Genomic DNA, 56,925 nt, shown 5'->3' with positions numbered 1-56,925 from the left:
AGCCCACCCCCGAGCACCACCCCGCAACATATCCCGCCCCATCACGACACACTCACACGAGGAAGCGATATCTGCCATGAAGACGAAATACTTCGCAGTCCCCGGCCTGGCCCTGGCCACGGTCGCCCTCCTGGCCGGCTGCGCCGGGTCAGGCCCCGAGCCCTCCGCTGACAGTGCAGACGACGAGCAGCTGAGCATCGGCTTCTTCGGTTTCGCCGCCGCCAACTCCTTCGCTCAGGGCGTCTACGACGGCGTCGAGGCGAAGGCCGAGGAGCTGGGCGCGACCTCGGAGTTCGTCGACTCGAACTTCGACGGCCAGCTCCAGGCCCAGCAGGTGACGGATGCCGTGACCTCCGGCCAGTACGACATCATCATCATCCAGGCCAACGACAACCTCGTCGTGCAGCGCCCCCTCGAAGAGGCGATCGCGGCCGGCATCACGGTGGTCACGGAGTTCACGGCCGTCGGCCCCGACTTCGAGACTGTCGAGCCGCAGATCGACGGCGCGATCTCCATCGTCGATCCCGCCGTGGTCAACGGTGAGAAGCTCGGCGAGATGGGCCTGCTCGCCTGCGAGGAGGCGAAGGCCGACCCGTGTCAGGTGGGGTACATGGAGGGCTTCCGAGCCCTTCCGCTGGACAACGCCCGCACCCAGGCCGTCGTAGACACGCTCACCGCAGGTGGCGCCGAGGTCGTGGCGCAGGTCGAGGGCGGGTACACGGCGGATGCCGGCCAGGCCGCCTTCCAGGACATCATCACCGCCAACCCGGATGTCGACGTCGTGATCGGTTCGTCGCAGGCGGTCGGTGGCGCGCGGCTCGCCGCGGGAGCGGACAGCCCGGTGCTGTTCATCGGCAACGGTTCCTCGCGTCAGGCCATCGAGGCGGTGCGCAGCGGCGACTGGTTCGCCACCTACACGCTCGATCTCTACCTCAACGGCGAGACGGCTGCGGAGCTGGGCATCGAGAAGCACCAGGGCGAAGACGTCGAGGTGGCCATCTCCGAGGCAGACCTGACCCCCAGCAAGGGGATCGGCACCGTGGAGAACCTCGAGGGCTTCGAAGCGACCTACGACGACTGATCGTCTCAGCGTCTCCCTCCGGTGGACCGCGAAGGCGAGTTCCACCGGAGGGAACGGTCGTTCGTCACGGATCACGGAAGGGAACCTCGATGGGAAAGCCCACGACGCTCGCCAGCACCCCGGTGCTCGCGCTCGACGGAGTAGGCAAGTCGTACAACGGCATCTCGGTGCTGCGCGGGATCTCGTTCGAGATCGCCCCGGGCGAGATCCACGGCCTCCTCGGCGAGAACGGGGCCGGCAAGTCGACCTTGCTCAAGATCCTGGGCGGTGCGATCACGGCCGACGCGGGAGCCGTGCTCTTCGACGGCGTGCCGACACGGCTCTCCAGCCCGCGGGACTCGATCGCCCATGGCGTCTCGTTGATCTCGCAGGAACTCGCGCTCGTGCCGCAGCGCACCGTGCTCGAGAACGTCTTCTTGGGCGGCTGGGCCAACGCGGCGGGATTCGCGACACCGGCCGCCGACCGGCGCCGCTTCGACGAACTCTGCGCCGAGGTCGGGTTCGATCTGGATCCGCACGCGCTGGTCGCCTCGCTGCCGCTCGGGAAGGCACAGCAGGTCGAGATCCTGAAGGCACTCGCTCGCGGCTCGCGCGTGCTGTGCCTGGACGAGCCCACCGCCGCCTTGGCGGAGGCCGAGACCGAGCAGCTTCTGGAGGTGCTGCGCACTCTCGCCGCCCGGGGCACGACGATCGTGATCGTGTCGCATTTCCTCGAGGAGGTGCTCGGCATTGCCGACCGCATCACCGTGCTCCGCGACGGAGCCCAGATCGCCACGGAGGACGCATCCGCGCACACCAGCGACTCGCTCGTGCGGCTGATGGTGGGTCGTGAGGTCGCCGCTCTGTCGCGGACTCCGGCCCCGCTCCCGGATTCCGCCCCGGTGGTGCTCAAGGCGGAGGGGCTCACCAACGACCGCATCCTCGACGTCAGCCTGGAGGTGCGCCGGGGCGAGATCCTCGGTCTGGCCGGCCTGGTCGGCAGCGGCCGATCCGAGACGCTCCGGGCGCTCTTCGGTGCCGATCGCATCTCCGCGGGCCGCGTGTCGGTCTCGGGGGTTCCGGTGCGCCGGGCGACGATCCGCCGGATGATCGACCGCGGCCTCGCCCTGGTGCCGGAATCGCGCAAGGACGAGGGGCTGGTGCTGCGCCGGACGACGGCCGAGAACATCGCGCTGCCCTCACTCGGCGGTCGCCAGATCGGCGGCATCGTGCGCCAGGGTGCCGAGGCGTCTGCGGTCGACCGCGTCGTCGCGATGGTCGACGTGCGTGGCAGCGTGCGACACGTGCCGGTCGGAGCGCTGTCAGGCGGAAATCAGCAGAAGGCGCTCTTCGGCAAGTGGCTTGTCACGCCGCCGGAGGTCTTCCTCATCGACGAACCCACGCGAGGCGTCGACATCGGCGCCAAGGTCAACATCCACAACCTGATCCTCGACCTCGCCGCGGCCGGCACCGCCGTGATCGTGGTCAGTTCCGAGCTCGAGGAGGTGATGGCCCTGTCGCACCGGATCCTCGTGCTGCGTGCGGGACGGGTCGTCGCCGAGTTCCCCAGCCCCGCTGACCGCGAGGACATCATGTCCGCCGCCTTCCTCTAGGAGATGACAACCATGACAACAGACACAGCAACGCTCCCGCGCCGGCGCCGCGTCGACTTCAAGGACTTCGGCATCCTGGGCGGCCTCCTCGCGATCGTCGTCTACCTGAGCCTTTCGACGACCACCTTCCTCACCAGTCAGAACATCGTGAATCTGCTCGATCAGGCCGTGGTGATCGGCCTTCTCGCCGTGGGTGCGACGCTGTGCATCGTCTCGGGAGTGTTCGACCTCTCCTCGTCGGCCACGCTCGCCGTCTCCGCGATCGCGGGGGTCTTCCTCACGACCCAGTTCGGTGTCGTCGTCGGATTCATCCTGGCGCTCGCCGTCGGGGCGATCCTGGGCACGATCACGGGAACCATGATCGTCATCACCCGGGTGAACTCGTTCATCGGCTCCCTGGCCATCAGCATCATCTACCGTGGAGTCGCCATCGTGCTGACCGGTGGGGCGATCCTGTCCGTCACGAGCGACCAGCTCGACGCCTTCAGGGTCTGGGCCCTCCCGGTGCTCGACGGGGTGTCGGGCGGAACGATCCTCTTCGCGGTCACGGCGGTGGTGCTCGGCCTGGTGCTCTGGGGAACGACCTTCGGTCGTCGGGTCTACGCCGTCGGCGGCAATGAGGAAGCGGCGCGGCTGAGCGGTGTACGCACCCCGTTGATCCACATCTCGGTGTTCGCGATCAACGGCGTCTGCGCCGCGGCAGCCGGAATGGTGCTCGCCTCCCGTGCCGGCTCCGCCCAGCCCTCGCTGGGCATCGGCATGGAGCTCACGGCGATCGCGGCCGTCGTCATCGGTGGCACGAGCATCCTCGGTGGCGCCGGGGCAGTCTGGCGCACGGTCGTGGGGGTCATCATCCTCACGGTGATCGGCAACGGGTTCAATCTGCTGCGCTGGGACACCACCTACCAGCAGGTCGTCACCGGTGTGCTGATCCTGGTCGCGGTGGCGGCCGACTCCTGGCTCTCCCGTCGGTCGAGGCGCTCCCGCGGGTGACGGTACCGAGCGAGCGACAATAGAGCACCACCCAACGACTCGACGGCGGCGCGGAAGGATGACATGCGAATCGGCGTGCGCGTGACTCGCGACGAGGTCTCCGCCGTGGCCGCGCATGCAGACGGCCGGTTCAGCCGCGCGCGGAGCGCCGCGAGCGGCGGCCGGACCCGCGCCGTGGCCGACACGCTGGCGTTGCTCGCCGGTGACGGTTCGGAGGCCGTTTCCGCGGTGGTCTTCGAGGTCAGCGGCGCACTCGACCGAGAGCTGGATGCTTCGGTCGTCTCCGTCCTGATCGAGCCGAGGAGGCCACGGGAACCGCGTCGCCATCTCTGGCCGGCCGAGGGCATCCCCGTCGAGATCGCCCACGTCAGCGGGGGGCACAACGCTCTCGGGCATGAGCTCGTGCCGCTGGGCGAGGATGAGTTGTCGCGCTTGTCGGCGGGAATGGATGCCGGGTCGCACCTCGTCGTGTCGGCCGCGGGCGCAGCAGTCAACCCCGAGCACGAGCACCGCGCGGCCGAGCTGCTCCGTTCCGCCGTGGCGGTGGGCAGCATCACCGAGTCGAGCACGTTCTACAGCGACAGCCTGCTCGTGCGGGAATTCACCGCCGTGCTGAACGCGGTGCTGCTCGCGGGTGCGGAACAGCTCGCAGCGAGCCTCGCGGATGCCGTCAGCCAAGGCCTCGGCGAGGGTGTGCGGGCTTTCGTCGCCACGAACGAGGGCGGTTGCACACCGCTGTCGCGACTCGCCATCACGCCGGTGCACTCGATCTGCGCCGATCTCGCGGCCGAGATGCTGGGTGCCGCCGAACTAGCCCGTCGACCCGACGCGCGGATCATCGTCGCCCGGCCAGGGGCCGTGAGGATCGGCGAATTCGTCGATGGCCTGCCCTCGGTGGTCAGCCGGGCCGTGCTGCGCGGCGGCATCTCGCTCGCTTCGAGCGTGGCCCATGTGGTTCCCCTCACCGACCTTCTCCTCTCCGGTTCGGCGGAGCCCCCGGTGACGGTTCTGGTGCAGGGGGCGGAGCGCGAGCTCGAGTCATTCGGCATCGCACCGACACTGGTCACCGACGACGACCTGGTCGCGGTCGGCGCCGCCGTCGCGCCGGTGTCGTACTGGCACAATCGCGTGGCCAGGGTGGTCGGGGCCGATGACATCGAGCGGGTGCTCGCGGAGGGCGAGGCAATCGCCAGGGCCAATCTCGTGTCGTGGGGTGCGCTTCCGGCAGGCGTGCGCATCACGGAGTCCCGCGTGCTCGCCACGACCTACGGCGAGGCGCAGATGATCCGCGTGCGCGTGCGAGGAATGGCCGACACCGATGCATCCGGGTTCCCGTCCGGCGCCCGCCTCGAGGAGCGCCGAGCATGAGCCGCCGTCTCAACGCGGCCGACGTGGGCCACCTGTGCACGGGGGCGATGTTCGTGGCGTGCACCATCGATCACGAGAGCTCGAAGCAGTACCGCGACATGACCCTTGCGCTGATCGAGCTGCAGGGCGGTGGCCCGGTTCTCGCCCCGGTGGGCAGCCTGGACCCTGCGGCGATGACGACCTCGATCGGCTTCGTGAACCAGGGCCTGATGTTCTCGGAGATGATTCCCGTCGGCGACGAGTTCGAGACGGCGATCGCGCTGCTGCAGGAGCGCCTCGGGGTTCCGCTCCAGGGTGTCTTTCCCCTTGCTGCAGCGAGTGTGAACGCGATGGTGGCGGTGAGTGTGGCCTTGCAGACGGGGCTCCCGCTCGTGGACGCCGATCCGATGGGCCGGGTGTTCCCGCTGGTCAGCCAGACGACGCTCGCCCTGGCCGGGCTGAGCGCCGGGCCGATCGCGCTCACCGGGCCCACGGGGGAGACGGCCGTCGTCGACGTCTTCGCCCCCGCCCGCGCGGAACGGATCGTGCGCGCGCTGGCCTCGGAGCTCGGTGGCTGGGCTGCCACGGCCTCCTATCCGGTGACAGCAGCGCAGCTCGGCGCGCACGGAGTGGTGGGCAGTATCACCCGACTGATCGAGATCGGGCAGATCCTCGACTCCTCGTTGCACACGCAGCAGAAGTACGTGCGGTTGACCTCGCTGCTGGGCATTCGCAAGGTGATCCGCGCGCGCGTGACCGATGTCGAAGGACTCTCCCGGCCGTCGGTCCCCGGCCTTCCCGACCGACCCTCCAGCGCCACTCTCGTCGACGAGGCGCAGGGTCGCATCGTGCGGCTCGAGATCCAGAACGAGATCCTCATGATGATCGTCGACGGCGCCATCCAGGCGGTCATTCCCGATGTGATCACGCTGGTGCGGCCAGAAGACGCGAGTGTCGCCGGCCTCGACGACCTGTGGGTGGGCAACAAGCTCGACCTCATCACCTTCCCGGCGGCGGCTCAGTGGTACACCGCCGCGGGCCGGGCCCTGGTCGAACCGATGGCCATGAACGTGGTCGGCCCCGTGAGAGGTGGGAGGGCGCGATGAGCGCGATGCGGCGCGGAGTGAGTATGCGCGATCTGCTGGTGGCCCACGACAGCGCGGGTCTCACCGGCCACCACATCCCGTCGTCAGCTCAGTCGGTGCGCGACATCGCCTTGATCACCCGGGTGGAGCAGATTCTGGAGGTAGGCCCTGACAGCATCGTGCTGCTCGCCGAAGAGCTGGCGCTCGGCGGCTGGGTGGTGTCGGTGGCATTGCGGTATGCCTGGGAGCGGCGGGCGGTGGCGCTGATCGTCTCGGAGCAGTCGTTCTCCGAGTCGGTGATCGAGCTCGCCCGCCGGTTCGGAGTGGCGCTGTTCACCACCTCCGACGGCATCGACCGCACCGCCCTCACCCTTGCCAGGGAGCTCGGGGCGCTCGAGGCCGGGATACTCTCCCGTCTCGACGCCCTCCACAGCCGGATGCTCCGGGCCGCGAGTATCCCGGAGGTGCTGAGCGAGATCTCCCAGGAACTCGGCGACGCGCTGGTGCAGCTGGTGGTGGACGGCATCGTGTTGGTGTCGCACGGGACGCGGCCGGCGGAGCCCGTGATCGTGCGATTGGTCTTGAACCTCAGAGATCGTGGCCATCGTGGGCAAGAGGGGCAGCACGGCCCGGATCTGGTCGCCGCGGTCGCTCCTGTGCAGCAGGCTTTCGCCGACCAGGCCCTCGCCCGGGCGAGCACGACCGTGCGGGCGCTGCTGCTCCAGCACGAGCTCGACGACCTCGTCGGTGCCGCGCCGCTGCTGTCGTTCGCCGCCCTCTCAGGCCTGCGGGAAGACGGCGCGTTCGACGACAGCCGGTCGGAGCAGCCGGCCCTCCGTCGATTGCCCTCCGGCACACCCGTCGCGGCCGTGGTGCTGCGGGTCGCGGATGTCGATCAGCGCTCGGCGCGTATCGCTCCAGTCGTGACGAGTCGATGGCGGGAGGCCTTTCCCCGCGTGCCGCTCGCGCGCCTGCAGTCGGGTTGGTTCGCCCTGGTGCCCCTCGCCGACCCCGCGGACGAGCTCGACGACGCGCTGCAGCAACTCGCCGATTCGGGGCTCGGTGACCTCGGGGCCGCCGTCGGCGTGGCGCACGACCCGCATGGCACGGAGCAGGTGACGAGCCTCCTGCGGCGGGCCGGACTGGCGGCACGACTCGCCGAACCGGGAGGACCCGTGCTCGACTTCCGGCGGTTCGGCCTGCCGCTGCTCCGACGACTGCTGCCCGCCGAGGACGCGCTCGATCTCGCACTGACCACGTACCCGGCGCTGCTGGCCGACCCGCACGCTTCGGAGATCATCGCGACGGTGGTGAGCTACCTCGACTGCGCTGGTTCCGTCACGGCGGCAGCCGAGCACCTGGGGGTACATCGCAACACCGTGCAGCTGCGAATGCGGCACGCGGCGACCCTGGGCGTCACCCTCAACCATCCCGAACAACTTCTGTCGACCCACCTGCTGCTCTCAGCGCTGGATCTCCGAGCGCTGCCGGTTGCCAGCAGCCCGACCGCTGAGCTCTGACCACCGACCATCGACCACCCTCTCGAACCGGAGCCACACCATGTCACACCGCACTCTCGATCAAGCCGCCGACGCCGCCATCCAGCGCCTCGGCAGCATCCTCGTCACCGTCACCGTGCTCACGCCCGACAAGGAGGAGGTCTCGCGGGTGTTCTCCACCCACCCCGAGGTGTACGCGGTGGGCGGGCGCAAGCGCCTCGATCCCGCGCACACCTCGCCGATCTGGCTCGAGCAGGTCGTGGCGGGTCAGCAGCCCTTCCTCGGCGCCGACCGTGAGTCCGTGCGGGCGTTCTTCGTCGACTGGGAGACCATCGAATCACTCGGTTGCGGTGCGATCGTGAACACCCCCGTCGTCTACCAGGGTGAGACGATCGGCTCGGTCAACTTCCTCGGGGCCGAGGGAAGCCTCGACGAGGGTTCCACGGCAGTCGCGATGGAGATCACGGCCGAGGCCACTCAAGCCGTCGTCGCCGCACGCGCCGAGGCCTTTCCCGAGAGCGCATCCGGGACAGTTTCCGGCACCTTCCCCGGCGCCGTCCGATGACGAGTTTCCGCACGCGCGGCGGTTCGTTGCGCATCCGAAACGGGCTCCTCTTCGACGGGTCGTCGGAATCGCTCGTCGCCCGGGACCTGGTGATCATCGACGGCGCGATCGTCGCCTCCGATGAGCGCGTGCCGGCCGACATCGCCGAGCTCGATGCGCGCGGCGGGGTCGTCACGCCGGGGTTCATCGACGCGCATCTGCACGCCTATGCGGTGTCGCTCGATCTGCTCCGCAACGAGACCCGGCTGCTGAGCTACCTCGCGCTGAGCGCGCGGAAGCGCCTCGGCGCGGCGTTGCACCGTGGCTTCACGAGCGTGCGGGATGTCGCGGGAGGCGATGCGGGCCTGCACACCGCGATCGAGGAGGGGCTGCTGACCGCCCCTCGCTACTTCTACACCGGTGCTGCGCTCAGTCAGACCGGTGGGCACGGCGATCCGACCGCTCCGGACGACACGCTCTGCTTTCACGGCGGCCCCGGGCTCGAGATCGTCGACGGTCCTGAGGCACTCCGCACGGCCGTTCGCACCCGCTTCCACGGCGGAGCGCACGCGATCAAGATCATGGCATCCGGGGGTGTCACCTCGCCCTCCGACCCCCTGACGATCGCGCAGTACTCGCTCGACGAGATCCGAGTGGTCGCGGAGGAGGCGCGCCGCCGGGGGAGCTATGTCGCGGCCCACGCCTATTCGCCCGAAGCGATCCTGCACGCCCTGCGCGGCGGGGTGCGCTCCATCGAGCACGGAAACCTGCTCGACGAGGAGGCCGCCCGCGCGATGGCCGAGGCGGGCGCCTACCTGGTGCCCACGCTGGCGACCTACGACGCGATGTCGCGGCACGGCAGTGCGCTCGGGATGACTGCCGTCGGCCTCGCCAAGAATGCCGAGGTGCTTCACAGCGGTACGGTGGCGATCGAGCGTGCGCGGGCTGCGGGTGTTCCGGTGGGTTTCGGATCGGATCTCATGGGTTCGCTCGAGAGCGAGCAGCTGCAGGGACTACGCCTGCAGAGCGACGTCACCGGTGTGTTCGAGACGCTGCGCAGCGTCACCTCGGTGAACGCGGCACTGCTGCAGAACGACCGGATCGGACGGATCGCACCCGGGGCGTTCGGCGATGTGCTGATCTTCGACGGCAACCCTTTCGAGACCCCGTCGCTGCTGTGGAGCGAGCGGCGGCCGCGGATCGTGCTCGACGGCGTGCTCGTGCCTGTGACGCCGACGCCTGGGATGCGAGGCTGAGTGCCGTGCTGATGATCGATGCCGACGGAGTGCGGGCCGGAATCGGTTGGGCGGATGCCGTCGCGGCTCTGCGGGAAGCGCTGATCGGCGGACTCGATCCGGGCAGCCAGCCCGCGCGTACCTCCGTCGCGACGGCCGCAGGCGAGCTCCTCCTGATGCCGGCGGAGCACGGTGGCATGGTGGGGGTGAAGGTCTTGTCGGTCGCTCCCCGCAATGACGCCCTCGGGCTGCCGCGCATTCAGGCGAGCTACATCCTGATGGATGCCGAGACGCTCTCGCCGCGCGCGGTCCTCGACGGAGCGGCACTCACGACACTGCGCACGCCCGCACTCTCGGCTGTCGCGGTGGACGCGCTCGCCACCCCCGATTCGCACCGCCTGGTCGTGTTCGGTGCGGGCCCGCAAGCGGAAGGCCACGTTCACGCGCTACGGGTGGTGCGCCCGATCGAGCAGGTGCGGATCGTGTCCCGATCGCCTGGGGCCGTCGCGGCGCTACTCGAGCGGCTCGACGAGGCAGGGATCGTCGCATCAGCGGGCACCCCCGACGACGTCGTCTCGGCCGATCTCGTCGTCGCGGCGACGAGCGCGGCGGCTCCCGTGTTCGACGGTGGGCTCGTGCGGGATCACGCGGTGGTGGTGGCGGTGGGCTCGCACCATCCGGACCGCCGGGAGCTCGACGCGGCTCTGCTTGGCCGTGCCGTGGTGGTGGTCGACGATGTCGAGACGGCCCTCCGGGAAGCAGGCGACGTGATCCTGGCCATAGAGGACGGGCCCCTCCGCGCCGACGACCTCGTGGGGCTGAGCGGGTTGATCTCGTCGGCTCAAGTGCCTGTGCGTCGAAGCCCCGCGGTGTTCAAGTCGGTGGGCATGGGGTGGCAGGACCTCGTGATCGCCGATGCGGTGTTCCGGGCCTCGTCACCTCGAGACTGAGAGAGTCCCTTCCATCTCCCGGGCTGCCTGCTCCAAGGTCGCCAGGAACGCCCTTGCCGCGGGCCAGTCCACGCCGGACGCGCGCTGGGCCGTGAAGATCGTGCGACGGGGCTCATCGGCGAGGGTGAGCAGCGTGCACGATGCGGGACGCCCCGCCCACACCAGATCAGGCATCAGTGCCACCGCGTTGCCGGATTCCACCAGACGGATCTGGGTCTGGAGGTCGGCCGTCTCGAATCGCACGTCGGGCTCGAAGCCGGCTATCCTGCAGCTCTGTTCTGCGAAGTGCCGTGACGCGGTGCCGCGGGGTTCCATCACCCAGGGCAGATCCGCGGCATCACCGATCGCCGTGCCCTCGAACGTATCCGGCACCGCGAGTCGTATCGCGTCGGTCGTCAGGTCGCGACGGATGAGTCCTGACAGCCACGGCGCTGCGTGTGCGGGATATTGCTCGGCGATGACCATGTCGAAGTCCCTCGACCAGGTCTCGTGCAAGGCCTCCTCGGGTTCCTTCTGCACCATCTCCACCCGGACATCGGGATGATCCGTCTTCATCATCGTCAACGCCACCGGCATCAGAGCCAGCGCAGCGGACTGGAACACCGCCACCCGAACCCGCCCTCTCACGCTGGTGTCGGCTGCGTGCAGCTCCGCTTCTGCCCGCTCCAACGTGTTGCTCAATTCCTCGGCAGCCTTCACCAGGATCTCGGCCAGCGGGGTCAACTGCACGGTGCGCCCGGTCTTCCGAAGCAGCACCGCGTTCGACTCCTTCTCCAACAAGGTCAGTTGTTGAGAGACGGCCGAGGGACTGTACTGGAGCGCCTCTGCAACGGCAGCCATCGTCCCTCGGATGGACAGTTCGCGTAAGAGGACGAGCCTGTGCAGGTCGAGCATGGGTTCTCCGAAATACATCAGTTCAAGTGATGAATAGTGATAAGAAACAGTCGCTTTTGTTCAAGCGTCTCCATGCGAATACTAGGGGTCAGATCACCTGCGGGTGAAGGCTTCTACGAAGGGTTCGAATGGCTACCACGGTCGCACTCACCGGTTCTGCAACTCCCTCGCCCGATTCCGTCGATGAGGAACTCATCGCCGACACGGTCGCGCTCGTCCGTCGGTGGCTGCGCGAAGCATCGACGTTCCCGACCGACCCGTCAGGCGAGCGCCTCGCGGGAGTCCTGAAAGACCCGAGCGGTCTGGGATTCACTGTCGGGTTCGTCGACGGCGTCGTTCGACCGGAGGACCGTCGAGTGGCGGGGGCGACCCTCAAGTCGATCGCGCCCCAGGTGCCCGCATTCCTCCCGGCACCGATGCGGGGCGCCGTCAAACTCGGCGGGGCACTCGCCCCCGTTCTTCCGGGAGTGGTCGTACCGATCGCTCGAAAGGTTCTGCGCGACATGGTGAGCCACCTCATCATCGACGCCACCGACGCTCGGCTCGGCGCCGCTATCGCCACGATCAAGCGCGACGGTGTGCGACTCAACGTCAACCTCCTCGGCGAGGCGGTGCTGGGCCGGAAGGAGGCTGCCCGCCGGCTCGACGGAACCCATCGACTCCTCGCCAGAGAGGACATCGACTACGTCTCCATCAAGGTCTCGTCCACCGTCGCCCCGCACAACCCCTGGGCGTTCGATCAGTCGGTCGACGACATCGTCGCAGAACTCACCCCCCTCTTCACGCGGGCAGCGAACGCCCCGACGCCGAAGTTCATCAACCTCGACATGGAGGAGTACAAGGATCTGGACATGACCATCGCGGTGTTCACCCGCATCCTCGACCAGCCGGAGTTCTTGGAGCTCGAAGCCGGCATCGTCCTCCAGGCGTACCTGCCCGACGCGTTGTCGGCGATGATCCGGCTGCAGGAGTGGAGCGCCCTCCGCCGAGCGCGTGGGGGCGCGGCGATCAAGGTGCGGGTCGTCAAGGGCGCGAATCTCCCGATGGAGCAGGTGGAAGCCTCCATCCACGGGTGGCCGCTCGCTACTTGGAACACCAAACAGGAGTCCGACACCAACTACAAGCGCGTGGTCGACTACGCGCTGCATCCCGAGCGGATCAGCAATGTGCGGATCGGGGTCGCAGGCCACAACCTCTTCGATGTGGCCTACTCCTGGCTGCTCGCCGGCCGCCGCAACGTGCGCGATGGCATCGAGTACGAAATGCTCCTCGGCATGGCCCAGGGCCAAGCCGAAGCCGTGCGCCGCGAGGTCGGTTCGCTCCTGCTCTACACCCCGGTGGTTTCTCCGGCGGAGTTCGATGTGGCGATCGCCTACCTGATCCGGCGCCTCGAGGAAGGCGCGTCATCGGAGAACTTCATGTCGGCCGTCTTCGAGCTCGACAAGAACGAGCCCCTCTTCGAGCGGGAACGGCAGCGCTTCATCGCTTCGGTCGCGGCCCTCGACGGTCGCGTGCCGGCCACGCACAAGGTCGCCGACCGGCACGCCGCCGTGCCGCGGCCCACGCTCGGCGCGTTCGAGAACACCCCCGACACCGACCCGTCCGTCGAGACCAACCGGCAGGCTGCGGGCCGCATCCTGCAGCGTGCTGCCACCTCCCAGCTCGGCGTCGAGAGCGTCCAGGCATCCGTCATCCGGGATGAGGCGACCCTGCGCGCCCTCATCAGCAGCACGAAAGCGGCCGGCAAGGCCTGGGGGAAGCTCTCGGCGAACCACCGCGCGACCGTGCTGCACAAGGTGGGTGACGAGATGGAACGGCGCCGCGCCGACTTCCTCGAGGCCATGGCCGCCGAGGCCGGCAAGACGATCGATCAAGCCGACCCCGAGGTCTCAGAAGCCATCGACTTCGCCCACTACTACGCCGAGCTCGCGTTGGAACTCGACACGATCGACGGGGCCGAATTCACCCCGTCGAACCTCACGCTGATCACGCCGCCCTGGAACTTTCCCGTCGCCATTCCCGCCGGTGGTGCGCTTGCGGCGCTCGCCGCCGGTTCCGCCGCCATCCTGAAACCTGCGGCGCTCACCGCTCGATGCGGCGCTCTGATCGCGGAATGCATGTGGGAGGCCGGTGTGCCGGCCGATACGCTGCGACTGCTGCAGGTCGGTGAGCGTCAGCTCGGCACGCAGCTGGTGTCCGACCCGAACGTGGACCGGGTCATCCTGACCGGTGCGTATGAGACCGCTGAGCTGTTCCGATCCTTCCGCCACGATCTTCCGTTGCTCGCAGAGACCAGCGGTAAGAACGCGATCATCGTCACCCCTTCTGCCGACCTGGACCTCGCCGTCAAGGATGTCGTCTCCTCCGCCTTCGGGCACGCGGGGCAGAAGTGCTCCGCCGCGTCGCTGGTGGTGCTCGTCGGCTCGGTCGCCCGATCGCACCGGTTCCGCACCCAGCTCCTCGACGCCGTGTCGTCGCTGACCGTCGGCTACCCGACAGACCCCGCCACTCAAATGGGTCCGATCATCGAACCCGCCGCCGGCAAGCTCCTCGAAGGGCTGACGAAGCTGGGTGCCGGAGAGCGGTGGTTGATCGAGCCCACCCAGCTCGACGCAACGGGAAAGCTGTGGAGTCCCGGAGTCCGCGACGGCGTCGCCCGTGGCTCGGAGTACCACCGCACTGAATACTTCGGACCGATCCTCGGCATCATGACCGCCTCCACCCTGGCCGACGCAATCGACATCGTGAACGAGGTCGACTACGGACTCACCTCTGGACTGCATGCGCTCGACCGCGAAGAAATCGACCTGTGGCTGAACACCGTTCAGGCAGGAAACCTCTACGTGAACCGGGGCATCACGGGGGCCATCGTCCGCCGGCAGCCCTTCGGTGGATGGAAGAAGTCAGCCGTGGGAGCAGGTACCAAGGCGGGCGGGCCTAATTACCTCATCGGTCTCGGTTCGTGGGTCTCCGTGCCGGCGAGGCCGGGAGGGGCCGCGACGGACAAGAGCGTCACGGCGCTGCTCGCGGCGTCTCGAACCGCCTTGACTTCGAGCGAGGCAGACTCGCTCGAGCGAGGGGCTAAAAGTGATGCGGCCGCATGGCAGGGCCATTTCACTGCGCAGGATGTCTCGCAACTCTCGGCTGAGCGCAACGTGTTCCGTTATGCACCACTGGACCGACCGATCCTGGTCCGGCTCGGCAGCGACGCTCCGGTGGCCGATCTGGTCAGGACCGTCCTGGCCGGCGCTCTCACCGGCACCGAGATGGTCATCTCGAGCGCGCACCGGCTCCCCGCTGACATCGAATCCGCGCTCTCCGCCGTGGCGACGACAGTCGTGGTCGAGAATGACGCTGCGTGGGCGTCGCAGGTCATCGCTTTCGGCAGCGGCCGGGTACGGCTGCTCGGTGCCGGTGTCGAATCGGTGACCGCAGCCACGGGCGGGCGGCCCGACCTGGCGATCTACGCCAACCCCGTCACGGAAGCCGGCCGGATCGAGCTGCTCCCGTACCTGAGGGAACAGGCGGTGTCGATCACGGCTCACCGATTCGGCACGCCGAACCACCTGACCGACGCCATGATCTGAACCCGACGCGTCTCTGAGAAAGGATCACCGATGATCGACCTCGAAGAAGCCCCTCCCGGTGAGGCAGCGGCAGACGCCGCGACTATCGTTCTCTGCCCGACGAGCTCCGTCGTCGTACTCGGCTACAACTGACCTCTCGCGTGGGCCCGCGAAAGGCGGCATCCGTTTCGCGCCCACGGTGAACCTCGACGAGATTCGCGCCCTCGCCATGTGGGTGCATTCCCGGGCCGAGCTGGAGGGAGTCACCCGACGGTACAACCCCTGACCTTCGGCCCGATCGTATCGCTGGGGGCCGCGTCGTTAGCGCGCGACCTCTTCGTCGAAGTCGGTGCGCGTCACCGCTTGCCAGATCTCAGACGCCACCCATCGTTCCTTGCCCCCTCGCCCCCAGCGTCCGGCCGAACGCACCCAGCCGAGACCTTCTGCGCGTCGAAGCAAGTTCGAAGCGGTCGGCTGGGTGACGGAGAGTGCTCGCACCACCGCGCTGACGGTAATCACGGGGTTCTCGAGCAGCACGTCGATGAGGTCGGCTACCTGAGATCGGTCGCCACGAACGTTAGCGCGGTACCGCTCACGGATATCGAGCAGAGTACGGATACGCCCGGCGCTCTCGTTCGCCTGGTGTTCGACGGCGGCGGCAAAGAACTGTACCCATTCGTCGATCTCTCCACGTTCGCGGACGGCTTGAAGCCGGTCGTAGTACTGGTTGCGGTTGGCCTCGAAGTATCCCGAGATGTGGAGGATCGGCGCGCTGAGCACATCGTCACGCATGAGCTCGAAGCCGATGAGCAGCCTGCCGATACGGCCGTTGCCGTCGAGGAATGGGTGGATGGTCTCGAACTGGTAATGCATCAGAGCCCCGCGCAAGACGCTCGGCATGGTCGATGGATCGTTGACGAAACGCTCCCAATCAGCGAGAAGCTCACCGAGATCGTCTTGATGGGGCGGAATGAAGCGTGCAGTCTCCGGCCGAGCATTCGGTGAGCCGATCCACACTGGGGATCGCCGGAGTTCTCCGGGCGACTTCTCTTCGCCTCGCACGCCCGTGAGCAGCGTCTCATGGAGTGCGCAGAAGAACCGCAGCGTGAGCGGCCAGGATGCGATCAACTCTGTTCCCTGCTCGATGGCACGGAGGTAGTTCGCCACCTCGCGGAGATTCTCGTTCTCGATCGGTACGTCCTCGTTCTCCGCCGACAGAACTTCGCTCAGGGATGCCTCGGTACCCTCGATTCGTGAACTTGCGAGGGCCTCCTGTGCCAAGGCGGGGCCGAGCAGCAGGGCTGGGTTATCGATGACGGTAGCGAGGCCGGACAGGCGCCCGAGCGCGATGTCTGCGCGCGACAGCGCGGCGACTGTCTCGGGGTCCAGAGACAGTTCGCGTGGAATTGAAACGGGCATGAAGTAGGCGTGGTGCCATGCGCTATTGGGCTTGGTCGTGAGCGATCCAAATCGGTCGCTCGTGAAGTCGCTGGGTCGCATTGCCTATCCAAGTCTTGTGAAGAGCGGACGAACTTATAAGTCCTAGGCGCCAACCTTATAAGTTGTGTCTAAAAGTACAAGCCTTAGACATTGCGAGAAGCGGACCCACTAACGGTCTCACGTCGCAGATCCCACCCTTGATCATCACTCTGGGCCGCCTCGTTGATGATGGCGTCGCGGCCCGTGGGCAGGTGACCATTACCAACCCGGCTTGGGTGGCCAGCCTCTTCGCCGAATTCGGCTGGCAGCGACCATGCCGGTCGGAGGGGCTTCCTCGGCCCCCTCTTGCGCTACACAGAGCGCCCCATCCCTGTCACCCTCGTGGCCGGCGCCGCTCACCGGATCGTCCGTCACGAAAGCGGCCGGATGGAGTGGCGGGCGTGGCATGTTGAAGCCCATGGTGTCTGACTCCGGCAGCGCGGGCGGTCATGCTTCTCTGTTCAGATCGGCGCGTTCTCGTGGGGAAGATGGCCCGAACCATTTACACAGGGGGCGAGCCGTGACAAGGATGAACACCGCAAACAGGCTCTGACTGATGACACCGAACGACGAAAGTCCGCCGACCATAACGAAGACGGTCCAGTTCACTGCGATGTCAGCGACGATCACGGCGATGCCAAGCGCGATGCCGGAACGCCGTCGAAAGATGATCAGCGCAGCGGTGGCCGGATCCAGGATCGTCAGTGACACCCAGAACAGCCGGACACCGAGAGGGAAGCCGCTGTAGGCGTCCACGCCGCCGACGATCAGATCCGCCGTGTGAGTAGTCGTTCCCACGAGGAAGCCGAGCACCCACAGGACTTGGAACACTCTGAGCGCTCGTGCTGATGCGGCGAGAGCGATCACGCGCTCATGCTACCGAGCCGGATGGTGCCGCCGAGTCCTTCGTCTAGTCCACGAAAGCGTCGAACGTCTCCTTGAACCAGAGGTTGTTGGCGCAGTCTTCGGAGCAGGCACGGTGGCCGTAGACCATCTCGCTGCGGGGCACCCGGATGCCGCATTGCCGGCACCGCCGGAGCCGGCCGCTGAACCGCTCGTGCGCGCTCACAGCGGCATCGCCCCGACGTATTCGCGCAGGGCTGCGCAGACCACTATTTGTTCTCTCCAATCGGGCGAAGCGCGGTCTTCATCGGTGGAGTCTCGGCCAGTAGTGCAGACATCGCCCCGGCGTAGTCCGACTAGATGATGCGCTGGCGCGACAGCATGTCGCGACCCTCGCTATTGATGGCGTAGTACTCGCGGTGCGGGCCTCCGCCGGACGGCGCCACGTAGCTCGACAGCGCTCCCGCCGCGTGAAGCCGGCGCCGCGTTCCGTAGACCGACGCGTCACCGACGCCGCCCAGCCCCGCATCGCGCCCCATCTCGGTCACCCTCGCGGCTGGAACCGTCGATCGGATCGTTGCGAGCCCGCGCGAGGTTAAACGTCGGGCGAGTGGCGCTCCCCTCGCCGGCCGCGGCCGAGCGCCCCTCCTGCCGCAACGGCATGACCGCGATCCCCATGATCCGGATGCCCACCCCATCTCCCCCCACGCGCTACCGCTACCCGAATGGACGAATGGAGGTACGCGCGGCTCGCGGCGTTTAGCCGTAGAGCCGTCGTCGAGCGTGGGAACTAGAACGGCCGCGCGGATTCTGAATCGTTCGTCGAAGTCGCGGGCGAAGGAATTGGTGCCGGGTCCTCCCATTCGCTCTTCACCGCGAGGATCACTTGGCGGTCCTTGCCTAGCGACCTAAACACTCTCTTGAATGAGAGGCTCTGGGACGAAGACGTACCAAGTAGTCCCCTCGCTACCAAATGAGTGAAGGCGCTTCGGCCGATGTACTTGGCGTTGCCGTAGGTAAGACGGAAGCCTCCCTTAGGGCCTGACTTGAGGTCGCCTCCATCGATCGCGAGCCGGAGCCAATCAGCCGACACATACATCCCTTTGAGTACTTGGCCGTCGGATCGTACAGCTGCGTCTCCGCGCACGAACTTGAACCAGAAGGGTGTCTCGGCCAAACGCCAGTCCTTACTAGACCGGTCGATCTTTGTTGAACGAGGCATCAAGGCAAGCTGTTTGATCAATTCTCCCCTCCTCTTGTATGCCCACTCGTAAAGGCCCTCCGATTGAGATGGTGCTTTCTCGAGCCGTTTGTATTGGACAAAAGTGAAGACGTCGTTGACCTTGTCCCAATAAAAGAGATCGACTCCCATCTCCTCCTCGAGCGGTTTCTTATTCACGCAGACAACAGACAAGACGTGTTCTCTACTTTTGTCCGAGAAGACCGACATGCTCGCGGCGACTTGTTTGCCTTTGAGCTTTCGATTGAATCTCTGGAGGTCTAGAGGCAGCAACTCTTCTTCCAGGTCAACCTGGTAGGCGCTATTAACCACAGTCTCGAGTAGATCCTCGTCTGTTACTCCCTCGATATCTGATACGAGGGCATCCGCTGGCAGCTCTATGTCTGAGATTTGTGCCGCCAACCTCACCGCGTCCCGCGCCTCAACGCGCGCTTGCTCAATGCCGGGCGGGAACGACCGTGGGGGCGAGGTTAACTGGGTAATCCAATCGAATAGTCCTGGGTCGAGCGCGACCAATTTAGCTATGACGTCAGCGCCCACATGTCGCAAAAGCAAGCTTGGAAAGAACTTGGGCGGAATGGTCAGTGCATCCGACAAGATCTTCGTGCTGGCTGCAACTTCCGAAAGAGGGACGGGAGTTCGAAGTCGGTAAACAGGGCGGAACGACGCTCGAACTGTGCCGCTAGCAACGCCGCTCACGCTGTGGATCATTGCAACACCGACAAAGGTTGGCTCGTCATGTTCGTTCTCGCCTGTTTGGACGGCGATTCCGATAGCACCGACTCCAGGAGCGGCCGTCTTTTCAAATGCCTCTGATAGACGATCGACCGCGAGGTGCTCGATCCGATTCGCCCCAAGAGCATTCCAGATGAAAATGTCGGGGAGGTTTGCCATCTCGGGCGTGCTTGACAACTCAGTCTCGTTCCTGTCGTTGGTCGCCTTGAGCGTTGGTGGGACATCGGCTCCAAGGCAGTGTGATCGAGTGGGATGCATCGGTATGAATCGGAGCTAGGGCACGAGCGACAATCCAATTCGTGGAGGTCGACGGCGTACCCACCGACAGCGCCGCCGTAACGGTCGCTCGTCAAGCGAGGACATCAGTAATAGGTCCATTCGCCACACCGGGTTCAAGAACGATCACGGGCCTGTAACGTGCGCCATCCTCACTGTTGCCGTCCCATTCGTAGATCGTGGTTCGCAGAGTGTTTAGGTAGCGTCCGATGAGTACGGCCATCGTGTAAGGGCCGTGAAAGGCAAGATGCACCTCTGCGCGCCCTTGGCTTGCAGAGAATCGTTTGATCTGCTGTGCCACGTCCGCGCTGAGGCGCGCTGCTTCACGTGGGTCGATTCGCTCGGTGCCTCGGATCGCGATGAGCTTGGCTGCGTCAAAACCTGTGGCGGAGTCGTGCACGAGCTGCTTGAAAGCGCTCTGATCCGCTTGTGGTGTTAGCGTCACGAAGACCGCCACGCGATGCTTGAGTGGCGTCGTTTGATCCCGTTGAAATTGGATTGGATCTGTGCGCAGCTGGGTGTTCTGCGGGTCATCGTCGGGCGCTGCTGAAGCCCATTCGGTACCCTCCGTGTCGATAACCACCAGCTTGCCAAGCTTCGTCTCCGGTAGTGCCGCGCCGAGTGCAAGTGCGACTGATAAATGAGCCCCACCCGATATGCGCACCCTCCGAGCATCGGCCGCATATACGGCGTCACTGGTCAACGGGAGAGTCTTCCGCAGAAGTTCCAATCCTGCTCGCGACGGCAGACGTCCGTCGTCCGATGGCCTGAGCCGGATATGCAGGTCATCCTTATCGGCGTCGAGAGCAGACGCTGCTGGACGGCTTTGCACCCGAATTATGAAGTCGCGTTCTTCCGCGCGAATGATCGGCTTTCGTTGCTCGATACGGTGCATGAGAAGGTCGCGCACGATCTCGAGTTCCCCAGACGGCTGAAGCATGTTCGACTGCTTTTTATCAGCCAGAGTCCTTGCTGGCACAAGCCGCAAGAGCCGATCCGGCGCATCGTAGTCACACTTCGACTCTTCTCCTGCTCGTGCGATCGTGTTCGCGATGCAAAGGCTGAAGTCAGGATTGGCGTCGAGCTGGAGTAGACGTGGCAGTTCGCGTTCACGGACGATGTCGCTATTGGCGATGTCGGGTGAGACGACGAGCACGCCTGCTGAGAGACCTCGGGTGAGCGCTTGTTCGAGGCGGTCAGTGGTGGTGCCTGGTCGCAGGTCGGTATGGTCTCTCCACACGACGAGACCGGCGGCCCGGAGCAGATCCTCAAGAGCGTCGGCTTGCGCGGTGCCGTCTGTTTGGCGGTAGGAGATGAATACTGGGCCGTCGCCGCGGACGGCACCGTTCGGTAGGGGACCCAGGGGGGCGAATCTCGCAGGAGGGAGGGAGAGGGTTGCTCCCTTTGTGGTTGCACGTCCGAAACGCTGGCGGCGGGCGATGAGCCCGAAGAACGTATCGGTTTCGCCGGGCGCAAAGACGAGTAGCGCGATTGAGTTGGAACTGCCTTTCGCGATCGCGCGCATTGCGGCGTGGTCGACGGGGCTCGGTTCGGATGGGAAGGGATGGCTGTGCCATTCACCGATGTAGCCGGTCGGATCGTCGACGGAGCGCTGTTCGAGGAACTCTTTCAGGAGATCGTTCGCGCGAACGTCGTCGCGAACGTACCTGTTTGTGGTTGACTCTCGCCCTTCAACGACCATGGCGTGAGTTGCCACAATGCTGCCGTTCTCCTGGTAGCCGAGGAGGATGCCGCCGGTCTCCCGAGGAAGGTGGTTTGCCGTCTCGGAGGCGATGGTCTCGTAGGCATCGATGTGCAGTTCGATATGCGTTGGCGGTCGAGTCATTCGTGAATCCCCACTGCGCCGATTGATAGCTCTCGCGCTTCCCCGGCCGGATGGAGAGGGCGTGCGACCAGCAGGCCGAGGGCGTGGCGCACGGTCGCTGCGGCCGCCTCGATCACGGCGTAAGGGGGCGTTGGGGAGATCGGACTGCCACAGCCGGCTTCGAAAAGTTCAAGCTCGGGCTGGTCGACAGCGAAGGACGACGGTGGCACCGGGTCAGCTCCGTCGAGCGGTGGCAGCAGATCGATTCGGTAACTCGTGCCGCCGTTCTGGATTGCCACTGACACGATCCGCTTGGACAACGCTTGCGCAGTGATGTGGAGGAGTGCAGTGGTTGCGAAATCGGCGGTCGCGTTCACCACGAGATCGTGGTCGCTCAGAAGCTCGACAGCCTCGTCGCCTGAGGTGAGTGCATGATCGATCATCGTGATGTCGGCAACTTCAATCCCACTGCGGGCAACAAGATGCTGCGTGACCGCAGCAACCTTCGACAGCCCGACCGCTTCGGGGCCGACAAGGTGACGGACAAGATTCCCGGGCATTACGACGTCGCCGTCGATGAGGGAGAGATTCCGAACGCCGGATCGCACAAGGATGTCCGTGATGAACGAGCCGAGGGCGCCTACGCCCACGACCGCGACTCGACGTCCGCGGAGTTCGGGAGCGAGCAGACCTGATCGCGCGGTCTTGGCGGCATCGGTGTCGGCGCCTGAGCGCAGGCGTCTGACCGCGATGCCACCATCTACGGTGGGCCATACTTCGAGGGAAACCGCCCCGTCGTGAGAACCGCGACGGTAGATCAGGACCACGATCTCGATCGCGTGGTTGCGAATTCTGCGATCCAAGTCGACGCTGGGGTTGATACGAGCGGAGACGTCACCCCATGATCTTGGGGGCACGTCTACTTCGCCGAGGTTGGCAACGTATCCGAAGCGATCCGTGCTGTTTTTCAGGGACTTCGCTGGCCTGGTGCCGCCGCCGATCCGCATCGTGTTGTTCGCCGCCGGGCGGAACCGAACAAATCCGCTGGGGTATCGAGCCAGTTCATCGTAAAGATAAAGGCGCTCATCGTCGGAGGACTTGAAGTAGCGGTCGAGGTCGAGGTCGGGTCGGTCGTCTGGCCAGCCTGCTGTCGCCTGCTCAAACCAGGCGGTGACGTGCTCGAGGAACGCTGGCCCTTCGGTCCACCACAGTCCCTCGTGATCGTCTCCGGCGACCAAGCACAGCGATCCGTCCAGCTCCCGGTGCCAGGACCAGGCCACCGCGTCTGGAACGAGCGGAACCACGCGGGGTGGCTGAAATGGGTAGCGGGAACGCAGCGCGATGAGAACCTCGGTCGAGCCACCGGCGTGAACGATTGTCCCTCGCCAGCCGTTGTCATCCTCCGTGAAGCCGGCGCGGATGAGTCCTTCCTCGAAGTGCTGTCGTGAGTACTCGACGTAGTCGTCGTACTCGGTGAGGGTCATCCGAAGGTCCTCGTTCCCGCCGGGACAGTCCGTGCGCCAGCTGAGATAGCGGACGCGCGCTTCGACCCGTCCTCATCGAATCCGGGCGGCATGGGGAACACTGTCTCGTCGTCCCCGTTTTTGCCCAGCAGTTTCTTGAACGCCAGTGCTGCCTTGCCTTCGTCTTCGTTGTTGAGTGCTTCGCGTGCGGTTTTCGCAGCGTCAGCGAAACTAGCCTTGGCTGCGTCTAGCTCGTCATCTGTCGCACGAATACTGATCGTGTGCCCAGGCAGTGTGGGGTCGTTCACCCCGATGCCGTAGCTGACGTAGCTGTCGAGGACCTTACTGACCTCTTCGAGAGCAGAGACGTAATACTCGGCGTGATCGTTGCCCATCACCAGGCCGGAGGCGAAAGCTTGGTACGCGGCTACCTCGATGAAGAACCCACCGGGCTTCTTGCCGGAGCCGAGTATCGAGCGTCGGGTCTGACGAAGGAGCTTTACCGTCGGAACGTAGTAGCCGTCATGCGCCGCATTCATTTCGCTCGATAGCGACGTGAGCTTCCCAGGATTGGTGCGCACCCATTTGTCCTCAGCGCCCTTTTGCGGGATCTCCCACGTCTCGCCGTCCCAGTGCGGACGGGCGGGCACGGCATCGACGTATAGGTCGTACTCAGGAAAAGACACCTGGAGGCTTCGGTCCTGACGCTTAGTCCGCCGGTGACCATCGTCATCACTGCCGAACTCCGCATGCAGGACGGTAAAGAACCGGTCAAGTATGTCCTTTGATGTGACGTCGTTCGGTACTTCCGGGAGTCGCACGAACACATCGACGTCCTTGACTCGCTTGATCGACACGCTCCTCTTGTACGAGCCAATGAGTACCGGGTCTACTCCGTACGCGGTGAGCTGCGTGTCGGCTTCGAGCGTCTCGCGCACCAGCCGGTGTGCCTCCGGTGCGTTGGTCTTGTCATCGCTGGGCTCGATGGAACTCAGCGCGTCCTTGAACTGCTGCTTGAGGTGAGCCATCGGGCCCTCCGATCTCGTTGTGACTGTCTTGAATTCTTCTGAGCATGCCCCACACTGCCGACATCGCGGACAGTATCAATGCATGAGGCGGATTACTGCTTTCTCCACGACTTCTATGCCCACGCGGCAACCATGACAGATGTAGATTAAGATTTGCGCAGCTTGTGGTAAGGAAACGCTCAAGCGCAGAAAGCGAACTGCCGTCAGGACTTGAAATCCGACTCGCGTCTCTTCAGATGAGTCAATCGCGGCGTCCTTGATCCAGGCCGCGACGTTGCCGCTGTGGGTCGAAGACCTTGACGATGACAGCCCCGCTCGCCAGCTCAGGCTCGGGTTCGATACTGGTGCCGATTGCTGGAACTCGTGGTGCTGCGGTTCGACAGGGGGAATGAGCTCATCATCCACTCGATGAAGGCTCGACCGCAGATGTTCGACCTGCTGCCCTGAGGCGGCTCGCGTCGCGATCGGGAAGGTGAACGGCATCGCCAAGGACGAGGTGTTACCCGCCCACGTCCGAGTGCCCGGCCCGTGTCGGTGAGTGCGACTCCCGGCTTCGAGACCGATCGATTGGCGACGTTGCTCGACCAGCCCGGGATGACACGGATGAGAAACACGCTGCGGAGCGCTTGAACGTAGGTCGTAGATGCCGGTGTCGGAGAGGACGACTAGAGAGTGGAGTTCGCCTGGCCCACCACGACTTACTCACCTGGTGTGACGGTGTGAGCAAGCCGCTGGTACGTCGCCCGCGCGCCGTCGTTCACGAGGGTCGTGAACGTCGAATGGAACATGCTCACGAACTCCCCGTGGGAAGCGAGCGGGCCGAACAGCCTGGCGTCTCGCACGAAAGCACCTGGGTCGGAGCGTTCGAGGTCTGCAGCGTGACTGCGCTCGGCCGCGTTGACATCTGCAAGGGGAATCGCCGTGCGTGACTCGTCGATGCCGGTGGCGTATCGAGCCCAGCTTGCGAGCACCGCGGCTCCGAGTTCGGCGGGTCGACCCGCTTCGAGATTCTCGAGGATGGAGGGAACTACGAACTTCGGTATGCGATTGCTCGAGTCCGCGCACAGTCGGGCGAGGGTATCTCTGATCGCCGGGTTGGAGAACCTCTCCACGAGGACGGTTCGATACTCCTGCAGATCGATCCCGGGAACCGCCGGCACGGTGGGGAGCACTTCTGACATGTACTTCTCGAGGAAGCGGACGAGGTCGGGGTCTGCCATGGCTTCCTCGACGAACTCGTACCCCGCGAGGGCTCCGAAGTACGCCAGCGCCTGATGCGACCCGTTGAGGAGGCGGAGTTTCATCAGCTCGTAGGGAGCGACGTCGTCGACGATCTGCACGCCGGCCTGTTCGAACGGGGGCCGGCCGGCTGTGAACGCGTCCTCGATGACCCACTGGAAGAAGGGTTCTGCAGCGACCGGCCACGCGTCGTCCACGGAGAGCTGCGAGCGGACGTGGACGCGGTCGGAGTCGGTGGTGGCAGGGGTGATCCGGTCGACCATCGAATTGGGGAATGCGACCTGTTCGGCGATCCACGTCGCCAGCGCCGGGTCTCGTAGGGCAGCGAATGAGACGAGGGCGTTTCGGGTGACATCTCCATTCATCGGCACGTTGTCGCACGACATCACGGTGAACGGAACGTCTCCCGCGGCTCGTCGTCGCGAGAGCGCCTCGACGACGAGACCGAAGACGGTCCCGGGACGATCGGGGTGCTCCACGTCGTGTTGCACGTCGGGGTTGTCGACGTCGAAGGTGTTCGTCGTGAAGTCGGTGTTGTAGCCGCCTTCGGTGATGGTGAGCGACACGATCCGAGTGGATGGGCTGGCCATCTTCTCGATCACGGCCCCCGGGTCGTCGGGCAGGTAGAGGTAGTCGATGATCGAGCCGACGATCCGTTGCTCACGCTGGCCGTCGGGGTGACGGAGCTCGAGCAGGTAGAGGCCGTCCTGTTCGCGGAGGATGTCGCGCATGTGGCGATCTCCGGGGAGGACTCCCACACCACAGATAGCGAAGTCTCGTGCCAGGCCCTTCTCGAGCAGCTGGTCGATGACGGCGGCCTGGTGGGCGCGGTGGAAGTTGCCTACGCCGATGTGCATTATTCCTGCCGTGAGACCGGTTCGGTCGTACGACGGGTGTGGGATCGGGACGCTGGGCGTCTCAGCTGTGGTCATGAGATTCCTCGTTCAGGTGGAGAGCGGAGTCGAGCTCGTGAGATGTGGGTGGATCGGCCCCGCGCCGGCCTACGGTGATCGCGGCCGCTGTGACGCAGTGGCGGGCGAGGCCCTCCAACGCCGTCTGGTCGAGGGGTGCGGGTGTGGCGAGAAGCTTGTGGATCAGCGCCGACATGAAGCTGTCTCCCGCTCCGATGGTGTCGACGACCTCGGCAGTCTCGGCCCGCCTGTCTACAGACGCGTCCGCGGTCCGGAACTCCGCCCCCGCAGACCCCCTTGTGACGATCGCGAGACGCGGTCCGCAGGAGAGCAGGTGGTCCAGAACATCGTTCAGCGACATCGCCGGGAACAGGTACTGCGCGTCTTCGTCTGAGAGCTTGACGACATCGGTGAGTTTCAGGAGCTCGAAGAAGCGGAGGACGACCTGGCTTCGCTCGGGCAGCAAGGCCGAGCGGATGTTCGGGTCGAGCGTCACCAACCGACCCGCGTCTCTGGCAGCATGAGCGACTTCCCGTACGGCGTTGTCCCCCGGCGCCAAGAACGCCGCGTAGGAACCGAGGTGGACAGCGTCGGCGATGATCGCGCCGGGGACCTTCACATCCCAGGCGACCTCGAATCGATACCGGGGTTGGCCGTCGCCTGCGATCGTGGCGCTAGCGACTGAGGTCGCTCCGTCTGTCGTGGACGACGTGCTGAGTGTCACACCCTCTGCCTCGAGCACTGCCGTTATCGTGCGTCCGTTCTCGTCTGAGCCGATGTGGGTCAGGAGCTCCACCTCCGATCCCAGACGGCTGAGCCCGACGGCGACATTGAGGGGGCTGCCACCGATCGAATGAACCTCGGCACCGTCAGGTGTCCGCACAGCGTCGATGAGCGCTTCTCCCACCACGAGGACTGATCGCTTCATGGGGAGGTGCCTGTCTGGGAGCGATGCTGGATCCGCAACTCGTTGAATGCGGAAGCTCCTTGTCGGAAGGCCTCGGCTGCTGCTGGGACACGGTCCATCTGGTCGACCCAGCCGTGAATGAGAGTCGGGGATGGGATGTGGATGGTCTGTATGCCGCTGTCGAGCAGGCGGGCGGCGAACTGTTCGCCTTCGTCTCGAAGAGGGTCGTACCCGGCGGTGGTGATCACCGTGGGTGGCGATCCGATCAGCGACGCTGCGTCATAGGGAGTGAACGATTCCGAGGTGGATTCCGCGTCCCCTTTGTATGCCGCCCAATAGAACGCCATCGCTTCGCGGGTCAACAGGAAGCCGTCGGCGAAGTCGGTGTGGGAGGCCGCGCGCATGGTCGGGTCGAGCGCCGGATAGAACAGCAGCTGAGCGTCCACGCGAACGTGCTCATCGGGTGCCGTGCGCCCGATTGCAGCGGCCAGGTTGCCGCCTGCACTGTCTCCGGCTACGCCCAACCAGCGAGGGTTGGTTGCAGCCACCGACCTCGTGACGGCGAGGGCGTCATCGTAGGCGGCGGGGTAGGGATGTTCCGGTGCCAGCCGGTAGCCCACCGAGATCACGCGCACCCCCATGGTCATTGCGAGTTCCGCTGCAGCTGGGTCCGCGGAGTCCAGCCCTCCGAGGACCCAGCCTCCGCCGTGGATGTAGACGACGACATCGTCTCCGTCAGCGTCTGTGGGTTGGTAGACGCGGACAGGTATCTCAGCCGGCCCGTTCCGGACTGTGTCGTCACGGGTTGTGCCGGCAAAGGGCGCCGGGGTGTGCGGGTGGAGACGGCGGAGGAGATCGGAGAATCCAGCCCGAAGCTGCTCGGGAGTCGATTGCGCGATGGGAGGTGCGGGCTGCTGGTCGATCTCGGCCAGGAGCGTCGCGGTGTCGGGGTCGAGGGGCTCGCTCATCGCGGCTTGTACAGCTGCTTGCGCCGCAGGTGGTCCACGGCCACTGCCCCGACGAGGATCGCACCGACGACGACGTTGTTGTACTGCGGCGGGATCTGCGCGACGATCAGCGCGTTGTCGATCACGGAGAGCAGGACGGCTCCCACCGCGACCCCGGTGATCGAGCCCAGGCCGCCGAGCAGGCTCACTCCGCCGATGAGGACGCCGGTGACGACCACGAGGGTGACGGATGATCCGCCCGCCTCGACCTGGCCGGCACCGACCCGGGCGGAGTAGATCATGCCCGCGATGGCTGCGGTGACGCCGGCCAGGATGTAGAGGACGAGATCGATCCGGACGACGCGGAGCCCGTTGCCCACGGCGGCCTGACGGTTGCCGCCGACTGCACGCACGTTGATGCCGAAACGGGTCCGCTCGAGGACGAAGTAGAAGAGGGCACCGATGATGAGGCCGTACCAGATGACGTTCGGGATGAACAGGACCGAGCCCTGACCGAGCTTCATGAAGTCAGCCGGCAGCGGGACGACGTCATTGCCACCGGTGATGAGGGCGCTGAGCCCCAGCGCGATGAAGAAGGTGCCGAGTGTGGCGATGATCGGCGGCACGTGCCAGTAGGTCACGATGAGGTGGTTGACGACGCCGGCGAGGGCGCCGACGGCGAGAGCGGCCAGGATGCCGAGGATGATGGGGACGCCCTGGCTGATGAGGCTCGTTCCTACCAATGCGCTGATCGTGAAGATCGCGCCGACGGAGAAGTCGAGCCCGCCACCGATGACGAGCAGCGCCGCGCCGCAGCCCATGATGAAGTAGATGACGCTGCCCCGGAGGATCTCGACGAGATTGTCGGGGTTCATGAAGTTGGGGTTCCGGATCGACGCCACGACGGCGATGAGCACGACGACGGCGAGGAGCCAGGTCTCCTGCCGGAGCAGGATGGTGCGGAGGATCGGGGTGCGGGAGGCTTCGGACTTCTCCGGATGGACGGTGCGTTCGGCCGGTGCGGTGGTGGTCATGATGCCTCCTGGAGGGTGTCGGCGGGGGTCGCGCCGGTGATCATGGAGATGATCTCGTCGCGGCTGACGTCCGCTGTCGTGCGGGTGCCCACGGTCTTGCCGAGCCGGAGGACGGTGATGCGGTCGGAGTGTTTGAAGACGAACTCGAGGTCGTGGCTGATGCAGATGACGGCTTTGCCATCGGCGCGAAGCCGGTCGAGAGTGCGGCCTACGTAGGCGGATTCCTGGACGCCGAGGGCGGCGGTGGGCTCGTCGAGAAGGATGATGGGTTTGTTCATCCGGACCGCTCGGGCGATGGCCACGACCTGGCGCTGACCGCCCGAGAGCAGGCCGACGGGTGTGCGGACGTCTCCGACTCGGGCGTTGAGGTCCTTGAGCGCGGCAGCGGCCTCGGCGTCCATGCGCTTGCGGTCGAGGAACACTCCCCACCGGTACGGGAGGTTCCCCAGAGCCATGTTGGTGCTGATGTCAAGGCATTCCACCAGGGCGAGGTCTTGGTAGACGACGGCGATTCCGCGGTCTTGGGACTGGGAGGCGTCGTGGCGCAGCTCCATCTCTTCGCCGTTCACGAGGATGGCGCCTCCGTCACCTCTGTGGATGCCGGTGACGATCTTGATCATCGTGGACTTGCCGGCACCGTTGTCGCCCACGATGGCGTGGACTTCGCCGGGATAGGCGGCGAAGTCGACGTGCGAGAGTGCGGCGACAGGTCCGAAGGACTTCCGGACGGCGCGGAGCTCGAGAGCAGGTGTTGTGCTCATGCCGAGACCTCGCGGCCAGCACGGGTGCTGGTGGGTTGGAGGGGTTGTGGGAGGTGGGACATCGCGTGCCTTCAATCCATTGAGTGCGGTGGTGAATGGGAGTTGGGGCTCCGGCAGTGCCGGAGCCCCAACAGGGTGGGACGGCTAGCCCCAGTTCTTGGCGACCAGGTCTTCGTAGTCGTCGGTGCTGGCCATGATGAAGCCCATCGGGATCTGGAGGGTCTCGCCGCCGGCTTCGCCGCTCTTCAGGGCTTCGACAGTGGCGACGAGGGACTTCTTCGCGGCACCGCACAGGTCCTGCATGAGGATGCGGTACTCCGTGCCTGCCAGGAGGGCTTCCTTGCCGCCGTTGTCAGGTCCGTTGCCGAGGAACTGGACCTTGCCCGTGAGGTTCTTCGCCTCGAGCGCGGAGAGAGTGCCGGCCGTGGCGGTGCCGAGGTTGGTGGTGATGACGTTCACCTCGGGGTGGGCCGTCAGCAGGGCGTTGGTCTGGTCCAGGGCCTTCGAGGAGTCGTCTCCGGTGTAGACCTCGCCGACGATCTCGAAGTCATCGAGACCCTCCGCGGCCGCCTTGACGCCATCCATCCACGACTTGCCGATCCCGGTGTCGGCGGAGGTCATGAGACCGACCTTCTTGTCGCCGGGGATGGTCTCGATGGCCTCGACGTAGAGCTTGCCCAGTTCGGTCCAGTCCACGCCGACGTTGATGTCGGCTCCGCTGTCATCGGCGCCGTCACCGTAGAACGTCGTCGTGACGATTCCGGCGTCCTGGGCCTGCGTGAGGATGGGTCCGAATGCGTCGCTGGCGGGAAGGGTCATGATGGCCCCCTTCTTGTTGGCGATGGCGCTCTGGATCTGCGTGATCATCGTGGTCGGGTCCATCGCGGATCCCGTGGGGCCACTCTCGGTGAAGTCGACGCCCTGGCTCTCTGCCTCTTCGGCGAGACAGTCGCCGATCGCACGCCAGGACGGGTAGTTGGGCAGCGGGTTGACGAATTGGATAGACAGCTCGCCGCCGGCGCCGTCGCTGCTTCCACCCTCGGCCGGCGTATCGGAGGTGCAGCCGGCCAGGGCCAGTCCGGCCGTGAGGAAGACCGTCCCGGCGAGGGCGAGGGTGCGGGTTTTTCGGGACACGGGCAGTGCCTTTCTGTTGGGCAACCTGGGTTGCTGTGATGCGATGAACCGCGCGTCTTCGCGCGATCCGGAGGAGAGGCCCGGTGCAGTGGGACTCAGACGCGGAGGACGTGTGGACCGAGGGCAGCGAAACGCTGGGCTTCTCTCTGCGGGAGGGCTTCCTCGGTGATGATGAGCTCGAGATCTCTGACGTCAGCGAACTTGCAGAAGCTCGTGACACCGAACTTCGTGGCGATGCCCACGAAGATGCGACGCGTCGATCTCTTCACAGCCAACCCTTTGACCGCTGCGACGGCCGGGTCCGGCGTTCCAAGACCTTTGTCCGGGGTGATGCCGTTGGCGCCGAGGATGGCGACGTCGATGTTGAGCACAGAGAGCATGTCTGTGGCGAAATGGTCCACGGTGGCGAGGGTTCGGTCTCGAACGCGACCGCCCAGAAGCAATGTGGTGTGTTGCGGGCTCGAAGCCAACGCCATCGCGTTCGCCAACGACGCGGTGACGATGGTCAGATGGTCGGGGAGCTGGGTGATCTCTTCGGCGATGAGCAGCGGCGTGTAACCCTCATCCAGGAAGACCGTCTGGGCCCCTCCGAGGGACTCCACCGCGGCAGAAGCAATGCGGCGCTTTTCCGGAACCCGGGTCACCGACCGGTAATCCAGAGTCGACTCATAGCTGCCGCTCTCCAGGGGCAACGCGCCGCCATGGGTGCGCTTGATGAGACGGCGATCTTCGAGTTCCTGCAGGTCACGCCGAATCGTCTCGGCTGCGACATCCAGGTCGTCAGCAAGACGGCTGACAGTGACCTCACCCTGATCGCGCACGATCGCGACGATCCGTTGGCGACGCTCCTCGCTCACCTGGCCCATCTCCACCTCCTCGTGGTCCCTCGGGTTCCTGCTCTTGAGTTATTTGTACCTTCGGCGGTCCATTGTTTGACCGGTCATTTCCCAAGATCGAACGCCCGATATATGCCCGAACAAACACGCGAGTGCGCGTCGTCTCCTGCAACCTAGGAGGTTAGTCGCCGCACGTCTTCCCTGCAGGTGCCCGAATGGCAGGTTTTGCTGCCCGAGTTCTGGAGTCCGGGGAATCCGAACGGCTTCATATCAACGTCGATGGACCCGGCTACGCCGTCGCGAACTCGCTCTTCCGATCACTCCACCTCGGCGACCGCGGTGCGGGGCAGCAGCGGCACGACCAGGATGCACGCGACGAGGAGCGCGAGCAGCGCGACGAGTGTCACCGAGACCGCGCCCACGTCGCCGCCGGGCAGCAGCGTGAGGAAGATGGTGGTGACCAGGGCCGAGCCGATGCCGTTGGCGACCTGCTGGACGGCGCTCAGTGATCCGCTGGCCGAACCCGCCTCGTGGGCGTCGACGTCGCCGAGCGCGGTGTTGAAGATGGAGCTGAAGCAGATGCCCGCACCGAGCCCGATGAACAGGGTGGCGATGGCGAGCTGCCACCAGGTGAGGTCGGATCCCGCGATGGTGACGAACACGAGCATGAGCGCGACGCCGGCGAGCATCGCGACGAGGCCGAGCGCGACCAGGCGTCGGGCGAGCTTCACGATCAGGGCGGCGGCGATGCCCGAGCCGCCCATGATGCCGAGGGTGAGCGGGATGAGGCTCAGTGACGTCTGGGTGGGGGAGTAGTCGAGTCCGAGCTGCAGGAACAGCGAGATGACGTACATCAGGCCGCTGAAGCCGGCGAACACTAGGAGTCCGACGACGAGGCCCGCCGTGAACCCTCGGTTCGCGAGCAGGGTGCGCGGCAGCAGCGGGTCCGGCGTGCGCACCTGACGCCAGACGAACCCGGCGAACACGATCGCGCCGACGACGAGGGATGTGATCGCGAGGGCACCCCATCCGCTGCTCGAACCCTCGATGAGCCCGAACAGCACCCCGAAGAGCGCCACGACGAGCAGGACGCTCCCGACCACGTCGATGCGCGTCTCCGGTCGCGGCGGGACGTGCGGCAGGAACTTCACCGCCATCACCAGGGCGAACCCGCCGAGCACGAGGTTGATGAGGAACACCGGGCGCCACTCGAGGCCGAACAGGTTCGCGTCGATCAGGAGGCCACCGAGGAGGGGGCCGGCGACCGCGAACACCCCGAGCATCGGAGCAAACACGCTGAACGCCTTCTGCAGGGCGGGCTTCGGGAAGGTGGCGGTCATGATCGCCATGCCCTGCGGGATGAGGAAGGCCCCGAAGACGCCCTGCGCGACCCGTGCTCCGATCAGCATCTCGGGCGACAGGGCGAGGCCGGCCGCCGCCGAGGCGGCGACGAAGCCCGCCATCCCGATGAGGAACGTGCCGCGCTGGCCGAACTTGTCGCCGATGCGGCCGCCCAGCACGAGGAGCGAACCCAAGGCGAGAGCGTACGCGGCACCGAGCCACTTGATGACGCTCTCGTCTGCTCCGAGGTCGGCGACGATCGACGGCGCCGCGACGTTGGTGATCGTCGAGTCGATCAGGTCCATCGCGTCGGCGAGGAGCACCACAATCAGCGTCAGCCACCCGCCTTTGGTGGACAGCGCCGGGGTGGCGGCTGTCGTGTCTGTGCTGGTCATGGGGTTCCTCTCCCGTGTCGATTGCTACGAACAGCATCGTAACGAACATGTTCGTTACGATGCAAGCCGAGTACGCTGTGGCCATGCCACGACCTGAACCGATCAGTCGCCGGGATCGGCCCGCGAAGCCCCCGCTGTCGCGCGCGGCTATCCTCGACGCCGCCGTCGATGTCGTCCATCGGGACGGAGCCGCCGCCTTGACGATGCGCCGACTCGCCACCGAGCTCGACACCGGGCCGGCTTCGCTCTACGTGTACGTGCGCAACACGACGGAGCTGAACGCGCTGCTCATCGACCGGTACCTGTCCGAGCTCGATCTCTCCTGGGACGGGCGAGAGGCCTGGCGGGAACGGCTGCAGCGGGTGGTCGACGACTACGCCGGACTGCTGGCGAGCCAACCCGGACTCGCCTCAGCGGCACTCACCACCTGGCCGGACGGTCCGCACTACCTCGACCTCCTCGAACTGCTGATGCGGCTGCTCGACGCGGCCGGAATCGACGTCGAGACCGCAGCCCGGGGGGTCGACCTCCTGCTTCAGCACGCGACGGCGTCCGCGGCCGAATGGGCCGCCCACGCGACCCCGGCAGGGCAGGACCTCGCCGACCTCACGGAGACGCTGAACGCGGCGACCGCCGAACGGCATCCGTCGCTGCACCGGGCGGGCTCGACGGTCTTCACGTCGGGGACACCGGACGAGCGGACCCGATGGGCGACCACGGCGATCGTCAACGGGATCCTCGCCGGCGCGAGCGAGCATCCGCGCCGCTGAGTCGCAGTACGAGGAGCGGCGCCAGCAGTGAGGAACGTCTGAGGTGGGGGATCACCCAGCGCACGTGGTTGAGCACGCCGCGCCACTCTGACGAGCATCCAGGATCGCCGACACCGACGTCGCCATGACGTGGGCCCCGCCGTCGCGGGCGGGCTCACTCTTCAGTGGTGATCACTGCTGGGTCATGCCGTCGAAGGCGAGGATGGCGCGGATGTCGCCCTCGAGCGTGCCGCTTGACCCTGTGGTGGCGACAGGGTGTGCAGTGGGCGCATGACTCCGGAGACCATGCGGGCAGTCGTCCTCACCCGCTTCGGGGGCGACGACTCAGCAGAGAGATAGAGAGAAGAGGAGACCCCATGGGACAGTTCGAAGGAAAGACCGCGGTCATCACCGGCGGCAGCAGCGGGATCGGCCTCGCCACCGCGGTGCGCCTGGCGGAGGAGGGCGCCTACGTCTTCATCACCGGTCGGCGCGAAGCCGAGCTGAGAGCTGCCGTCGAGACCATCGGAGCGGAGCGGGCCGCCGCGGTCGTCGGAGACATCGCGGAACCGCGAGACCTCGACCGCCTGTACGCGGCGGTCCGCGAGCGGGGCGAGGGGCTTCACATCCTGGTGGCGAACGCCGGGGTCGGTTCCTTCGTTCCCATGGATCAGACCACGGAGCAGCACATCGACGCGACCTTCGCGGTGAACGTGAAGGGCACGCTGTTCACCGTGCAGAAGGCGCTGCCGCTGCTCCACGACGGAGCGTCGATCATTCTGATCGGCTCCACCGCCGCCGACCGGGGCATGGAGGCGTTCGGCGCCTACGCGGCGTCGAAGGCGGCGGTCCGCTCGTTCGCGCGCACCTGGTCGACCGAGCTGAAGGGTCGGGGCATCCGGGTGAACGTGGTCTCTCCGGCGTGGATCGAGACCCCAGGAGGGACGGCGGCGTTCATCGACGAGGACACCGCTCGTGCCATGCAGGAGCTGGTCGCCGCCACCGTGCCGAAGGGGCGCATGGGTCGGCCCGAGGAGGCGGCCGCGGTGGTGGCGTTCCTGGCCTCGGAGCAGAGCAGCTATGTCGTGGGGTCGAACCTCTACGTCGACGGCGGCACGAACCAGGTCTGAGCCCCCGTCAGGAGAGCCCGACCGTGCGGTGAGGCCGCGTGATCTCGAGCACCACCACGATGCCCACCATGGCCACGGCCGCGACCACGAGGCTGAAGGGGGCGAGGGCGCTGAGGGCGATCGCCACCGCGAGCACGACGATGGCGGCATCCGCCCACCGTGGAAGCCGGTTCCTGAGCGCAAGCGACCAGATCCCCACCACGAAGAGCGCGACGGGAACGGTGGTGGTCGCGGCGGCGACAACTCCGTCGAGATCGGTCTGGTGGGTGTCGTGGTCGATGGCGACCTCGATACCCGCCGAGAACGCGCCGGCCGCCGCGAAGATCACGTAATGCACGTAGCCGAAGACGAACGATCCGCTCACGGTGGCCAGACGTTCGTGCTGTGGCCGGGCGAAGTAGACCCACCACATGCCAGCGGCCAACACCAGGCCCGTCACCGAGATGAGCACGAGCGGGGCGATCGCTTCGGTGTGCTCGAACGCGTCGATGAGGGCGTTCGCCGACGCCAGGATGGATTCGCCGAGGAGGATGAGGGCGAAGAGGCCGTACCGCTCGGTGATGTGATGCGGATGCGACGGGGTCACGCTGCGGCGCTCCGCCCACACCGGAACGGCCAGCTCCGTGAGGGCGAGGATGACGAATCCGGGCACCGTCGGGCCCCCGGGCAGCGCGAGCCACCACACCACCCACAGCACCTGCACGCCCGCGACGCCGATGGCGTGACGGAGCGCGGTCGAGCGGTGCTCGGGGGAACCCGCCGCCGCTCGCAGCCACTGCGCGACGGTGGCGAGGCGCATCACCACGTAGCCGATGACCGCGAGCCCGAAGTCGGTCTCCTGCATCGCCGGTCCCGCTCCCGCGGCGAGGAGAAGGGCTCCGCCCATCTGCACGATCGTGGTCACGCGGTACAGCCAGTCGTCGTTGTCGAAGGCGCTCGCGAACCAGGTGAAGTTCATCCATGCCCACCAGATGGCGAAGAAGATCATGAGGTACGGCCCGACGCCGTCGACGATGTGACCCTCCGTCTCGAAGTGGTGCAGGTTGCGGGATGCGATCGCGACGGCGACCACGAAGACGAGGTCGAAGAACAGCTCGAGTGCGCTGGCCGAGCGGTGGGGTTGCGCCGGATCGCGCGGGAGCACGGGCATGAGCCCCCAGCGGGAGGTGACGTGAGCGGCAGCCCTCGCCGTGCCGGTGTCCTTCGCCGTCGGTGTCACGTCAGGAGCCCTCCGAACAGGAGCGAGACCATCATCGCGATGATGACCGAATTGAACAGGAAGGCGATGACCACGTTCGTGCGCACGGTGAGCCACGCCCGCCGCGAGCTGATCTCGGCGGGAATGGTCGCCGCCATGGTGGACAGCAGCGTCGCCAGGGTGAAGTAGTCGCCGAACCGGGGCGCGTCGGGGATGTGGAAGCGGAAGGGCTCATCGTCGGCGGTCGCGCCGAGCCGCTGATATCGCTGCGCGAACGAGAACACCATCAGCAGCCATGAGCTGGCCACGGTCAGCAGAGCCAGCAGGATGTAGACGGGCTCGCTCCGGAACTCCTCCTGCTGCGCGATGGCGATGGTCACGATCACCGCCACGGCGGCGGCCGTGAGGGTGGTGTTCGTGGTTCCCGTCAGGTGCAGGAGTCGCGAGACCCCCCGGTCGTCACGGTCGTCGGACTCGGAGACGCGGCGGAGCGCTTCGGACGGGAGGCGGGAGTACACCCGGGCGCCCCAGGCGACGTACAGCACCGAGTAGACCGGCCACGCCACCACGTAGGCCGTCATCGACGACCTGCGCAGACCGGCCTCGGTGTCGGCGTCGCCGGTGGTGAGGGTCACCGCGACGGAGACCAGGACAGCCGCGGCACCGGCGATCGTTGCGCTCACGATGCCCCGGAAGCGATCCGATCGCAGCCAGTCGCGCGACCTGCTCACGTCACCGACCAGACAGTCAAGCGCTCAGAGGCTCGGGTCGACCGTGCACCGCTCCGGCGTCGAGGCGGCCGAGCACGTCGAGCTGCGCCGGGTTGTAGAGCTCGGCGAGAACCACGCGCACCGCCCGCTGCGCGGCGTGGTCGCGCCTGAGTGCCCGGGCGGCCGGTCGCGCCGACCACGGACGATCGGCCGAGCGCCAGTTCGCCCCCGACGCGGCCAGGCTGCGCGCGAGCCGTTCTCGCGAGCGCTCGGCCGAATCCGCTTCCAACGCATCGAACTGCTCCCTGAGATCGCGAGGCTCTGCTGCCACCATCCGCTTCAACCCGTTCACCGATTCGGTGCCATGCAGTCGGGTGAGGACGTGCAGAAGCGACCGGTCGGCCTCCGACAGTCTCAGTGCGAACGCCTCGAATCCGCGGGGCGTGTCGGCCGGCGCGCTGTCGCGGAGAAGGGCGGCGATATCCGCCCGTGCCCTGTCCAACCGTTCGATCTGTGCCTCGACCTGCGCGTCGAGCTCGTTCAGTCCGCCCGGCACCACCAGGCCGTGCTGCTCATCGCTCTGCACCTGCGCGAGCGGAACGCCCAGCTCGGCCAGGCGACGCACCTGGCTCAACCGCACCAGATGCCGCACCTGGTACTGCTTGTAACCGTTCTCGCATCGCTCGGGCGGATCGAGGAGCCCGATCGAGTGGTAGTGCCGCACCGCATTGACGGTCGTTCCTGCGAGATCTGCGAGTTCTCGGGTGCTCCACGTCACGGGATCGTCCCGCATCCGCTCTGCCGAATGCGATCAGACCGATCAGAACAATCGGAACCGGGGCCGCGAAGAAGGCGTGTCGTCTGCATGCTGTCAGGTTCGCAACCCCACGCCGCCCTTCGCGTCGGTGAAGATCACCTAGCCGCTTCGTGCGCCGACGGTCGCTACCCTGAAGGAGACGATGTCGACCTCGAGAGGGAGCGAACTGGTGGAACTCCTGGGTCGGCACGCCGAGCGCGCGGCCCTGGAGCGACTGCTCGCCGAGGCGCACGCCGGTCAGAGCGGATCCGTCGTGGTGCGCGGGGAGGCGGGGATCGGGAAGAGCGCGCTGCTCGACGACGTCCGCGAGTCGGCACGTCGCCGGGGGTTTCAGGTCGCGGCGATCTGCGGTATCGAGTCGGAGACGCAGTTCGCCTTCGCAGCTCTGCATCAATTGGTGGCGTCGATGCTCGACCGAGTGGACGCCCTGCCCGGCCCGCAGCAGGCTGCACTCGGCGTGGCCCTCGGTCTTCGCGGCGGCGACGCGCCCGACAGGTTCCTGGTCGGCCTGGCCACTCTGAACCTGCTGGCCGAGGTCGCCGGCGAGCGGCCGCTGCTGTGTCTCGTCGACGATGCGCAGTGGCTCGATCCGGCGTCGGCACAGATATTCGCCTTCGTCGCCCGGCGGGTCGCGGCCGAGGGGGTGGCGCTGGTCTTCGCGCGACGAGACCCGGGCCTCGGCGAGATCGATGTGTTCGCCGACCTCGCGCCCGAGCTGCGGCTGACGGGACTCGGCGACGCTGACGCGCGCACACTGCTCGACGACGGCATCCGCGCCCCGCTCGACGAACACGTGCGCGACCGCATCGTCGCCGAAGCACGCGGCAACCCGCTGGCGTTGCTCGAACTGCCGCGGAGCGCTGTCGCGACCCGCTTGGCGGGGGGCTTCGAGCTGCCTGATGTGCGCACGGTCCCGCGGCGCATCGAGGAGACCTTCGAACGGCGATCGGCCGGTCTGGCACCTGCCTCCCGGACGCTGATGCTGCTCGCTGCCGCCGACCCGACCGGCGACGCGGAGCTGCTGTGGCGCGCGGCCGACCAGGTGGGACTGCCGAGAGGGGCGGCAGGGCCGGCTGAAGCCTCGGGACTGGTGGAGATCGACTCGAGTGTGCGGTTCCGGCACCCGCTCGTGCGTTCGGCCGTGTACCGTGCCGCCACCCCCGGCGACCGACGAGCCGCGCACCGGGCCCTGGCCGACGCCACCGACCCCCTGGCCGCCCCCGATCGGCGTGCCTGGCACCGCGCACAGGCGGTTCTGGGCACCGACGACGATGTGGCCGCCGAACTGGAGAGCACGGCTGAACGCACACGCGCCCGCGGCGGTGTCGCGGCGGCGGCCGCCTTTCTGCAGCACGCGATGGAGCTCACCTCCGATCCCGCCCCTCGTGCTCGGCGTGCTCTCGCAGCGGCGCACGCGAAGCTCGATGCGGGTGCAGCGGAGGCCGCGGCGCAGCTGCTGGAGGTCGCGGAGGCCGGCCCGCTGGACGACCTGCAGCGAGCACGGCTCGAGCTGCTCCGTGCCCGCATCGCGTTCCACCTCACCCAGGGGAGCCACGTGCCGGTCATGCTGCTCGATGCTGCCGCGACTCTCGCGCCGCTCGACGCCCCGTTGTCCCGTGAGACCTACCTGCACGCGCTCGACGCGGCCATGATCATCGGCTCGGTCGATCACCTGCGAGGGGTTCAGGATGTCGCGGAGGCGGCCCGGGCGGCACCCGAGCCGTCCGACCCTCCCCGACCGCCCGACCTGCTGCTCGACGGTCTCGTGGGCATGTACACGCGCGGATACGAGGAGGGCGCACCAGCCGTAGTGAAGGCTCTCGAGGCGTTCCTCCACCGCGGTTTCGACGGGGAGGCGCTCGGCCAGATGGGCAGTCGTCGCTGGCTGTGGCTGGCGACGCGCGCCGCGACCGGGGTCTTCGATGCCGAACGCAGCCGGGTGCTGGCCGATCGCAATGTCGTGCTCGCGCGCGAGGCAGGCGCACTCGCCACGCTCCCCGGGGCGCTGGCGGCACGAGCAGGGCGGCACGTGCTCACCGGTGAGATCCCGCAGGCGATCGAGCTGGTGGCGGAGGGCGAGGCCATCACAGCGGCGACCGGAGCCGTACCCCTTCGGCACGCCAGGCTCATCCTGAACGCCTGGCGCGGTCAGGAGACGGATGCGCAGCGGCTCCTCGAAGCCACCTCCCGACGCGGCGACCGCCCTCGGGAAGGCGCCGAGGCGGCCACGGCGTACTACGCGCGGGCGGTGCTGCTCAACGGCCTCGGCCGCTACGGCGATGCGGCGGAGGCCGCGGCGCGGGCGAGCGCGATGGGAGAGCTCTCCATCAGTGCCATCTCCCTCCCCGAGCTGGTCGAGGCCGCCGCGCGAGCGGATCAGCCCGAGCGGGCCGCCGCCGCGTCGGAGGAACTGGGCGCCCGCGCTCGGGGGAGCGGCAGCGACTGGGGTCTCGGCCTCGCTGCACGCTCCCGGGCGCTCACGGGCTCAGGTGGCAGCAGAGGCGCCATCGACGACGACTACCGCGAGGCGATCCGCCGTCTCGGAGCCTCCGGAATGGGAGGCCACCTCGCGCGCACGCACCTGGTCTACGGAGAATGGCTGCGGAGAGAGGGGCAGCGTCAGGCTGCCCGCGAACAGCTCCGCACCGCCCACGAACTCCTCTCGACGATGGGCGCTGAGGCTTTCGCTGCTCGTGCCGCCCGGGAGCTGCGCGCTACCGGTCAGAACCCGCGGAAACGCTCCTCCCAGCCCTCGGACGGCCTCACCGAGCACGAGGTGCAGATCGCCCGGCTCGTCGCCACCGGGGCGACCTCTCGCGAAGTGGCGGCGCAGCTCTTCCTGAGTCCGCGCACCATCGACGCCCACCTGCGCAGCATCTTCCGCAAGCTCGGCATCACCTCGCGCCGCCAGCTCCGCGACCTCGAACTCCTCTGACTCGGGCACCGCCGCACGCCTTCTTGACCCTGTTGCTGGCACACGGTGTGCACTCGTGGGTGCGCTCCGAGCGCGTACGAACGATGCCGACGAGTCCGTAGGAGACCCCCATGACACCCGCACCCCCGACCGCACCCGCGATCGACCTCACCGACCGACCCTTCGGCGTGCACTTCCGCATGGCGCGCTGGAAGTCGCTCATCGTGCTCGTCGCCGTGCCCCTGCTGCTGCTCGTCGTGCAGATCCTGGTGTTCCAGATCGTCGTCCTCGTCGAAGGTCCCCCAGATCCACGGATGCCTCGGCTGACCCCGCTCGCGATCCTCGCCGCGGGTGTCAGCACGGCCATCACGGCGCTGGTCGCCACGGTGCTGGTGGCTCGGCTGGCGAAGGTCTCGTGGCGGAGCGTCTTCCGGCGCGACCGCACTTTCGACAAGCGCCGCCTGGGGGCCTATCTCGTGGCCTCGGCCGTGCTGGTCGGGCTCAGCGTGCTCGCCACCGCACTCATCGCACCAGGATCGACGGGGTGGGGCGCGCTCGACATCAGCACCACGACGATCGTCGTCATCCTGGTGACCCTGCTGGCCACTCCGCTGCAAGCCGCGGGTGAGGAAGTCGCGTTCCGGGGTGTGGTCGTTCCGGCAGCGGCCTCATGGTTCCGCGCCGTGCGCCCGGCGATCGCGCTCGGCATCGTCGTCTCGGGAGCGCTGTTCGCGGTCGTCCACGTGTCGCTCGACCCGTGGCTGGTGAGCTACCTCTTCGTGTTCTCGGCGTGCACCGTGATCATGGGGCTCCTCAGCGGCGGGCTCGAGGCCGCGATCGCGTTCCACGTCTCGAACAACGTCATCGCCGGAATCGTCAACGCCGTGTTCGCCGACGGTGGCGCGGCGACCATCGATCGTGCCGTCGGCGCAGGCCCTGGCCCGTCCCTGATCATCCTGATGGTCATGAATGTCGCCGTCGTGATCGCCGTCTGGCTGATCGAGCGCCGCCGACGGCCTTGACCTTGTCGCCGCCACAGAGTGTGCACTGCCAGGACACACGCATGAGAGTCGAGAGCGAGACCACCATGAACCATCCACCCACGCCCGTCGAGTACCACCGCGGACTCGTGAGCGACAAGCGCCGTGTGGGGCGAGGCATCCTGGCGATCCTCCTCCTGCTCGGCGGCATGCAGTTCTTCATCTTCACGCTCGCGATCGCGGCGACCCTCGTCGACGGGGTGATCGGCACGGAGAGCCGGGCGGGGTACACCCCGCTCGTCAATGCCGCCGGCGCGTTCGCTGTGGCCCTCCTGATCCCGTGGAGCATGCTCATCCAGCGCTGGCTCTACGGCGTGCGGGGCGGTTCGCTGTCGTCGGTGCTCGGGCGCTTCCGGTTCGACCTCTTCGGGCGAGCTCTCGTGGTGCTGCTGCCGGTGACCGTCGTGGTCCAGATCGTGTACTACTGGACGCCCCTGCCCCAGACGACCTGGTCGTGGCACGACACGCTCTTCCTGGTGGCCACGGCGCTCGTGCTGACGCCGCTCCAGGCCGCAGGCGAGGAGTACGGCTTCCGCGGGCTCATCATGCGGGTCGTGGGCAGCTGGACGCGCAATGCCCGCCTCGGTCTCGTGCTGGCCATCGTCATCTCCAGCGTGCTCTTCGCGCTGGTGCACGTCTCGACGAGCGGATTCCTGAACATCTGGTTCGTCGTGTTCGGGGCGGGCACCGCGTGGATCACCTGGCGCACCGGCGGGCTCGAGATCGCCATCGTGCTGCACGCCGTGTTCAACACCACCCAGTTCGTGATCGACGCGGCGCTCCAGGTCGATCCGACCGTGGCGACCGACCGCTCCGCCGGCGCTGTCGACGTCACCGCGCTCATTCCCATCCCCCTGATCATCGGCGCCGTCGTCGTCGTGGCGATCCGCACGCGCCGGTCGGGCACCACCATCGACTAGCGGATGCGGAGGCCGTCGAGCAGGAGGCGAACCATCGGGTTCGGCGAGCCGTCGGGGGAGGGGGCTCGGTGGCTGAGGTCGCCGACCGCCTGGAGGAGTTCGAGGGGGTCGACGTCGTTGCGGATGTCGCCTGCCGCCGCGGCTGCGTCGAGCAACGCGGTGAGGGCCGGGCCCAGTGTGCCGGTGAGGAGCGCGGGGAGGGCGTCGTACGCCGGATCACCTGAGCGCAGCGCCGCCGACAGGCCCTGCTTGGTGGCGACGAAGCGGGTGAAGCGGGTGATCCAGAGGTCGAGCGCGTCCTTGGGCGGGTGCGAAGCCAGCAGCTCGGCCGCGGCTGCCGCCGTCGCGTCGATCTCGGTGGTGAAGACGGCCGCCACGAGTTCGGCGCGGTTGGGGAAGTGCCGGTAGAGGGTGCCGACGCCCACACCCGCCTCCGCGGCGATCTCGCGAGCCGGCGCATCCACCCCGGAGCGGGCGAACACCGTGCGCGCTGCGGTGAGGAGGGCGTCGAGGTTCTGGCGGGCATCCGCTCGCACCTTGCGCGGTCCGGTCGATGCGGTCACACAGACGCCCCTTGCTTAAGCGGAACATTGTTCCGTATAGTGATCTACGTAGCGGAACGGTGTTCCGTATTCGATCCTAACAGGAGGACCCCATGCAGTATCGAACCCTCGGCCGCACCGGAATCACGGTGACGCCGTATGCACTGGGCGCCATGATGCTCGGCTCGTTCGGCAATCCCGACCGGCAGGAGGGCGTGCGGATCATCCACCGCGCCCTCGACGCCGGCATCAACTTCATCGACACCGCCGACCGCTACGGCGACTCCGAACAGGTGGTGGGTGAGGCGCTCGCCGGGCGGCGCGACCACGTCGTGCTCGCCACGAAGTTCTGGGGCCCCGTCGACGACGACGTCAACCACCGCGGCGCCTCCCGTCGCTGGATCATGCAGGCCGTCGAACGCTCACTCCGCAACCTCCGCACCGACCACATCGACCTCTACCAGCTGCACCGGCCCGACCCCGAGGCCGACATCGACGAGACGCTCTCGGCACTCACCGACCTCGTGCGGCAGGGCAAGGTGCGGGCGATCGGCACGTCGTCGATGCGCGGATCCGAGATCGTCGAGGCGCAGTGGGTCTCCGAGCGCCGCGGCTTCGAACGATTCCGCACCGAGCAGCCGAACTACTCCATCCTCGACCGCGAGATCGAGCGGGAGATCCTGCCCGTCGCCCAGCGGTACGGGATGGGCGCGCTCGTCTACAGCCCGCTGGCCGGCGGTGCGCTGACGGGCAAGTACCGCGCTGGCCAGGCCAACGACACCTTCCGGGCCGGCACCGGGATGCGGCACTTCCGTGATGACCGCCGGCTCGCCGCCATCGAAGAGCTCGTCGCGCTGTCGCAGGAGGTCGGCATCGCGCTGACGCACCTGGCGATGGCGTTCACGATCGCGCATCCGGGCGTCACCTCGGCGATCGCGGGGCCGCGCACCATGGAGCAGCTCGAGGACACCCTCGCCGGCGCCGATGTCTCGCTCTCGGACGAGATCCTCGACCGCATCGACGCCATCGTTCCGCCCGGCGAGAGCATCGGGGCGATGGACATGGTGTACCGCGGGCCCGAGGTCGAGGATGCAGCGCTGCGGCGGCGGCCCGCCTCGGCGAGGTCTGCGCGGTAGCACTCGCAGTGTGGCCGAGGGTGTCCGCCGCCGCTCACACCTCGCGCGTGAGTCCCCCCTGCGAGCGCGGGTACGGCCCCTCCGCGATCCGGTGACGGGAGTGCGTTTCGAGCCGCAACAGGATGAGGTCTCGCCGTCCGTGCATCCATAGCGGCGTGCACGCATCCCACTCATCGGCCGGCGGCACGTAGAGCACGGGCGGCGAGACACCCCACCCGGCGTCGAACAGGAACCCGCGTTGACCCTCCCAGTAGAAGACCTGCTCTTTCCACCGGGACTCGACCTCGAACGAATCGTCTACTCCCACGTACCCATCCTCGCGGAACGTCAGGCCCACGGCCGTCACTCCGCCCGAAGTGGGGAGTCGGAGAGCACAATTTGAGTAGTACTCAATTACTTATAGACAAGTACTTTGACCGGATCTACCGTTTGGGCGTCGGGTGAAATACACCCGGGAAAGGAACGCGATGAATGTGCGAGAGGGCCAATTCACTCGACGTCTGGCGGCCGTGGGTTGCGCACTGACGCTAGTGATCGGTCTCCAGATCGTAGGGAGCGGCACAGCTACCGCGACCGGGACCAGCTACAAGAACTGCACGCAGGGTCTGACTGTCACGGGCAAGAGTTCGCAGGCACTGGGCGGGCAGACTGCCTCGCCGACGAACCCGAACCCGAAGCTCGGTTGCGGCACTGCGAGGGTTCAGGTCCGGTACAAGGCGTATCCCGGGGGCCCGACCTACACAACGGTGTGGAAGTCCGCTGAGGGCATAGTCACGCACCATCCCGGCGGCACTGTCCTCGGAGCTCTGCATGACTGCGGATACAAAGCCTGGGGCTTCTCCGGCGGCTGGCCGTTTGCCACCTGAAGATCCACGACGTGAAGAGGAGAAGAGCAGATGCAAATCAGGAAGTGTTCGATCGTCGTAGCGGGAGCCCTCGGGCTCGTCGCTGCGGGGCTGTCTGGATGCGCGAATACCGCGGCGGTCGCGGACGAGGCGACGAGCCCCGAGTACTCGGCCTCCGCGGACCAGGCGGAGGCAATGGCGGACGGGGTGGTCGACCGCGCTGAGTACCGTGCCGGCTTCGCCCGGTTCCAGGCGTGTATGGCCGAGAGCGGCTATGCGGTCGACGTCTTGGATGACAGCGGAACGATCATCGATGCCCGGTACCTGGCGGAGGCGACCGACGACGGGACGGACGCTCGCTGCTACCAGACGGAGTTCAGGGACGTGGACGAGTCGTGGCAGGTCGCTCATCAGGACGAGCTGGCCGATGGAGCGCTGCTCGATGCCTGTCTCCGCGAGAACGGACTCGCCGTCCCGGAGACACGGCATGAGAAGGTGATGGCGCTCGCGGAAGCCGGGGTCGACTTCGGGTCGTGCCTCGGTGAGGAATGAGTGGGAGCTGAGCGGATGGCCACCGCCTACCCCTGGATTCTCGCGTCGAGCCGGGCCGATTGCGACCGGGCGCCGTGCTGATGCAGGCGAGGGCGAACTGGCTGAAGCCGATGAGAGCCGACGCGGTGCTGGCCGCGCGCGGCACCGCCGAGATCGCCCCGGCCACCGCGTTGCACTGCGCGCGAGGTGGCGCAGCGCGAGGTCGGTGGAGGGGGATCAGCGGTTCGAGACCACCACGGCCGCCACGAGCGCGTTCGTGACGACGGCGGTCATGGTGCGCGTGACGGCGGCCGCAGCCGCGTCCGCCGCCCAGTCGCCGCGTTCCAGTGCCTTCGCTCGGGTGGCGGTGTCGCCGGACCAGGGGATCTCGGGGTGCAGAACGGGCAAGCCGCCGCTCGCCGAGACGAGCGCGGTGATCGCGCCGAGGCGCTCGGAGGGGGCTTCGCCATCGACGAGCACGGCGCGCATGTCGTCGATCAGCCCGGCGCGGCGGCCGGAGCGGCCCTCGCTGAGGTCGGTCGCAGGGATGAATCCGAGCACCTTCTTCTTCGTGCGGTCGAGGTCGCCCCGCGCGACCAGCCGATCGAGCAGGGGACCACGCAAGGTCGGTCCGCTCGACGCGAGAACGCTCTGCACGCCGCGCGGCTTCTCGGCCACGGAGTCCCAGGCGGGGCGGAGCAGTTCGTCATCGGGGCGCTTGCCGGCAGCGCTGATCATCGTGCCCCGCAGGCCGGCGTCGCGGATGTCCACCCGCCCCTGCTGAGCCAGATCGGTCAGCACGGCGCCGCCGAGCACGTAGAAGAGGGTGTTCTCCCCGGCGATCGTGCCCGACGACGGCTGGAACAGCGCGAGGAGGACATCTTCGGCGATCAAGCGATCGCTGCCGGAGATGGTGCCGGCGCTCTGAGCTGCGTTCCCTGAAGTCATGTCGACCACATTAGCACACTGTACTAGCACGGTGTACTAAAACCGTCGACCCACCGAATAGACTCGACGCCGGAGGTTCGAATCCATGGAGAGCACACGCGATCGCATCCTCGCCTCGGTGACGGCGATGATGCGCGACGGCGCAGACCGGCTGAGCGTGCGAGCCGTCGCAGCGCACGCCGGAGTCGGGGCGAGCACCCTGCGCCACTACTTCCCGACCCAGCGCGACCTCATCAACGCCGCCCTCACCGCCACCTATGACGCGGCCATGCCCGACGAGCGCATCCGTGACACCTCGGTGCCGCCCCGCGAACGGCTGAGGGAGTGCCTCTGGCGCCTGTTCGAACCCCTCGGCACCACCGATGCCGACTCTTTCGAGGTCTGGCAGAGCATCTTCCGCGCCTTTCCTGGACCCGACACGACCCCGGATGCGCGCGCCGGCTACGACGTGATCGTGGCCCAGGCGGAGCGCCGGGTCGGAGCCTGGCTGGCGATCCTCGAGGCAGAGGGGGCGCTGGCGCCAGGTGACACCGCGAGGCGCACGCACCTTCTCCTCACCGTGGTCGACGGCCTCTCGATCGAACGCGCCCTGCCGCACCGCGCCGCGTACCTGGAAGACCAGGCGGCCACGCTCGCTTTCGCCGTGGACGCGGTCTTCGACCTCCCCGCCACGGCTCGCCCGGCGCGGTAGAACCCGACTACGGTGCCGCCGGGGCGTGGCGTTCCAGGAACTCGAAGACCTCTGTCGAGTCGACCCCCGTGAAGCCCGACGTGGGCATCGCCGCGTGCAGCGAGGAGTTGAGCCGGGCGCTCGGATACGCGTGCCCCGACCAACGGGTGGCGAGTGCGGTCGGCGGGCGACGGCAGCACGACTCGTCGGGGCATCCCGAGTGGAAGCGGTGGGGGGTGTCGCGGCCGCGGAACCACTTCGCGTGCGCGAACGCCGTGCCCACCGAGACCGAGAACTGGCCGCGGGCCGAGGGCTGGATGCGCGACGTGCACCAGTAGGTGCCCGCCGGCTTGTCGGTGAACTGGTGGTAGGGGCTGAAGCGGTCCTCGACGTCGAACACCCGGCGGGCGCTCCAGAAACGGCAGACGGTCTGTCCCTCGACCGCACCCAGCGCGTCCGTCGGGAACATCACGCTGTCGTTCTCGTAGGCCTTCGAGATGGTGCCGGACTCGTGCACCTTGAGGAAGTGCACCGGGATGCCGAGGTGCTGGGTGGCGAGGTTCGTGAAGCGGTGCGCCGCCGTCTCGTAGCTCACGCCGAACGCATCCCGCAGATCCTCGACCGACAGCTCGCGCGCATCCTTCGCCGCCGAGAGGATGTCGACGGCGCCTTTCTCGGGGATGAGGAGGGCGGCCGCGAGGTAGTTCGTCTGCACCCTCTGCTGCAGGAACTCGGCGTAGTCGTGCGGCTCGCCGAGCTGCAGCACGTGCGACGAGAGCGCCTGCAGCACGACCGAGCGCGGGTCGGCATCCGGTGACTGACCGAGCGGCACGTAGATGCGGCCGTTGCGGAGGTCGGTGACCGAGCGGGTCGACCCGGGGAGGTCGCCCACGTAGTGCAGGGTGAAGCCGAGGTGCGATGCCAGGTCGGAGGCCACGCGCTGCGACAGCGGGCCACCCGTGTGCCCGACGGCCGCGTGCAGCGCCGCCGCCGTCTGCTCCAGGTCGGCGAAGTAGTTGTGGCGCTCGCGCATCGCCTTCCGGAGCGACGTGTTCGCCCGCCGCGCCTCCTCCGGCGTGGCCGCGCGCTCGTTGTGCACGCGCTCGAGCTCGCGGTGCAGGCCCAGGATGGTCTCGATCGCCTCGTCGGAGAGCGATTTGCGCACCGGCAGCGGCGGCAGGCTGAGGGTGGCGAAGAGCGGACCCCGCTGCGCTCGCTCGAGCGCGATCTCGAGTGCGGCGCGCCGTGACGGCGGCTCGGCCGAGAGCAGCTGGTCGACGCTGATGTCGAACACCGTCGCGAAGCGCTGCAGTTCGCCGAGCTTGAGCTCGCGCTTGCCGTTCTCGATCACCGAGACCTGGGAGGGCGCTCGCCCGATGGCCGTGCCGAGAGCGTCGAGGGTGAGGCCGCGCTCCGTGCGCAGCTGGCGGATGCGGCGGCCGATGGTGAGGGAATCGAGCATGCACTCATCATCGAGCGGGGTGAGAGGCGAATCGGGCACACACGCAGTGTTTCATCGCCTGATCTTTCTGAAAACAGAAGAAGCGAAAAATTTCTAGCCGTATCGCGTCTGAAGAACGCCTACAGCGGCACCAGAGTCGAACGACAGCGACATTTCGACCGCGACCGACCCGAGGAGGAACCGCCATGTTCCGCGTCCGAGACTTCCACCCCGAGGACATCGACGCCGTCCTGCGGCTCTGGGAGGAGACCCGCACCGACAGCGACCCCGTCTACGGCCTCTCCGAGGTCATCTCCTCCTGCCAGGAGGACCACGCGGTGGTCGCGGTGCAGGACGACCGCGTGATCGGTGCCGCCGTGGGTCGCGCGGCGCACGCGCAGGGCTGGATCGTGTTCGTGGCGACCCAGGTGGAGTGGCAGGACCGGGGAGTGGGCAAGCGGATGCTCGCCGCACTCGAGAAGCGGATGGCCGGTCTAGGCCTGCAGAAGCTCTCGGTGCTGCTCCCCGAGTCTGCCGTGCGCACCGACGCGTTCAGCGACCAGGGCTTCGTGGCCAAGAAGAACCTGCGCTACTTCGAGCGCCAGCTGCCGGTGCAGCGCAAGGAGCTCGACACGCTCTCGGAGCTCGGCGGGCGCATCCTGCCGCGCGACCTGTGGGAGGGGATCGGCGGCATGCAGGCCGAGAAGGAGCTGCTCGAACGGCGGCTCGTGGCGCCCCTCGCCAACGCCGACCTGGCCGCGCAGTTCGGCGTGGTGCCGCCGAGCGCCGTCGTGCTGTTCGGGCCGCCCGGCACCGGCAAGACCACCTTCGCGCGGGCCATCGCCTCCCGGCTCGAGTGGTCGTTCGTGGAGGTGTTCCCCTCGCGCCTGGCCGCGGATCCGGCGGGGCTGGCCGGCGCGCTCCGCGAGACCTTCGTGAAGATCGACGACCTCGAGCACGCCGTCGTCTTCATCGACGAGGTGGAGGAGATCGCGGTGCAGCGCGGCGGCGAACCGCCCTCAGCGCTGCAGGGGGTCACCAATGAGCTCCTCAAGATCATCCCCGCCTTCCGCGACAAGCCCAACCGGCTGCTCGTCTGTGCCACCAACTTCATCCGTGCGCTCGACACGGCGTTCCTCCGCCACGGTCGCTTCGACTACGTCATCCCGATCGGGCTCCCGGATGCGCAGGCGCGCGCCTCCATCTGGTCGCGCTACCTGCCGGAGGCGTCGCGAGATGTGGACGTCGCCTCGCTGGTGGAGCACTCCGATGGCTTCTCGCCGGCCGACATCGAGTTCGCCGCCCGCAAGGCGTCGCAGACCGCGCTCGAGACCGCCCTCTTCGCCGACGTGCCCGTGCCGTCGACGGCCGGGCCGGAGCTCGAGCACTACCTCACGGCGATCTCGGGCACCCGGGCCACGGTGTCGCGCGACGACGCGGAGTTCTTCCTCGACGACATCCGGTCACTCGCGCGGGTGTGATCCACCGATCCGGTCGCCGCGGTCGATGCGGCCCGTGAAGCCGAGGAGCGCCTCGGCCAGCTCGGCCGGCGCCTCCTGTGCCACGAGGTGGCCGACGCCGTCGATGCGGATCGCCGTGAAGTCCGCCGCCGCCACCGGGCGGAACGACAGCTCCGTGAACGGGGCGTTGGCGCCGTCGATCGTGAGCACGGGGACGGTCAGCGGGCTCGCCTCCGCCAGAGCCTTCGTGGCACCGTCGTCGGTGAAGAGCGAGCGGTAGAGCCCCTCGGTTCCCCGCCACGCGCCGGGTCGTGAGTAGGTGCGCAGGAACTCGTCGATGTCCGTGGGGAGGATGGCGCCGTCGGTGGCGTTCATCATCGGGTACGCCCACTCGGCCAGGAGCTCGCGCTCGCGGCCAGGGAGGAGCAGGGAGGGGATGCCGGGCGTTCCCAGGAACCCGACGTGCCACGAGCCGTGGGCGTTCACGTCGGCGAGCGCTTCGAGACCGAAGCCGGCGAGGGACGATTCGATCGCCGTGAAGCTCTGCACCTCATCCGGATGCGTCGCCGCGAAGCGGAAGGCGAGGCCGCCGCTGATGTCCTGGGCCACGAGGTGCACGCGCCCGACGCCCAGGTGCTGCACGAGCTCGTGGAGGTCGTCGGCGAAGGCCTGCTCGCTGAAGTCGGAGGCGTCGGTGTTGTCCGGGTCGTCGGTGTTGTCCGGGTCGTCGATGCCGGAGTCGCCGAAGCCCCTCAGGTCGACCGCGACGACGTGGTGGCTCTCCGCCAACAGGGGGATCAGGGCGCGGAAGGCCCACCAGGTCTCGGGCCAGCCGTGCACGAGGAGCACCGTCGAGCCGGTGGATCCTGCGGTGACGTAGTGCAGGTCGACCCCGTTGAGGCGGGTGCGGTGATGCGTGATGCCGGTGATGGTGGCGCCGGCGGGTGGGACGACTGTCATGATCTCTCCTCGGTTCGGCTGACGATGCGAGTTCGACAACCAGGTTGTCTTTCCAGATTAGACAACTTGGTTGTCTATATCAACCCGTCCTTAGACTCGACCCATGACTCGTCGAGGCGGAGACCTTGCGCTCCTGATGCTGGCCGGCTTCCGCACGCTCGCCGATCGGGCGACGGTCGAGCTCGGGCGGCGCGGCTATCCCGATGTCCGGCCCGTGCACGACTTCGCGCTGCATGCCATCCGCTCGGGCGCCCAGAACGCCTCCGAGCTCGGGCGCGCCACGTCGGTCACGAAGCAGGCCGCGGCGAGGACCATCTCGACGCTCGAACAGCGGGGATACGTCTCACGCCAGGTCGATCCGGCGGACCGCCGCAAGATGCGCCTGATGATCACCGAGAGAGGACACTCGCTCATGAGCGAGGGGGAGGCGGTCTTCGAGGAGCTGCGCAACCAGCTCGAGCTCGACGTGGGCGCCGAGGCTCTGGAGCAGGCGGAGGCGGTGCTGCGGACGCTCGTGGGGGAGAACGCGGTGCGGCTCGACTCGCCGGGCTGGTCGACGGGCGGGCTCGACGGGGACGAGTGATCCGACGCTCTGCGTGGTGGCGGGCCTCCGTGTGCTCACGGCGCGCCCTCCATTCTTCTGACGGTCAGAAATAGTCGCGATCTTCTGCGCGACCAGGTGGTGAAGACGGCCTCTCCGGGCATCAGAGTCGATCCCGCACCGAGAATTCGACCGCACGAAGGAGCACGACGATGAGCACCTCATCCACCACCGGATCCGGAGACCGGACCCGCCCCGGAGACCGGACCCGCCCCGGAGACCAGACACAGACCGCCGCCGACCTCGAGCGCGAGTGGAAGACCGACGCCCGCTGGAACGGCGTGCAGCGCGACTACAGCGCCGAGGACGTCATCGCGCTCCGCGGCCGCGTCGCCGAAGCCAACACCCTCGCCGAGCGCGGCGCCGAGCGCCTCTGGGACCTGCTGCACACCGAGGAGTGGGTGCCCGCCCTCGGCGCCCTCACCGGCAACCAGGCCGTGCAGCAGGTGCGCGCCGGCCTCAAGGCCATCTACCTCTCGGGCTGGCAGGTGGCCGCCGACGCCAACCTCAGCGGCCAGACCTACCCCGACCAGAGCCTCTACCCGGCCAACTCCGTGCCGGCCGTCGTGCGCCGCATCAACAACGCGCTGCTGCGGGCCGACCAGATCGAGTTCGCCGAGACGGGTTCGACGGGCGCCGGCAGCCAGACCGAATGGCTCGCCCCCATCGTCGCCGACGCGGAGGCGGGCTTCGGCGGCCCGCTCAACGCCTACGAGCTCATGAAGTCGATGATCCAGGCGGGGGCGGCGGGCGTGCACTGGGAGGACCAGCTCGCGAGCGAGAAGAAGTGCGGCCACATGGGCGGCAAGGTGCTCATTCCCACGAGTCAGCACATCCGCACCCTCAACGCGGCGCGGCTCGCGGCCGACGTCGCCGGGGTGCCGACCATCATCATCGCCCGCACCGACTCCCTCGCCGCCAACCTCATCACGAGCGACGTCGACGAGCGCGACCGCCCGTTCCTCGACGGCACCCGCACGCCCGAGGGCTTCTACGGCACGACGCCCGGCCTCGACACCGTCATCTCCCGCGGCCTCGCCTACGCGCCCTATGCCGACCTGCTCTGGGTGGAGTCGTCGGAGCCCGACATCGAGCTGGCCCGCCGCTTCGCCGAGGTCGTGCACGAGCAGTTCCCTGGCAAGCTCCTCGCCTACAACTGCTCGCCGAGCTTCAACTGGAAGAGCAAGCTGAACGACGAGCAGATCGCGAGCTTCCAGCGCGAGCTCGCGGAGCTCGGCTACGCGTTCCAGTTCATCACCCTCGCGGGCTTCCACGCCCTCAACCACTCCATGTACACCCTCGCCCGCGGCTACGGCGAGCGGCACATGAGCGCCTACGTCGAGCTGCAGGAGGCCGAATTCGCCTCCGAGGCCGACGGATACACCGCCACGAAGCACCAGCGTGAGGTGGGCACCGGCTACTTCGACCGGATCGCCACGGCCCTGAACCCCGGGAGCGCCACCCTCGCGCTCGTGGGTTCGACCGAGTCCGAGCAGTTCCACTGAACCCTGCCGCAATCGACGGAGATGCGGCGCAGTCGGGCCTCCAGGCCCCGTCGTTCCCTCCCGCGGCCTGCAATCTCCGTCGTCTCGGCGCCAGCGAAAGGCTGATTGACATGTCTCCCCACCCCATTCCCTCCAAGGTCACCGTCGCGGCCGAGCTGCACGAGCGCTTCGACGAGATCCTCACCCCTGAGGCGCTGCAGTTCCTCGCCCGCCTGCACGACCAGTTCGCCGGCCGCCGGCAGGAGCGGCTGGCCGAGCGGATGCGCGCCCGCAAAGCCATCGAGAACGGCCGCGACCTGCGGTTCCTGCCCGAGACGGCGGCCGTGCGCGACGACGCCTCGTGGCGCGTCGCCGGTCCCGGCCCGGGGCTCGAGGACCGCCGCGTCGAGATCACGGGCCCGACCGATCCGAAGATGACGATCAACGCCCTCAACTCGGGCGCGAAGGCGTGGCTCGCCGACCTCGAGGACGCCACGAGCCCCACCTGGTCGAACGTCATCGGCGGTCAGCTCTCGCTTCTCGACGCCATCCGCGACCGGATCGAGTTCACGAACGACGCCGGCCGCACCTACCGGGTCACGGCAGAGCAGACGCCGACCATCGTGATGCGCCCGCGCGGCTGGCACCTCGTGGAGAAGCACCTCTGCTACACGGATCGGGCGGGCCACACGCGCCCCGCCTCGGCGAGCCTCGTCGACTTCGGGCTCTACTTCTTCCATAACGCGACGGCGCTGATCGAGAAGGGTCGCGGGCCGTACTTCTACCTGCCCAAGCTCGAGAACCACCTCGAGGCGCGGCTCTGGGACGACGTGTTCACGTTCTCGGAGAACGCCCTGCGCATCCCGCACGGCACCGTGCGCGCCACCGTGCTGATCGAGACGATCTCGGCGGCCTTCGAGATGGACGAGATCCTCTACGAGCTGCGCGACCACGCGGCGGGCCTGAACGCCGGCCGCTGGGACTACATCTTCAGCCTCATCAAGAACTACCGCGACCGGGGCCGGAGCTACGTGCTGCCGGACCGCTCGGAGATCACGATGACGGTGCCGTACATGCGCGCCTACACCGAGCTGCTCGTGCAGACCTGCCACAAGCGGGGAGCACATGCCATCGGAGGCATGAGCGCGTTCATCCCGAGCCGGCGCGATCCGGAGATCACGGCGCAGGCGCTCGCGAAGGTCTCCGACGACAAGCGGCGCGAGGCCGGCGACGGCTTCGACGGCACCTGGGTGGCGCATCCGGATCTCATCCCCACCGCCCGCGCCGAGTTCGACGCGGTGCTCGGCGACCGGCCCAATCAGGTCGAGCGGCAGCGGCCCGAGGTGCACGTGACGGCGGCGCAGCTGACCGATCTCTCGGGCATCACGCATACGGTGACGGATGCGGGGGTGCGGTCGAACGTGTCGGTCGCGCTCCGCTACATCGAGAGCTGGCTGCGCGGAGTCGGAGCGGCGGCGCTCGACAACCTCATGGAGGACGCGGCGACGGCTGAGATCTCGCGCTCCCAGCTGTGGCAGTGGATCCACCAGGGGATCGTGACGTCGGAGGGCACGGCGATCACGCGGGCGCACGTGGAGGCGGAGCTGCACGACGTCATCCGCGGGCTCGACCGATCGCTCGACGACCGGTTCGACGACGCGGAGAACATCCTGCGCATGGTGGCGCTCGAGGACGACTTCCCGACGTTCCTCACGATCCCGGCGTACGCGCACTACCTCGTCGACGTGGTGCCGGCTCGGGAGGCCGTGGCCGCGTAGGTCCGATGACCCCACCTCGGGGCGGCGGAGGAGTTCCGGCCACAGCTGGTGGCGGAACTCCTTCGTCGTCGATCTTCAGGCGGATGCTCAGCCGTCGTGCGCGGCGTCGAAGCGAGTGCGGGCTCGCTCGACCTCGGGCAGGTGCGCTGTGGTCCATATCAGCAGTGCGTCGATGAGATCCTGCAGTCCCTGGCCGACCGGCGCGATGCGGTACTCGACCGCCACGGGGCGGTCGCTCACGACGACGCGCTCCACCATGCCGTTCCGCTCGAGGCGGCGGAGGGTGGCGGTGAGCGACTTCTGGGTGATGACGGGGATGAGTCGCCGAAGCGCGTTGAAGCGGAGTGCGCCGTGCTCGCAGAGCTGGTCGAGCACGTGCAGCGACCACTTGTCGAGCAGCTGATCGAGCAGCTCGCGGTGCTCGCCGGTGATGAGGGGGCGGTCGTCGGTTTCCTGCATGACACCTAGTCTCGTTGAAGTGGCCCGCCGACACCAGGTATTCATGAGATACCACCACCGAGAGGATCACCCATGACCGTGACGACCTTCAGCCCCGACGGACTCCTGCAGCCAGTTCCCTACCACCACGTGTCCGTCTCCACGGGCACCCGCCACGTGCACGTCGCCGGCCAGATCGCCCGCGAGGCAGACGGGACCCCGGTCGCCCCGGGAGATCTCACCGGCCAGGTCGAGCAGTCCTTGCGCAACACCGCCCGCGCCCTCGCCGGTGCAGGCGCGACGTTCGCCGATGTCGTGCGTCTGCGCATCTTCGTGACCGGCTGGCAGCCCGATCAGATGGGTGCCTTCCTCCAGGGCGTCGAGAACGTCGCGGCGGAGATCGGCCTGGAACTGCCCCTGCCGCCGGCCTCCCTCATCGGCGTCGAGATCCTCTTCGAACCCGACGTGCTCGTCGAGATCGAGGCCTACGCCGTGCTCGACTGAGTCACGCGCGTGCCGCGAGAGCGAAGCAGTATCGATCATCTGTGTATATAGACGCAGATATGAACGGAGTTCGGTGATTCAGATCCGGATATGACGCGCGTCGCGCGTGCGGCGGTTAGCCTGGCGTCGTGAATGGCATCGATCGCCGGAGCTTTCTTCGGACGCTGGGATTGCGGGCCGTGGCGAGCGCGGCGTCGACGCGTTCTCCGGAGATCGCTCGGCCCCCCTCGCTGCCGTGGCCCCCGCACCCGATCCGCTGTGCTCCGATCGACGAGCTGCGGCTGCTCGCCCTGCAGGAGGGGCTGCCGTTGCCGGATGCCGCGCTCGAGATGCTCGGTCGCAGGACGGTCAGGCTGACGGGGTTGCGGCCGGGAACTCGGGTGGCGGAGGCCTGGCTGCGGACGCCGGCCGGGCTCGATAACACCGGTCGTCTTTCGGCGGGGGAGACGATCGTGCTCGACATCGACCGCTCGGCCGATGCGCTGGCGGCGACCGAGCTCACCGGAACCGGCTGGTTGACCGTCGAACTCTCCACGGACGAGGACGAGGACGAGGACGACGGCGACCTGCCGGTGGTCGGGCGCTCCCGATGCCTGCGGATCGAATTCCGGCACCCTCGAGAGCGGCCGAGCGCACGTGGGGGCCTGCCCCTGCAGCTGGACCCGCACCTGCAGCTGCCCCGCGTCTGGAGCGAGCCGGTGCAAGAGCTCGGCCTCGACACCGCCGGGCAGGCCGCCTACGTCCGGGTGCGCGACCGGCTGGCCGAGACGCAGGGTCTGGAGGCCGACCAGGGTGCGGGGGCCGGGCTCGCGCTGCACAGACTGCTCGGGTACCCCGACGACACCAGCGGCACGATGCCTGCAGAATGCGCTGAGATCGCCGGCCCGGGGGAGTGGACGCTCCTGGCGCAGCTCTCGATCGGGCGGGCC

General features: G+C 67.4%; 50 protein-coding genes and 1 pseudogene (1 of these 51 running past the window's edge). 25 read left to right on the top strand and 26 right to left on the bottom strand.

The window, feature by feature from the left end; all coding sequences use genetic code 11:
* Positions 1–76: 76 nt before the first annotated feature.
* The 9 genes from N1028_RS01625 to N1028_RS01585 all read left to right on the top strand — a co-directional run bounded on the left by N1028_RS01625 (position 77) and on the right by N1028_RS01585 (position 10,326).
* Positions 77–1,081 (top strand): sugar ABC transporter substrate-binding protein, encoded by a 1,005-nt coding sequence (locus N1028_RS01625; RefSeq protein WP_259525011.1) that lies wholly within the window; start codon positions 77–79, stop codon positions 1,079–1,081.
* Positions 1,082–1,170: 89 nt separating this feature from the next.
* On the top strand, positions 1,171–2,673 hold the full coding sequence (locus tag N1028_RS01620; protein WP_259525010.1) for a sugar ABC transporter ATP-binding protein: 1,503 nt from the start codon (positions 1,171–1,173) through the stop codon (positions 2,671–2,673).
* A 12-nt stretch (positions 2,674–2,685) separates the two neighbouring features.
* Positions 2,686–3,666: an ABC transporter permease gene (locus tag N1028_RS01615; protein ID WP_259525009.1), complete on the top strand. Its 981-nt coding sequence runs from the start codon at positions 2,686–2,688 to the stop codon at positions 3,664–3,666.
* Between the two features lie 63 nt (positions 3,667–3,729).
* Positions 3,730–5,034: a hydantoinase/oxoprolinase family protein gene (locus N1028_RS01610; protein ID WP_259525008.1), complete on the top strand. Its 1,305-nt coding sequence runs from the start codon at positions 3,730–3,732 to the stop codon at positions 5,032–5,034.
* A complete protein-coding gene (locus tag N1028_RS01605; RefSeq protein WP_259525007.1) occupies positions 5,031–6,119 on the top strand; it encodes a DUF917 domain-containing protein in 1,089 nt (362 codons plus the stop codon). The genes N1028_RS01610 and N1028_RS01605 overlap by 4 nt, the downstream gene beginning before the upstream one ends.
* A gap of 23 nt (positions 6,120–6,142) precedes the next feature.
* Positions 6,143–7,618: a helix-turn-helix domain-containing protein gene (locus N1028_RS01600; RefSeq protein WP_259525006.1), complete on the top strand. Its 1,476-nt coding sequence runs from the start codon at positions 6,143–6,145 to the stop codon at positions 7,616–7,618.
* Between the two features lie 40 nt (positions 7,619–7,658).
* Positions 7,659–8,162: a GAF domain-containing protein gene (locus N1028_RS01595; RefSeq protein ID WP_259525005.1), complete on the top strand. Its 504-nt coding sequence runs from the start codon at positions 7,659–7,661 to the stop codon at positions 8,160–8,162.
* Positions 8,159–9,397: a metal-dependent hydrolase family protein gene (locus N1028_RS01590; RefSeq protein ID WP_259525004.1), complete on the top strand. Its 1,239-nt coding sequence runs from the start codon at positions 8,159–8,161 to the stop codon at positions 9,395–9,397. Before N1028_RS01595 ends, N1028_RS01590 begins: the two co-directional genes overlap by 4 nt.
* 11 nt (positions 9,398–9,408) lie before the next feature.
* The gene (locus N1028_RS01585) at positions 9,409–10,326 is read left to right on the top strand and encodes an ornithine cyclodeaminase family protein (RefSeq protein WP_259525328.1); all 918 of its coding nucleotides are present in this window, start codon (positions 9,409–9,411) and stop codon (positions 10,324–10,326) included.
* Here N1028_RS01585 and N1028_RS01580 read toward each other — a convergent pair.
* Positions 10,312–11,220, bottom strand: coding sequence for a LysR family transcriptional regulator (locus N1028_RS01580; RefSeq protein WP_259525002.1), 909 nt, complete (start codon positions 11,218–11,220; stop codon positions 10,312–10,314). The two genes, N1028_RS01585 and N1028_RS01580, sit on opposite strands and share 15 nt — an antisense overlap.
* 128 nt (positions 11,221–11,348) lie before the next feature.
* On the opposite strand from N1028_RS01580, the gene N1028_RS01575 reads away from it, so the two are divergent.
* Together N1028_RS01575 and N1028_RS01570 are read left to right on the top strand one after the other, a co-directional pair.
* On the top strand, positions 11,349–14,807 hold the full coding sequence (locus tag N1028_RS01575; RefSeq protein WP_259525001.1) for a bifunctional proline dehydrogenase/L-glutamate gamma-semialdehyde dehydrogenase: 3,459 nt from the start codon (positions 11,349–11,351) through the stop codon (positions 14,805–14,807).
* Positions 14,808–14,967: 160 nt separating this feature from the next.
* Entirely contained in the window at positions 14,968–15,072 is a 105-nt protein-coding gene (locus N1028_RS01570) for a hypothetical protein (protein WP_259525327.1), read from the top strand.
* Between the two features lie 35 nt (positions 15,073–15,107).
* Here N1028_RS01570 and N1028_RS01565 read toward each other — a convergent pair whose 3' ends face one another.
* The 16 genes and pseudogenes from N1028_RS01565 to N1028_RS01490 all read right to left on the bottom strand — a co-directional run bounded on the left by N1028_RS01565 (position 15,108) and on the right by N1028_RS01490 (position 33,180).
* On the bottom strand, positions 15,108–16,286 hold the full coding sequence (locus N1028_RS01565; RefSeq protein WP_259525000.1) for a Fic family protein: 1,179 nt from the start codon (positions 16,284–16,286) through the stop codon (positions 15,108–15,110).
* A gap of 426 nt (positions 16,287–16,712) precedes the next feature.
* Positions 16,713–17,132 (bottom strand): hypothetical protein, encoded by a 420-nt coding sequence (locus N1028_RS01560; RefSeq protein WP_259524999.1) that lies wholly within the window; start codon positions 17,130–17,132, stop codon positions 16,713–16,715.
* 332 nt (positions 17,133–17,464) lie between these two features.
* A pseudogene (locus N1028_RS01555) lies at positions 17,465–17,641 on the bottom strand (PadR family transcriptional regulator); the annotation flags it as partial.
* A gap of 257 nt (positions 17,642–17,898) precedes the next feature.
* A complete protein-coding gene (locus tag N1028_RS01550; protein ID WP_259524997.1) occupies positions 17,899–19,242 on the bottom strand; it encodes a hypothetical protein in 1,344 nt (447 codons plus the stop codon).
* A gap of 190 nt (positions 19,243–19,432) precedes the next feature.
* A complete protein-coding gene (locus N1028_RS01545) occupies positions 19,433–21,205 on the bottom strand; it encodes an SAVED domain-containing protein (protein ID WP_259524996.1) in 1,773 nt (590 codons plus the stop codon).
* Positions 21,202–22,668, bottom strand: a complete 1,467-nt coding sequence (locus N1028_RS01540) for a HesA/MoeB/ThiF family protein (RefSeq protein WP_259524995.1) — start codon at positions 22,666–22,668, stop codon at positions 21,202–21,204. The genes N1028_RS01545 and N1028_RS01540 overlap by 4 nt, the downstream gene beginning before the upstream one ends.
* Positions 22,665–23,675, bottom strand: a complete 1,011-nt coding sequence (locus N1028_RS01535; RefSeq protein WP_259524994.1) for a nucleotidyltransferase domain-containing protein — start codon at positions 23,673–23,675, stop codon at positions 22,665–22,667. The genes N1028_RS01540 and N1028_RS01535 overlap by 4 nt, the downstream gene beginning before the upstream one ends.
* A gap of 75 nt (positions 23,676–23,750) precedes the next feature.
* Positions 23,751–24,080 (bottom strand): hypothetical protein, encoded by a 330-nt coding sequence (locus tag N1028_RS19720; protein ID WP_310795554.1) that lies wholly within the window; start codon positions 24,078–24,080, stop codon positions 23,751–23,753.
* Between the two features lie 293 nt (positions 24,081–24,373).
* Positions 24,374–25,846 carry a mannitol dehydrogenase family protein gene (locus N1028_RS01525; RefSeq protein ID WP_259524993.1) on the bottom strand — a complete coding sequence of 491 codons (1,473 nt, stop codon included), beginning with the start codon at positions 25,844–25,846 and terminating at the stop codon, positions 24,374–24,376.
* Entirely contained in the window at positions 25,833–26,753 is a 921-nt protein-coding gene (locus N1028_RS01520) for a carbohydrate kinase family protein (protein ID WP_259524992.1), read from the bottom strand. Before N1028_RS01520 ends, N1028_RS01525 begins: the two co-directional genes overlap by 14 nt.
* Entirely contained in the window at positions 26,750–27,700 is a 951-nt protein-coding gene (locus N1028_RS01515; RefSeq protein ID WP_259524991.1) for an alpha/beta hydrolase, read from the bottom strand. The genes N1028_RS01520 and N1028_RS01515 overlap by 4 nt, the downstream gene beginning before the upstream one ends.
* Complete coding sequence (locus N1028_RS01510; RefSeq protein ID WP_259524990.1) at positions 27,697–28,713, bottom strand: ABC transporter permease; 1,017 nt, start codon at positions 28,711–28,713, stop codon at positions 27,697–27,699. Before N1028_RS01510 ends, N1028_RS01515 begins: the two co-directional genes overlap by 4 nt.
* A complete protein-coding gene (locus N1028_RS01505; protein WP_259524989.1) occupies positions 28,710–29,474 on the bottom strand; it encodes an ATP-binding cassette domain-containing protein in 765 nt (254 codons plus the stop codon). The genes N1028_RS01510 and N1028_RS01505 overlap by 4 nt, the downstream gene beginning before the upstream one ends.
* Positions 29,475–29,618: 144 nt before the next feature.
* Positions 29,619–30,608 (bottom strand): sugar ABC transporter substrate-binding protein, encoded by a 990-nt coding sequence (locus N1028_RS01500; RefSeq protein WP_259524987.1) that lies wholly within the window; start codon positions 30,606–30,608, stop codon positions 29,619–29,621.
* A 95-nt stretch (positions 30,609–30,703) separates the two neighbouring features.
* The gene (locus N1028_RS01495; protein WP_259524986.1) at positions 30,704–31,474 is read right to left on the bottom strand and encodes a DeoR/GlpR family DNA-binding transcription regulator; all 771 of its coding nucleotides are present in this window, start codon (positions 31,472–31,474) and stop codon (positions 30,704–30,706) included.
* A 287-nt stretch (positions 31,475–31,761) separates the two neighbouring features.
* Positions 31,762–33,180, bottom strand: coding sequence for an MFS transporter (locus N1028_RS01490; protein ID WP_259524985.1), 1,419 nt, complete (start codon positions 33,178–33,180; stop codon positions 31,762–31,764).
* A gap of 83 nt (positions 33,181–33,263) precedes the next feature.
* Between N1028_RS01490 and N1028_RS01485 the strand changes: the two genes are divergently transcribed.
* Together N1028_RS01485 and N1028_RS01480 are read left to right on the top strand one after the other, a co-directional pair.
* Positions 33,264–33,950 (top strand): TetR/AcrR family transcriptional regulator, encoded by a 687-nt coding sequence (locus N1028_RS01485; RefSeq protein ID WP_259524984.1) that lies wholly within the window; start codon positions 33,264–33,266, stop codon positions 33,948–33,950.
* Between the two features lie 356 nt (positions 33,951–34,306).
* Positions 34,307–35,059, top strand: a complete 753-nt coding sequence (locus tag N1028_RS01480) for an SDR family NAD(P)-dependent oxidoreductase (RefSeq protein WP_259524983.1) — start codon at positions 34,307–34,309, stop codon at positions 35,057–35,059.
* Between the two features lie 7 nt (positions 35,060–35,066).
* Here N1028_RS01480 and N1028_RS01475 read toward each other — a convergent pair whose 3' ends face one another.
* The 3 genes from N1028_RS01475 to N1028_RS01465 are packed head-to-tail and all read right to left on the bottom strand — an operon-like array spanning position 35,067 to position 37,760.
* Positions 35,067–36,278, bottom strand: a complete 1,212-nt coding sequence (locus N1028_RS01475) for a low temperature requirement protein A (protein WP_259524982.1) — start codon at positions 36,276–36,278, stop codon at positions 35,067–35,069.
* Positions 36,275–36,988, bottom strand: coding sequence for a DUF1345 domain-containing protein (locus tag N1028_RS01470; protein WP_259524981.1), 714 nt, complete (start codon positions 36,986–36,988; stop codon positions 36,275–36,277). Before N1028_RS01470 ends, N1028_RS01475 begins: the two co-directional genes overlap by 4 nt.
* A 16-nt stretch (positions 36,989–37,004) precedes the next feature.
* Positions 37,005–37,760, bottom strand: coding sequence for a MerR family transcriptional regulator (locus tag N1028_RS01465; RefSeq protein ID WP_259524980.1), 756 nt, complete (start codon positions 37,758–37,760; stop codon positions 37,005–37,007).
* A gap of 166 nt (positions 37,761–37,926) precedes the next feature.
* Here N1028_RS01465 and N1028_RS01460 point away from each other — a divergent pair, with 166 nt between their 5' ends.
* The 3 genes from N1028_RS01460 to N1028_RS01450 all read left to right on the top strand — a co-directional run bounded on the left by N1028_RS01460 (position 37,927) and on the right by N1028_RS01450 (position 42,658).
* A complete protein-coding gene (locus tag N1028_RS01460; protein WP_259524979.1) occupies positions 37,927–40,719 on the top strand; it encodes an ATP-binding protein in 2,793 nt (930 codons plus the stop codon).
* Positions 40,720–40,829: 110 nt separating this feature from the next.
* Complete coding sequence (locus N1028_RS01455) at positions 40,830–41,720, top strand: CPBP family intramembrane glutamic endopeptidase (protein WP_259524978.1); 891 nt, start codon at positions 40,830–40,832, stop codon at positions 41,718–41,720.
* A gap of 41 nt (positions 41,721–41,761) precedes the next feature.
* Complete coding sequence (locus tag N1028_RS01450; RefSeq protein WP_259524977.1) at positions 41,762–42,658, top strand: CPBP family intramembrane glutamic endopeptidase; 897 nt, start codon at positions 41,762–41,764, stop codon at positions 42,656–42,658.
* Here the strand turns inward: N1028_RS01450 and N1028_RS01445 are convergent.
* On the bottom strand, positions 42,655–43,221 hold the full coding sequence (locus N1028_RS01445) for a TetR/AcrR family transcriptional regulator (RefSeq protein WP_259524976.1): 567 nt from the start codon (positions 43,219–43,221) through the stop codon (positions 42,655–42,657). The genes N1028_RS01450 and N1028_RS01445 overlap by 4 nt on opposite strands.
* Positions 43,222–43,313: 92 nt before the next feature.
* On the opposite strand from N1028_RS01445, the gene N1028_RS01440 reads away from it, so the two are divergent.
* Complete coding sequence (locus N1028_RS01440; RefSeq protein WP_259524975.1) at positions 43,314–44,336, top strand: aldo/keto reductase; 1,023 nt, start codon at positions 43,314–43,316, stop codon at positions 44,334–44,336.
* A 34-nt stretch (positions 44,337–44,370) separates the two neighbouring features.
* Here N1028_RS01440 and N1028_RS01435 read toward each other — a convergent pair whose 3' ends face one another.
* Positions 44,371–44,673, bottom strand: a complete 303-nt coding sequence (locus N1028_RS01435; RefSeq protein WP_259524974.1) for a hypothetical protein — start codon at positions 44,671–44,673, stop codon at positions 44,371–44,373.
* A gap of 559 nt (positions 44,674–45,232) precedes the next feature.
* Here N1028_RS01435 and N1028_RS01430 point away from each other — a divergent pair.
* Positions 45,233–45,733 carry a hypothetical protein gene (locus N1028_RS01430; RefSeq protein WP_259524973.1) on the top strand — a complete coding sequence of 167 codons (501 nt, stop codon included), beginning with the start codon at positions 45,233–45,235 and terminating at the stop codon, positions 45,731–45,733.
* Between the two features lie 216 nt (positions 45,734–45,949).
* Here N1028_RS01430 and N1028_RS01425 read toward each other — a convergent pair whose 3' ends face one another.
* Entirely contained in the window at positions 45,950–46,660 is a 711-nt protein-coding gene (locus N1028_RS01425) for a GOLPH3/VPS74 family protein (RefSeq protein ID WP_259524972.1), read from the bottom strand.
* 85 nt (positions 46,661–46,745) lie between these two features.
* Here N1028_RS01425 and N1028_RS01420 point away from each other — a divergent pair, with 85 nt between their 5' ends.
* Positions 46,746–47,351 (top strand): TetR family transcriptional regulator, encoded by a 606-nt coding sequence (locus tag N1028_RS01420; protein WP_259524971.1) that lies wholly within the window; start codon positions 46,746–46,748, stop codon positions 47,349–47,351.
* Between the two features lie 7 nt (positions 47,352–47,358).
* Here N1028_RS01420 and N1028_RS01415 read toward each other — a convergent pair whose 3' ends face one another.
* Positions 47,359–48,792, bottom strand: coding sequence for an XRE family transcriptional regulator (locus N1028_RS01415; protein ID WP_259524970.1), 1,434 nt, complete (start codon positions 48,790–48,792; stop codon positions 47,359–47,361).
* A gap of 185 nt (positions 48,793–48,977) precedes the next feature.
* On the opposite strand from N1028_RS01415, the gene N1028_RS01410 reads away from it, so the two are divergent.
* Positions 48,978–50,252 (top strand): ATP-binding protein, encoded by a 1,275-nt coding sequence (locus tag N1028_RS01410; RefSeq protein ID WP_259524969.1) that lies wholly within the window; start codon positions 48,978–48,980, stop codon positions 50,250–50,252.
* Here the strand turns inward: N1028_RS01410 and N1028_RS01405 are convergent.
* Positions 50,235–51,191, bottom strand: a complete 957-nt coding sequence (locus N1028_RS01405; protein WP_259524968.1) for an alpha/beta fold hydrolase — start codon at positions 51,189–51,191, stop codon at positions 50,235–50,237. The genes N1028_RS01410 and N1028_RS01405 overlap by 18 nt on opposite strands.
* A 103-nt stretch (positions 51,192–51,294) precedes the next feature.
* On the opposite strand from N1028_RS01405, the gene N1028_RS01400 reads away from it, so the two are divergent.
* The 3 genes from N1028_RS01400 to aceB all read left to right on the top strand — a co-directional run bounded on the left by N1028_RS01400 (position 51,295) and on the right by aceB (position 55,054).
* Positions 51,295–51,774: a MarR family winged helix-turn-helix transcriptional regulator gene (locus N1028_RS01400; protein WP_259524967.1), complete on the top strand. Its 480-nt coding sequence runs from the start codon at positions 51,295–51,297 to the stop codon at positions 51,772–51,774.
* A gap of 170 nt (positions 51,775–51,944) precedes the next feature.
* Positions 51,945–53,297 carry an isocitrate lyase gene (aceA, locus tag N1028_RS01395; protein ID WP_259524966.1) on the top strand — a complete coding sequence of 451 codons (1,353 nt, stop codon included), beginning with the start codon at positions 51,945–51,947 and terminating at the stop codon, positions 53,295–53,297.
* A gap of 110 nt (positions 53,298–53,407) precedes the next feature.
* Complete coding sequence (gene aceB / locus N1028_RS01390; protein WP_259524965.1) at positions 53,408–55,054, top strand: malate synthase A; 1,647 nt, start codon at positions 53,408–53,410, stop codon at positions 55,052–55,054.
* Positions 55,055–55,141: 87 nt separating this feature from the next.
* Here the strand turns inward: aceB and N1028_RS01385 are convergent, their stop codons facing one another.
* Positions 55,142–55,513 carry a winged helix-turn-helix transcriptional regulator gene (locus tag N1028_RS01385; protein ID WP_259524964.1) on the bottom strand — a complete coding sequence of 124 codons (372 nt, stop codon included), beginning with the start codon at positions 55,511–55,513 and terminating at the stop codon, positions 55,142–55,144.
* A gap of 72 nt (positions 55,514–55,585) precedes the next feature.
* On the opposite strand from N1028_RS01385, the gene N1028_RS01380 reads away from it, so the two are divergent.
* Complete coding sequence (locus N1028_RS01380) at positions 55,586–55,996, top strand: RidA family protein (RefSeq protein WP_259524963.1); 411 nt, start codon at positions 55,586–55,588, stop codon at positions 55,994–55,996.
* Positions 55,997–56,124: 128 nt separating this feature from the next.
* Positions 56,125–56,925, top strand: partial view of a YwqG family protein gene (locus N1028_RS01375; RefSeq protein WP_259524962.1) — the 5' portion only. It continues 66 nt past the right edge of the window; the window shows 801 of its 867 coding nt (coding positions 1–801); the start codon lies at positions 56,125–56,127; its stop codon lies beyond the right edge, outside the window.

The sequence above is a fragment of the Herbiconiux oxytropis genome (genome assembly GCF_024979315.1).
Lineage (GTDB): Bacteria > Actinomycetota > Actinomycetes > Actinomycetales > Microbacteriaceae > Herbiconiux > Herbiconiux oxytropis.
This window is presented reverse-complemented; position numbering and strand designations above follow the sequence as displayed.

What these genes read in the sequence shown, in the direction of transcription:
- N1028_RS01550 (WP_259524997.1), bottom strand. Translation starts at nt 19,242, where the DNA reads ATGGCAAACCTCCCCGACATTTTCATCTGGAATGCTCTTGGGGCGAAT.
- N1028_RS01510 (WP_259524990.1), bottom strand. Translation starts at nt 28,713, where the DNA reads ATGACCACCACCGCACCGGCCGAACGCACCGTCCATCCGGAGAAGTCC.
- N1028_RS01625 (WP_259525011.1), top strand. Translation starts at nt 77, where the DNA reads ATGAAGACGAAATACTTCGCAGTCCCCGGCCTGGCCCTGGCCACGGTC.
- N1028_RS01430 (WP_259524973.1), top strand. Translation starts at nt 45,233, where the DNA reads ATGCAAATCAGGAAGTGTTCGATCGTCGTAGCGGGAGCCCTCGGGCTC.
- N1028_RS01440 (WP_259524975.1), top strand. Translation starts at nt 43,314, where the DNA reads ATGCAGTATCGAACCCTCGGCCGCACCGGAATCACGGTGACGCCGTAT.
- N1028_RS01505 (WP_259524989.1), bottom strand. Translation starts at nt 29,474, where the DNA reads ATGAGCACAACACCTGCTCTCGAGCTCCGCGCCGTCCGGAAGTCCTTC.
- N1028_RS01590 (WP_259525004.1), top strand. Translation starts at nt 8,159, where the DNA reads ATGACGAGTTTCCGCACGCGCGGCGGTTCGTTGCGCATCCGAAACGGG.
- N1028_RS01415 (WP_259524970.1), bottom strand. Translation starts at nt 48,792, where the DNA reads ATGCTCGATTCCCTCACCATCGGCCGCCGCATCCGCCAGCTGCGCACG.
- N1028_RS01460 (WP_259524979.1), top strand. Translation starts at nt 37,927, where the DNA reads ATGTCGACCTCGAGAGGGAGCGAACTGGTGGAACTCCTGGGTCGGCAC.
- N1028_RS01565 (WP_259525000.1), bottom strand. Translation starts at nt 16,286, where the DNA reads ATGCGACCCAGCGACTTCACGAGCGACCGATTTGGATCGCTCACGACC.
- N1028_RS01465 (WP_259524980.1), bottom strand. Translation starts at nt 37,760, where the DNA reads ATGCGGGACGATCCCGTGACGTGGAGCACCCGAGAACTCGCAGATCTC.
- N1028_RS01485 (WP_259524984.1), top strand. Translation starts at nt 33,264, where the DNA reads ATGCCACGACCTGAACCGATCAGTCGCCGGGATCGGCCCGCGAAGCCC.
- N1028_RS01425 (WP_259524972.1), bottom strand. Translation starts at nt 46,660, where the DNA reads ATGACTTCAGGGAACGCAGCTCAGAGCGCCGGCACCATCTCCGGCAGC.
- N1028_RS01580 (WP_259525002.1), bottom strand. Translation starts at nt 11,220, where the DNA reads ATGCTCGACCTGCACAGGCTCGTCCTCTTACGCGAACTGTCCATCCGA.
- N1028_RS01450 (WP_259524977.1), top strand. Translation starts at nt 41,762, where the DNA reads ATGAGAGTCGAGAGCGAGACCACCATGAACCATCCACCCACGCCCGTC.
- N1028_RS01545 (WP_259524996.1), bottom strand. Translation starts at nt 21,205, where the DNA reads ATGACTCGACCGCCAACGCATATCGAACTGCACATCGATGCCTACGAG.
- N1028_RS01455 (WP_259524978.1), top strand. Translation starts at nt 40,830, where the DNA reads ATGACACCCGCACCCCCGACCGCACCCGCGATCGACCTCACCGACCGA.
- aceA (WP_259524966.1), top strand. Translation starts at nt 51,945, where the DNA reads ATGAGCACCTCATCCACCACCGGATCCGGAGACCGGACCCGCCCCGGA.
- N1028_RS01595 (WP_259525005.1), top strand. Translation starts at nt 7,659, where the DNA reads ATGTCACACCGCACTCTCGATCAAGCCGCCGACGCCGCCATCCAGCGC.
- N1028_RS01495 (WP_259524986.1), bottom strand. Translation starts at nt 31,474, where the DNA reads ATGGGCCAGGTGAGCGAGGAGCGTCGCCAACGGATCGTCGCGATCGTG.
- N1028_RS01385 (WP_259524964.1), bottom strand. Translation starts at nt 55,513, where the DNA reads ATGCAGGAAACCGACGACCGCCCCCTCATCACCGGCGAGCACCGCGAG.
- N1028_RS01400 (WP_259524967.1), top strand. Translation starts at nt 51,295, where the DNA reads ATGACTCGTCGAGGCGGAGACCTTGCGCTCCTGATGCTGGCCGGCTTC.
- N1028_RS01515 (WP_259524991.1), bottom strand. Translation starts at nt 27,700, where the DNA reads ATGAGCGAGCCCCTCGACCCCGACACCGCGACGCTCCTGGCCGAGATC.
- N1028_RS01575 (WP_259525001.1), top strand. Translation starts at nt 11,349, where the DNA reads ATGGCTACCACGGTCGCACTCACCGGTTCTGCAACTCCCTCGCCCGAT.
- aceB (WP_259524965.1), top strand. Translation starts at nt 53,408, where the DNA reads ATGTCTCCCCACCCCATTCCCTCCAAGGTCACCGTCGCGGCCGAGCTG.
- N1028_RS01490 (WP_259524985.1), bottom strand. Translation starts at nt 33,180, where the DNA reads ATGACCAGCACAGACACGACAGCCGCCACCCCGGCGCTGTCCACCAAA.
- N1028_RS01410 (WP_259524969.1), top strand. Translation starts at nt 48,978, where the DNA reads ATGTTCCGCGTCCGAGACTTCCACCCCGAGGACATCGACGCCGTCCTG.
- N1028_RS01525 (WP_259524993.1), bottom strand. Translation starts at nt 25,846, where the DNA reads ATGACCACAGCTGAGACGCCCAGCGTCCCGATCCCACACCCGTCGTAC.
- N1028_RS01405 (WP_259524968.1), bottom strand. Translation starts at nt 51,191, where the DNA reads ATGACAGTCGTCCCACCCGCCGGCGCCACCATCACCGGCATCACGCAT.
- N1028_RS01540 (WP_259524995.1), bottom strand. Translation starts at nt 22,668, where the DNA reads ATGACCCTCACCGAGTACGACGACTACGTCGAGTACTCACGACAGCAC.
- N1028_RS01380 (WP_259524963.1), top strand. Translation starts at nt 55,586, where the DNA reads ATGACCGTGACGACCTTCAGCCCCGACGGACTCCTGCAGCCAGTTCCC.
- N1028_RS01480 (WP_259524983.1), top strand. Translation starts at nt 34,307, where the DNA reads ATGGGACAGTTCGAAGGAAAGACCGCGGTCATCACCGGCGGCAGCAGC.
- N1028_RS01535 (WP_259524994.1), bottom strand. Translation starts at nt 23,675, where the DNA reads ATGGCTCACCTCAAGCAGCAGTTCAAGGACGCGCTGAGTTCCATCGAG.
- N1028_RS01520 (WP_259524992.1), bottom strand. Translation starts at nt 26,753, where the DNA reads ATGAAGCGATCAGTCCTCGTGGTGGGAGAAGCGCTCATCGACGCTGTG.
- N1028_RS01605 (WP_259525007.1), top strand. Translation starts at nt 5,031, where the DNA reads ATGAGCCGCCGTCTCAACGCGGCCGACGTGGGCCACCTGTGCACGGGG.
- N1028_RS01420 (WP_259524971.1), top strand. Translation starts at nt 46,746, where the DNA reads ATGGAGAGCACACGCGATCGCATCCTCGCCTCGGTGACGGCGATGATG.
- N1028_RS01610 (WP_259525008.1), top strand. Translation starts at nt 3,730, where the DNA reads ATGCGAATCGGCGTGCGCGTGACTCGCGACGAGGTCTCCGCCGTGGCC.
- N1028_RS01620 (WP_259525010.1), top strand. Translation starts at nt 1,171, where the DNA reads ATGGGAAAGCCCACGACGCTCGCCAGCACCCCGGTGCTCGCGCTCGAC.
- N1028_RS01585 (WP_259525328.1), top strand. Translation starts at nt 9,409, where the DNA reads ATGATCGATGCCGACGGAGTGCGGGCCGGAATCGGTTGGGCGGATGCC.
- N1028_RS01615 (WP_259525009.1), top strand. Translation starts at nt 2,686, where the DNA reads ATGACAACAGACACAGCAACGCTCCCGCGCCGGCGCCGCGTCGACTTC.
- N1028_RS01600 (WP_259525006.1), top strand. Translation starts at nt 6,143, where the DNA reads ATGCGCGATCTGCTGGTGGCCCACGACAGCGCGGGTCTCACCGGCCAC.